Here is a 55,823-nt window from a genome sequence, read left to right on the forward strand (position 1 = left end):
CCCGAGGCGCCGATGAGCAGGCCGGCCAGCGACGGCCCGACCAGCCGGGCGCCGTTGAAGATCGTCGAGTTGAGCCCGACCGCGTTGGCCAGCAGGTCGCCGCCGACCATCTCGGAGACGAACGCCTGCCGCACCGGGGCGTCGACCGCCGACACGCACCCCAGCGCGCCGGCCAGCACGAACACGTGCCACAGCGCGACGGCGCCGGTGGCCACGAGCGTGCCGAGGCCCAGCGCGAGCAGGCCCATCAGCGCCTGGGTGACGACGAGGACGCGGCGCTTGTCGTAGCGGTCGGCCAGCACCCCGCCGTACATGCTCAGCAGCAGCGTCGGGCCGAACTGCAGGGCGGTGATCAGGCCGAGCGCCACCCCGCTGTCGCCGGACAGCTGCAGCACCAGCCAGTCCTGGCCGATGCGCTGCATCCACGTGCCGGTCAGGCTGACCAGGTTCGCCGACGCGTAGAGCCGGAAGTTGTGCACGCGGAGCGACCGGAACGGGCTGCGCCCGCTGGTGGCCGGTCCCCCCGAGCCGGGTTCAGCAGGCGTGGACGTCACCCACCGGCGAGCTCCTCCATGATCTCCGCGGCCTCGCGCAGGGTCGCCCGCTGCTGCGGGGTGAGCCGCTGCAGCTGGCCCGACAGCCACGCCTCCCGGGCCCGGGCCTCCTCGGCCAGCAGCGTCTCGGCCGCCGGGGTCAGGTCGATGACCACCTGCCGGCCGTCGGTCGGGTGCGGCGTGCGGGTGACCAGGCCCATGCCCTCCAGCGCGACCACCACGCGGGTCATCGACGGCGGCTGCACCCGCTCGTGCGCGGCCAGCTCCCCCGGGCTCATCGCGCCGTGCCGCTTGATCGTGGACAGCGCGGCGAGGTGGGTGAGGGTGACCGAGGTGTCGACCCGCTGGTTGCGCAGCCGGCGGGAGAAGCGCATCACCGCCAGCCGCAGGTCGTGAGCCAGTGCCGCGGTGTCCAGCGTCGACCGGGTCACGGCCCCAGCCTACCGGTCGTTAGCGCCGCTCAGAACACCTGCTGGAGCGGCTCCAGCGCGAAGTAGACGAGGAACAGCGCCGTGATCACCCACATCAGCGGGTGGATCTCGCGGCGCCTGCCCACCGCGGTCCGCAGCAGGACGTAGGTGACGACGCCGGCGCCGATGCCGTTGGTGATCGAGTAGGTGAACGGCATGAGCGCGATGGTGAGGAAGGCCGGGATGACCAGGGACATGTCGTCCCACTCGAGGTGGCGGATCTGGCTGATCATCAGCGCGCCGACGACGACCAGCGCCGGGGCCGCGGCCTCCGAGGGCACGATCTGCACCAGCGGGGTGAAGAACATCGCGACGAGGAACAGCACGCCGGTGACCACGCTGGCCAGGCCGGTGCGGGCACCGTCGGCCACGCCGGAGGCGGACTCGACGTAGGTGGTGTTCGACGAGACGCTCGCCGCGCCGCCGGCCGCGGCGGCCAGCGAGTCGACCAGCAGGACCGGCTGCGAGCCGGGCAGGTTGCGCTCCTCGTCGAGCAGGTCCCCCTCGGCGCCGACGGCGGTGACCGTGCCGACCGTGTCGAAGAAGTCGGCGATCATGATCGAGAACACGATGAGCAGCGCCGCGACGACGCCGATCCGCTCGAACCCGCCGAACAGCGAGAAGTCCCCGATGATCGACAGGTCGGGGGCGCTGATGACCTCGTCGGGCCACCGCGGCAGCTGCAGGGCCCAGCCGCGCGGGTTGTCCTCCCCCACGCGGACGCCGACGTCGGCGATCTCCTCGACGACGATCGCCAGCACCGTCGAGACGACGATGCCGATGAGCAGCGCGCCCCTGACCCGGCGGACGACGAGCAGCGCGGTGAGCAGCAGCCCCACGACGAACACCAGCAGCGGCCACCCGGCGAGCTGCCCGTTGATGCCGAAGCTGATCAGCGGGGTGCCCGGCCGGATGACGCCGGCGTCGGCCAGGCCGATGATCGTCAGGAAGAAGCCGATGCCGACCGCGATCGCCGTCTTGAGCTGCGGCGGGATCGCCTCGAACACCGCCCGGCGGAAGCCGGTGAGCACCAGCACGGTGATCAGCAGGCCCTCGAGCACGACCAGGCCCATGATCTCCGGCCAGGACAGCTGGGTGGCGGCGAAGACCGCGACGATCGCGTTGATGCCGAGGCCGGTGGCCACCGCGAACGGGTACCGCCCGACGACGCCCATGAGCACGGTGAGCGCGCCGGCGACCAGCGCGGTGACCGCGGCGACGGCACCGAAGGGCAGCGAGGCGCCCGTGACGTCGGCGCCGGACAGGATGATCGGGTTGAGCACCACGATGTAGGCCATCGTGAAGAACGTGGTCAGCCCGCCGCGGACCTCACGGCCGACCGTGCTGCGCCGGGCGCTGATCCCGAAGTAGCGGTCCAGCCCGTTGCGCGGCCGGACCTGCGGACCGGCACTGCGGCGCGGTCGCGGCGCCTCCACCGCGACGTCGGCCGGCGTGTCCCCCGTGGGGGCGGCGGCGCGGGCTGCGCGGGCGCCGCGGGCGGGACGGGACTTCTCGGGCATGCGGGCTCCTGCGGACATGCGGCTGCCGGGCGGTGAGCCGCGACAGCGTGCCACACCGCACGCGCGCCTCCCCGCCGGTCTCCGGGGGACGCCGCCTAGTGTCGGCGGTGTGTCCCGCCCCGCTGCACCCGGCCCCCTGAAGCAGGCCCCTCCCCCGCTGCGCGTGGACACCGCCCGCGTCGTCCTCGCCCTGACGGCGCTGTGGGCGCTCGCCCTCGTCGTCCTGCTGCTCCTCGGCGACCGGGTGGACCGCGTGTGGACGTGGACCTGCGTGGCCGGGATCGTGCTGGCCGGGGTGGGCCTCGCGGTCATGCGCCGGCAGGGCCAGCTGGGGCCCCGCCGCTGAGGGACGGGGCCGCTAGTCGGTGAGGACGTCGAACTCCGCGGTGTCGTAGCGGGCCGACGTCACGACCTCGGCCGGCTCCCCGGCGGCCAGGGTGGCCTGGCTGTGCGCGCCGCAGCCGTAGTCGACGGCGACCACCCGGCCGTCGGCGGGCGCGTACTCGTTGGCGCACGCGCCGAGCAGGTTCCGCAGCGAGCCGGCCAGCGGGAGGAAGAAGCCGCAGGTGCCGCACGGGCCCGGGGCCTGGCGGGCCATCGGCGCGCGCGGGCCGAAGTCCCCGGCCAGCCAGCGGGCGGCCGCGGCGCTGCGCCCCTCGCGGGACATGACCCGCTCCCGGCCCAGGCCGAGCTCGCAGGCCAGCGCCTGCGCCTCGGGGTCGGCCGCGGCGTCGTCCTCGGTCGTGCAGGAGGGCACCAGCCGCGGGTCGTCCTCGGTGGCCGGCAGGACGTCGCCCACCGACAGGTCACCCGGGCGCAGCCGCTCGTGCCAGGGCACCCAGGCCGGCGCCAGCAGCGCGGCGTCGCCGGGCAGGAGCACGACCTCGTCGACGGTGGCGCCGTCGTCCCCCGGGACGTGCGCGAGGGTGACCGCCCAGTGCCAGCCGACGTAGCCGGGCAGCCGGCTGGCGAACGAGTGGGTGACCACCTCGCCGAGGACGGCGGCCGGGGCGTCCCCGGGCTGCTCCGGGGTGGCGCCCAGGTGCTCGCCGACCACGGCGGGGTCGCCGGCGGTCTCCTCGGCCGCGGCGCGGGCGAGGTCGACCGCGCCGGTCAGCACGTCGCTGGGGGCGGGATCGGGGGTCACGGCCCCATGTTCCCAGACGGCGGTGCCCACGACGCGCACGCGGGGACCCCCGTGATCACGCCCACCCCGGACCGCCGGGCGGGTGCGGCACCATGGGGGCGTGCCGTCGTCGCGTCCGCCCGGGTCCCGCCGCGGCCCGCTGCGCCGGTCGCGGCCGGAGCCGGTCCCGCCCGACCGGCTGGACACCACCCCGCTGGACCTGCCCCGCCCGGGAACCCAGCCGCAGGCCGCGGCGCCCCCGCCGGGGTACGGCCCGCCGACCGCCCCGGCGCCCGGGTACGCCCCCCCGCCGCAGGCGCTGCCGCCCGGCTACGCCCCCCCGCCGGTCCCGCCGCCGGCCGCCGCGGTGCCGCCCCCGGCCGAGCCGCCGACGGCGCCGCGGGCGCAGCCGCGGGTGACCGTCACCCGGGTCGCCGTCGCCCGCACCCGCGAGCTCACCGGCGCGGCCGTCGCCCGGGTGCGCGCCGCCAGCCGCGCCGACGGCGCCGCCGAGAGCGGCCTCACCCAGCTGCTGTGGGTCAACGCCCTGCACATGGCCGGGGACGCGATGGTCGCCGTCTCGCTGGCCGGCACCCTGTTCTTCGCCGCGGCCGCCGACGCGCAGCGCGCCAACGTCGCGCTGTACCTGCTGGTCACGATGGCGCCGTTCGCGGTGGTCGCCCCGGTCATCGGCCCGCTGCTGGACCGGCTGCAGCGCGGCCGGCGCTGGGCGCTCGGCGCCGCCTCGCTGGGGCGCGCGGCGCTGGCGCTGGTGATGGCCGCGCACCAGACCGACTGGCTGCTCTACCCCGCGGCGCTCGGCGTGCTGGTGCTGTCCAAGGCGCACAACGTGCTGCGCGCCGCCGTCGTCCCGCGGGTGCTGCCCGGCGCCATGTCGCTCACCTCGGCCAACGCCCGGCTCTCGGTGTTCGGCCTGGTCACCGCCGGGGTCTTCGGCGGCCTCGGGGCGGGCCTGGCCTGGGCGTCCGGCTTCGAGCCGCTGCTGTGGGCGACCGCCGCGGTGTTCGCCGTCACCGGCGTGCTCGCCGTCCGGCTGCCCCGCCACGTCGACGTCCCCGCCGGCGAGCAGCCCGCCGACGTCCTCAGCACCGGGCCCGTGCCCGTCGCCGGCCGCGGGCGCCGGCCGGTGAACCCGCACGTGGTGCTCGCGCTGCGCGCCAACGCGGCGCTGCGCGGGCTCGGCGGCTTCCTGACGATCTTCTCCGCGTTCCTCGTGCAGGCCACGGTCGACGGCGGGTGGGAGGCCAGCCTCGCGCTGGGCGCCATCGCCGGCGCGGCCGGGGCGGGCAGCGTGCTCGGCACCGGCATCGGGTCCCGGCTGCACCACGCCGACCCCGACCGGGTGGTCGTGTGGTCCGCCGGGGTCGCCGCCGCGGTCACCGTGCTCGCCGCGGTGTTCTTCGGGCTGGCCACCGCGGCCGCCGTCGCCGGTGTCGCGGCGGTCGCCAACGCCCTGGGCAAGGTCGCCCTCGACGCGATCATCCAGCGCGAGGTGCCCGAGAGCCTGCGCGCCTCGGCGTTCGCCCGCTCCGAGACCGTCCTGCAGCTGGCCTGGGTCTCCGGCGGCGCGCTCGGCATCGCGCTGCCGCCGATCGGGTGGCTCGGCTTCACCGTCGCCGCCGCGCTGCTCGTGCTCGCCGTCGGGCTGGTGCTGTGGACCCCGCGCCGCCGCCGCTGGGCGCCGGTCGACCCCAACGCCCCCACCGTCCCGGGCGCCGTCCCCGCCGCGCCCGACGCCCCGACCGTGCCGGAGGCACCCCGCCCGTGAGGACACCCACCCGCGCCGCCGCAGTCCTGCTGGCCGGCGCGCTCCCCGTCGTGCTGGCCGGCTGCGGCGGCGCGGCCTCGTCGGACACCCCGCCGGAGATCACGGTCACCGCCGGGCCGCAGGAGGTCACCGCCCGGCCCACGCAGTACTGCGGGGAGGGCGAGGGACAGCGTTACGACGTCACGCCGCCGCTGGTCGAGGTCTCCCCCGACACCCCGATCGAGCTGACCGTGCCCGACGACGTCGCCGCGAACGGGTGGAGCGTGCAGGTGTTCGACGAGCGCCTCGAGGAGCGGCTCGGCGAGGTCGACGTCGACCCGGGCACGACGACGTTCGACGGCATCAACAGCTCCGACGTCGTCCCGCCCGCGTACTACCTCGTCGTCGTCGAGGACCGGCACGACGACTGCCTGCTCACCGGCTCGTGGCCGGTCGGCTTCCTGCGCGCCGGCGGCGAGGTGGGCACCACGCCCACCCCGACGCCGGCCGGCTGAGCCTCAGGCCTCGAGGTCCCCGGCGACCGCCCGCAGCACCGCCGCGACCTTGCGCGACTCGGCGCGGTCGGGGTGCCGGCCGCGGCGCAGGGAGTTCGAGACGTCGTCGAGCAGCTTGATGAGGTCCTCGATGATGGGGACCAGCTCGTCGGGCTTCTTCCGCCGGGCCTCGGCCACCTTGGCCGCCACCGAGGGCAGCGGGTCGAGGACCCGCACCTGCAGCGCCTGGTCGCCCCGGCGGCCGGCGACGATGCCGAACTCCACCCGCTGACCCGGCTTGAGCTCGGCGGTGCCCGTCGGCAGGGCGTCCTTGTGCACGAAGACGTCGGGCCCGTCCTCGCGCGAGAGGAAGCCGAAGCCCTTCTCGGGGTTGAACCACTTGACTCTGCCGGTGGGCACGTTGATCCCTCGGGTCGCTTCTGCTCGCGGGTGTCCCGGCACGGGGCCGGCGGACGGCGGCGCGGGCGCACCGCTCGCTGCCAGGTTAGCCGTCCCGCGCACCTAGATTGGCCGGGTGCCGCCCGCGTCCGAGTCCGTCGCGCACCCGGGCCCCCCGCACCCGGACTACCGGTTCACCCTCGCCAACGAGCGCACCCTGCTGGCCTGGCTACGCACCGGGTTGGCGCTGGTCGCCGGCGGGGTGGCGGTGGCGGCGTACGTGCCCCGGCTCGGCGCCTCCTGGGGCGGCGGCGCGGTCGGGCTGGCCCTCGTGGCGACCGGCCTCGGCACCGCGCTGGCCGGCTACGGGCGGTGGCGGCGCAACGAGCGGGCGATCGCCACCGACGCCCCGCTGCGCGCCGGCCCCGAGGTCCCGGCGCTGGTCGCGCTGGTCACCGCGGTGGTGCTGCTGGTGGCGGTGCTGCTGGTCGTCGAGGTCGCCTGATGACCGCCCGCGAGACCCAGCCGCAGCGCACCGTCCTCTCCTGGCAGCGCACCGGGCTCGGCCTGCTCGGCGTCGCCGCGGTGCTCGGCGCCCACGCCGTGCTCGACGAGCGGGTGCTGCCCCTGGTCCTCGCGGCCGCGGTGGCGGTGACCGGCCTCGGCGTCCTCGGCGTCCTCGCGCGGCGGCGGGCCCGAGCGCTCGCCCGGACCCCGGCGGCGGCGCCGGCCGCGGCCGCGCTGGTCACCGCCGCCGTCGCCGGGACGGCGCTGGCCGCCGCCGCGGCCCTGCTCAGCCGCTGACGGCCTCGGGGTCGACGACGCCGAGCCGGCCGAGCAGGTCGAGGAACACGACGGCGAAGTCGTTGCCCGCGACGTCGCGCCGGACCGACTGCCAGTCGACCTGCTCGCGCAGCGCCCGGGCCACCGGCAGCAACCGGGAGAAGTCGCAGTAGTGCTCGTCGAGCGCCATGAGCTTGGTGGTGAGGATGTCGGTGGCCGCGAGCACCGGCATGTGCACCGACAGCACGGGGAGGTCCTCGGCGCGGTCGATGAGGTCGGTCTCCACCGGCACGCCGCAGGTGCGCCAGAGCACGTCGACGAACGAGTTGCCCTGCACGACCTTGGTCAGCCAGTCCTCGGCCGGGTCCTCCACCTGCAGGCCGGCGTCGGCGAGCACCTTGGCCGCCCGCTCGGACTCCCCGGCCGGGACGAGGAAGTCGGCGTCGTGGTCGGGCTCGGGGGCGCCGCGCACCCACGCCGCGTAGCCGCCGCAGAGGGCGAAGGGCACCCCGCCCTCCTTGAGGGCCACGGCGGTGCGCTTGAGGAGGTCACGGATCTCGTCGCGGTCGGAGGGCAGCACGGGGTGCGTCTACCCGGCGTCCGGCCGGTCACGCACGGTTGAGTCCCGCCCGCGGGGGCACGGGAGTCCCGTGCGCATCGCGACCTTCAACATCCTGCACGGGCGCTCGCCCGAGGACGACCGGGTCGACGTCGACCGGCTCGCCGCGGCGGTGAAGACGCTGGACGCCGACGTGCTGGCGCTGCAGGAGGTCGACCGCGACCAGCCCCGCTCGATGAACGCCGACCTCACCGCGGTGGCCGCCGAGGCGATGGGCGCGGTCGACCACCAGTTCGTGGCCGCGCTGTCGGGGACGCCCGGCGGCACGTGGATGGCGGCCACCGGCGACGAGCAGCCCGGCGCGGCCAGCTACGGCGTCGCGCTGCTGTCGCGGTACCCGGTGGTGTCCTGGCGGGTGGTCCGGCTGCCGACGCTGCGCGGGCGGGTGCCGGTGTGGTTCCGCGGCACGCGGGCGCCGCAGCTGGTGAGCGAGGAGCCGCGGGTCGCCGTCGCCGCCGTCATCGACGGGCCGACCGGGCAGTTCACCGTCACCTGCACCCACCTGTCGTTCGTGCCGTACTGGAACACCGTGCAGCTGCGCCGGCTGATGCGGTCGCTGCGGGGGACGCGCGAGCCGCTCGTGGTCCTCGGCGACCTCAACATGGAGCCGCCCAAGGCCGCCCGGGTGAGCGGGCTGCGGCCGCTGGCCGCGGGCCTGACCTTCCCCGCCGACGTCCCGGTCCGGCAGCTGGACCACGTGCTGGCCCGCGGGTCGGTGTCCGTCACCGGCCAGGCCGAGGTGGTGCGGCTGCCGCTGTCGGACCACCGCGCGCTGGTGGTGCCGTGCGCGGTCGGGTGAGGCGGTTGGCGTCGTGACAGCGACGGGTGTCACGATCAGCGCATGGCTGCGTCCCGCGTCGGCACCCGCGCCTTCACCCTGGTCGCCTCGGCGGTGCGACTGATCGCCTCGCTGGTGGCGGTGGTGATCGTGGTCCACGCGGTGTTCACCTTCTTCGAGGCCAACCCGGCGAACGCGCTGGTGTCGGCCGCGGCGGACGTGCGCCGCGACCTCGGCTGGTTCACCGTCGACCTGTTCCGGCCGTCGGACCCGCGCGTCGGCGAGACGGTCAACGCCGCGATGGCGGCGCTGGTCTGGGTCCTCGTCGGCAACCTGGTGTCCAGGCTGCTGGTGAAGCTGGCTCCCTAGGCGTCCCGGCCCTCAGGCGTTCCTGACGGCGGCCGCGGCCTCCAGGCCCAGCTCCCTCACCGACACCTCGCGCATCTCGACCTTGCGGACCTTGCCGGTCACCGTCATCGGGAAGCCCTCGACGACCTTGACGTAGCGGGGCACCTTGTAGTGCGCCAGCTTCCCGGCGCAGAACTCCCGCAGCGCCTCCGGCGTGAGCGGCTCGGCACCCTCGCGCAGCCGGACCCAGGCCATGAGCTCCTCGCCGTACCGCTCGTCGGGGACGCCGATCACCTGCGCGTCGACGACGTCGGGGTGGGTGTAGAGGAACTCCTCGACCTCGCGCGGGTACACGTTCTCCCCGCCGCGGATGACCATGTCCTTGATCCGGCCGACGATGTTGAGGTAGCCGGCCTCGTCCATGACGGCGAGGTCGCCGGTGTGCATCCAGCGGGCGGCGTCGACGACCTCGGCGGTCTTCTCCGGCTCGTCCCAGTAGCCGAGCATCACCGAGTAGCCGCGGGTGCAGAACTCCCCCGGCGTCCCGCGCGGCACGGTGATGCCGGTCTCGGGGTGGACGACCTTGACCTCCAGGTGCGGGTGCACCCGGCCGACGGTCGAGGTGCGGCGGTCGAGGTCGTCGTCGGCGCCGGTCTGGGTGGAGACCGGCGAGGTCTCGGTCATGCCGTAGCAGATGGTCACCTCGGTCATGCCCATCTCGGTGACGACCCGCTTCATCACCTCGACCGGACAGGGCGAGCCGGCCATGATCCCGGTGCGCAGGCTGGAGAGGTCGTAGGTGCCGAAGTCCGGCAGCGCCAGCTCGGCGATGAACATCGTCGGGACGCCGTACAGCGACGTGCACCGCTCGTCCTGCACCGCCCGCAGCGTGGCCGCCGGGTCGAAGGCGGGCGCGGGGATGACCATCGTGGCGCCGTGGCTGGTGGCCCCCAGGTTGCCCATCCCCATGCCGAAGCAGTGGTAGTAGGGCACCGGGATGCAGATCCGGTCGGCCTCGGTGTAGCCGCAGCCCTCGCCCACGAAGAACCCGTTGTTGAGCAGGTTGTGGTGGGACAACGTGGCGCCCTTGGGGAAGCCGGTGGTGCCCGACGTGTACTGGATGTTGATCGGGTCGTCGGGCGAGAGCTCGGCGGCGCGCTCGGCGAGCAGCCCGCGGTCCGCGGCCCGGCCGGCGTCCAGCAGCCGCTCCCACTCCGGGTCGCCGAGGAAGACGACCTCGCGCAGGTGGGGGCAGTCGTCGCGGACCTCGGCCACCATCGCCCGGTAGTCGCTGGTCTTGAACTCCGGCGCGGCGACCAGCACGGAGATGCCGGCCTGGCGCAGCACGTAGGCCAGCTCGTGCGTGCGGTACGCCGGGTTGATGTTGACCAGGATCGCGCCGAGCTTGGCGGTGCCGTACTGGACGAACACCCACTCGGCGCAGTTGGGCGCCCAGATGCCGACCCGGTCGCCCTTCCGCACGCCGAGGGCGTCGAGGCCGAGGGCGCAGGCGTCGACGTCGGCGACCAGCTGCGGGTACGTCCAGCGGCGACCGGTGGCGCACTCGACGAGCGCCTCGTGGTCGCCCACCCGCGCTGCCGTCCGGTCGAGGTCCGCACCGATGGTGTCCCCGAGCAGGGGGACGGTCGAGGTGCCGCTGGCGTAGGACGGCAGCGCGGGGGTGGTCACGGCCGCCGGTTCTCGGGCAGCTGCACCCCGGCCCGGTTGGGCTTGTCCGTGGGGTGGGCGTAGCGGATGCGGTCCGGCGGCAGCGGGAAGCTGTGGTCCTCGCCGAACGGGGACAGCGGGCCGGCCATCTCACCGAGGAACTCGGTCACCGGCGGGCCGGCGTTCTCCGACTGGCCCCAGGTCGGCTCCACCAGGTGGGCGTGCTTCTCGTTGCGCTTGGCCATCTCGCCTCCGTGTCCGGTGCGCTCCCTCGGGGGACGCACGTGCGGCGTCATTCTCGCGTGCCCCGGGTCCTACCCGCAGCAGCCCCGCCCACGTCACCCCCGTTCGCGGGGAGCGCGGCGGGCGGACCGGGCGGACCGGGCGCCGTAGAGGGTGGGCAGCCCCTCGGCGGTGAGCACCCACTCCCCCGGGCGGACCGGCGCGAGCCGCACCTCGCCGCCGTCGAGCCCCTGCACCTGGCGGGTGCGCCAGACCGAGGTGCTCACCAGCGTGAGCCGCACCGGCTCCTGGGTGGGGTCCCACTCGTCGTAGCCCTCGGGCTCGAAGGCGACGATCGCCGGCCCGGCGATGCGCAGCAGCCCGCGCTGCCAGGGGACGGCGGCCAGCGCCCGCCGCCAGCGCAGGGCGCGGGCCAGCGCGCCGAGGCCCGCGCCGACGGCGACCAGCCCGACGACCACCAGCCCGACGACGACCGTCCCGGCCAGCGGCACCGGGCGGCCGCGGTCCTCGGCGACGGCGACGGCGACGGCGCCGAGCAGCACGGCCAGGACGACGGCGATCAGCCCGCCCGCCAGCCAGCGCAGCGCGCCGGCCCGGTAGCCCTCGAGGGCGCTCCGGGTGTGCGGGTCGTCGGCGGCCGGCTGCACGGCGTCCATGCTGGCAGGACCGGCCGTCCGGGCGGCACGGGCGGGCGCGGACGTAACGTGGTCCGGATGCCTGCCGACCGCCCCGCCACGCTGGCCGCGTGGCTGCGCACCCGCAGCGACGCCCAGCTCGGGGCGCTGCTGGCCGCGCGGCCCGACGTGGCCCGGCCCGCGCCCTCCGACGTCGTCGCGCTGGCCAGCCGGCTGGCGGTGCCCGTGTCGGTGGACCGCGCCCTCGACGACCTCGACGCCGCCACCCTGCAGGTGCTCGACGTCGTGCTGCTCGCCCCCACCGACGGCGTGGAGGCCGCCGACGTCGTCGCGGCGCTGCCCGGGCTGCCCGAGGACGTCGTCGACGCGGCGGTCGAGCGGCTGACCACCCGGGCGCTGCTGTGGGGCGACGAGGTCCTGCACGCCCCCGACCAGGTGCGCCGCGCCGTCCGGTACCCCGCGGGCCTCGGCCGCCGGGCCGTCGAGCTCCGGGTGACCCCGCCCGCCGACCTGGCCGCCGCCGTCGGCGCGCTGGCCCCCGCCGAGCGGGAGGTGCTCGAGCGGCTGGCCGGCGACCGCCCGGTCGGGCACCTGCCCGAGACCGGCGGCGGCGCGGCCTCCCCCGCCCGGCGGCTGCTGCAGGCCGGGCTGCTGGCCCGCATCGACGCGCTCAACGTCGAGCTGCCGCGCGAGATCGGGCTCCTGCTGCGCGGGGACCTCCCCCACGGCCCGCCGCGGCTGCGCCCGGAGCCGGCCGCCGTGGAGCGGGACCCGGCCGCGGTCGACCGGCAGGCCGCCGGCGCGGCGCTGGAGGCGGTCGGGCGGGTCGGCGAGCTGCTGGCGGTGCTCGAGGAGGAGCCGGCCGGGCTGCTGCGCAGCGGCGGGGTCGCCGTCCGGGACCGCAAGCGGCTGGCCAGAGCGCTGTCGGTGTCCGAGGCCGACGCCGGGTGGCTGCTGGAGCTGGCCTTCGCCGCGGGGCTGCTCGACGTCGGCGGGCCGCACCGCGACGAGTGGCTGCCCACCCGCGGCTACGACCTGTGGCGCGAGCAGCCGCTGCCCGACCGGTGGGCGACGCTGGTCGCGGGCTGGCTGGACAGCACCCGGCTGCCCTCGCTGGTGGGGTCGCGGGACGTGGCGGGCAAGGCGGTCAACGCGCTGTCGCCGGACCTGGTCCGGCACACCGCCCCGGCGATCCGCCGCTCGGCGCTGGCCGCGCTGCTGGACGCCCCGCCGGGCCGCGGGCTGGCGCCCGACGACCTCGTCGCGCTGCTGCGCTGGCGGACCCCGCGCCGCGCCGACCGGCTCGCGCCGGTGCCGGACATGCTCGCGGAGGCCGCGCGGCTCGGCGTCCTGGTGGGCGGCGTGCTGTCCACCGGCGGGCGCGGCCTGCTAACCCGCGGCGAGGAGGGCGCGGCCGACGGGGTGCAGGGGCTGCTGCCCGAGCCGGTCGACCACGTCCTCGCCCAGCCCGACCTCACCCTCGTCGCGCCCGGCCCGCTGGTGTCCGACCTCGCCGACACCCTCGCCGTCGTCGCCGACGTCGAGTCCTCCGGCGGGGCGACGGTGTTCCGGGTGTCGGAGTCCTCGGTGCGCCGGGCGCTGGACGCCGGGTGGTCGGCCACCGACCTGCACGAATTCTTCGCCCGCGCCTCGCGGACGCCGGTGCCGCAGGCGCTGCGGTACCTGGTCGACGACGTCGCCCGCCAGCACGGCCGGCTGCGGGTCGGCGCGATCGAGTGCTACGTCCGCTCCGACGACCACGGGCTGCTGTCCCAGGTGCTCGGCGACCGGCGGACGGCGGCCGCCGAGCTGCGCCGGCTGGCCCCGGGCGTGCTGGTCAGCGGGCTGGGCGCCGACGAGGTGCTCACCGTGCTGCGGCAGGCCGGGTACGCGCCGGCCGGGGAGTCGCCGGGCGGCGCCGTCCTGACCCGCCCGCCGGCCCGGCCCCGCGCCGCCGGCCGCCGTCCCGGGCCGCCGCCGTCGGCCGCCGGGCGCCCGCTGACGCCGGCCGAGGCGGAGGCGACCGTCCGCGAGATCCGGGCCGGCGACGCCGCGCTCGCCGCCCGCCCCACGGCTCCGGTCCGGCAGGTCCCCGGGGTGACCACCGCGGGCACGCTGGAGCTGCTGTCCCGCGCCGTCCGGGACGGCTCCCCGGTGTGGCTGGGCTACGTCGACGCCCAGGGCAGCGGCAGCCAGCGCGTGGTGCAGCCGGTGTCACTGGCCGGTGGTTTCCTCCAGGGGTGGGACGAACGCCGGCAGGAGAACCGCACCTTCGCGGTGCACCGGATCACCTCCGTCGCGCTGGTCGACGAGGAAGCCCCGGCCGCCGGCAACGGTTGACCTGACAGACGCCCACCCGCCGAGGAGAGGCACCCATCCCCGTGAACGACGGACCCCTCATCGTCCAGTCGGACAAGACGCTGCTGCTGGAGGTCGACCACCCGGCGGCCCGCGAGTGCCGCGCGGCCATCGCCCCGTTCGCCGAGCTCGAGCGCTCGCCCGAGCACGTGCACACCTACCGGGTCACCCCGCTGGCGCTCTGGAACGCGCGCGCCGCCGGGCACGACGCCGAGCAGGTCGTCGACGCGCTGGTGCGCTACTCGCGCTACCCGGTGCCGCACGCGCTGCTGGTCGACGTCGCCGACACGATGGACCACTTCGGCCGGCTGACGCTGGTCAACAACCCGGTGCACGGGCTGGTGCTCACCACCACCGACCGCGCCGTCCTCGAGGAGGTCGTCCGCTCCAAGCGGGTGGCGCCGATGCTCGGGGCGCGGATCGACCCCGACACCGTCGTGGTGCACCCCTCCGAGCGCGGGCGGCTCAAGCAGGCGCTGCTCAAGGTGGGCTGGCCGGCCGAGGACCTCGCCGGCTACGTCGACGGGCAGGCGCACCCGATCGAGCTGGCGCAGGACGGCTGGCACCTGCGCGACTACCAGCAGGAGGCCGTCGACGGGTTCTGGGCCGGCGGCTCGGGCGTCGTCGTCCTCCCCTGCGGCGCCGGCAAGACGCTGGTCGGCGCCGCGGCGATGGCCCAGGCCCGGGCGACCACGCTGATCCTGGTGACCAACACCGTCTCCGGGCGGCAGTGGAAGCGCGAGCTGCTGGCCCGCACCACGCTGACCGAGGACGAGATCGGCGAGTACTCGGGCGAGCGCAAGGAGATCCGCCCGGTCACCATCGCGACCTACCAGGTGATGACCACCCGCCGGAAGGGCGAGTACCGGCACCTGGACCTGTTCGACGCCCAGGACTGGGGCCTCATCGTCTACGACGAGGTGCACCTGCTGCCGGCGCCGATCTTCCGGCTCACCGCCGACCTGCAGTCCCGCCGGCGGCTGGGCCTGACCGCGACGCTGGTGCGCGAGGACGGGCGGGAGGACGACGTCTTCTCGCTGATCGGGCCCAAGCGCTACGACGCGCCGTGGAAGGACATCGAGTCGCAGGGCTACATCGCCCCGGCCGAGTGCATCGAGGTGCGGGTCGGTCTGGACGACGAGGAGCGGATGACCTACGCGGTCGCCGAGCCCGAGGAGCGGTACCGCATCGCGGCGACGGCGTCGTCGAAGCTGCCCGTGATCCGGCGGGTGCTCGAGCGGCACCCCGGCGAGCAGAAGCTGGTCATCGGCGCCTACCTCGACCAGCTCGAGGAGCTCGGGCGGGCGCTGGACGCCCCGGTGATCCAGGGGTCGACCACCAACCGCGAGCGGGAGAAGCTCTTCGACGCGTTCCGCGCCGGGGAGGTCACGACGCTCGTCGTGTCGAAGGTCGCCAACTTCTCCATCGACCTGCCCGAGGCCGCGGTCGCCGTCCAGGTGTCGGGGACCTTCGGGTCGCGGCAGGAGGAGGCCCAGCGGCTGGGCCGGGTGCTCCGGCCGAAGGCCGACGGCCGGCAGGCGCACTTCTACACGGTGGTCAGCCGCGACACCCTCGACGCCGAGTACGCCGCCCACCGGCAGCGCTTCCTGGCCGAGCAGGGCTACGCGTACACGATCGTCGACGCCGCCGACCTGGCCGGCCCGGGCGAGGTCAACGGCCCCGACTGGGTCGACGAGCCCGCCGACTAGAGCCCTCGCCGCGGCCCTCGGGTCCCCGTGACCCGGGGGCCGCGGCCGTCTCCGGGACCCGGCCGGCAGCCGGGCAGGATGCCCGCGTGGCCGGTGAGCGGGACCTCGGGCGGTGCGGGCCGGCGCCGCGCCGCGCCGCGCGCTCGCGGTGCTGCAGGGCCTGACCTCCTGAGGTGGTGGCCGTTCTCACCACCCCGGACCGCCGGGGTGTGCGACGGTGGAGGCGGGTCCGCAGCGGACCCCCGGACGAGCAGCGCCGTACCCGGACAGCGACAAGACGGCGGCCACGGGAGTCGTCGTGTCCTGGTTCGTCCTCGTCCTGTCCGGTGCCCTCGAGGCGGTGTGGGCGACCGCCCTCGGCCGCACGGAGGGCTTCACCCGGCCGGCGCCGACGGTCGTGTTCGTCCTCGGCCTGGTCGGCAGCATGCTCGGCCTCGCCTGGGCGATGCGCACCCTGCCCGTCGGGACGGCGTACGCGGTCTGGGTGGGCATCGGCGCGGCCCTGACCGCCGGCTACGCCATGGCGTCGGGCGAGGAGCCGCTGTCCGCGCTGCGCGTGCTGCTCCTGCTCGGCATCGTCGGCTGCGTGATCGGGCTCAAGCTCACGCACTGAGCGCCCGGCCTCGACGCGGCGGGCGGGTGGGGGCCGGCGGGACGCGCCGGACCGGTCCGTTCCCGGTGTGAGGCCTGCCACGCCGCACCGGTCGGCGCGGGCGTCACCGCAGGTCAGGCGCGTGCCGCGGACCGCGTATACGACGGCCGCGGGCGGGCGCGCGGGAGGTGGCCGGTCGGGCGTGTCCGCCGTGCGCCAGGCAGGATGGTCCGCGAGATGGCGAGTGCAGCACGGGCGGGGGCGGTCGCCCCGCAGACGACCAGCCGACCGCTCCGGGCCTGGCAGCAGGCGGCGCTCGAGCGCTACGAGGAGTCCTCCCCCAAGGACTTCCTGGTCACCGCGACCCCGGGCGCCGGCAAGACCACCTTCGCGCTGACCCTGGCCTCGCGGCTGCTGCAGCGGCGCGAGGTGGCCCGGGTGATCGTGGTCTGCCCGACCGACCACCTGCGGATGCAGTGGGCCGACGCCGCCGACCGGATGGGCATCGTCCTCGACCCGGGCCTCACCAACGCCGTCGGCCCGGTGCGCGCCGGCACCCAGGGCTACGTGACGACGTACGCGCAGGTCGCGGGCAAGCCGATGCTGCACGCCGCCCGCGCCACCGCCGTCAAGACGCTGGTGGTCCTCGACGAGGTGCACCACGCCGGCGACGGCCTGTCGTGGGGCGAGGCGATCGAGGAGGCCTACGGCTTCGCCGCCCGCAGGCTGTGCCTGACCGGGACGCCGTTCCGCACCAAGCCCGACGAGCGGATCCCCTTCGTGCGCTACGAGGAGGACGGCTTCGAGGGCGACGCCGGGGAGGCCGGCGCGGGGCTGGTCAGCCGCGCCGACTACACCTACGGCTACAAGGAGGCGCTGGCCGACGACGTCGTCCGCCCGGTCGTCTTCGCCGCCTACACCGGCACCTCGCGCTGGCGGAACTCGGCCGGTGAGGTCGTGGCCGCGTCGCTGTCGGAGGCCGGCACCCGCTCGGTGGAGATGGCCGCCTGGCGCACCGCGCTGGACCCCAAGGGCCAGTGGGTGCCGCACGTCGTCGCCGCGATGGACGACCGGATCACCCAGCTGCGCGAGCACGGCGGCATGCCCGACGCCGCGGGGCTGATCCTCGCCAGCGACCAGGACGACGCCCGCGCCTACGCCCGCATCGTCAAGCGGATCACCGGCAAGGCGCCCGAGCTGATCCTGTCCGACGACCCCAAGGCGTCGAAGAAGATCGAGCGCTTCTCGGCCGGGTCCGCGCGGATCGCCGTGTGCGTGCGGATGATCTCCGAGGGCGTCGACGTCCCGCGCGCCGCCGTCCTGGCGTGGATGACCTCCTACCGCACGCCGCTGTTCTTCGCCCAGGCCGTCGGCCGCGTCGTCCGCTCCCGGGCGTCGCACGAGACGGCGACGGTGTTCCTCCCCGCGGTGCGGCCGCTGCTCTCGCTGGCGGCGTCCATGGAGAAGGAACGCAACCACGTCATGCCGCCGCCGAAGGCGAAGGACCCCGAGGCGCTCGACCTCGACCCGCTGCCGCCCAAGGAGCGCGAGGCGGTCGGCCTCAAGCAGTGGGAGGCGCTGGAGGCCGAGGCCCGGTTCGCGCACGTGCTGCACGGCGGGACGGCGCACACCGGCGAGGGCTCCGGCGCGGTCGCCGTCGCGCCGGAGGACGAGGAGTTCCTCGGCATCCCCGGCCTGCTCACGGCCGAGCAGACGGCGTCGCTGCTGGCCAAGCGCGACGACGAGCTGCGGCTGCGGATCGCCCAGCGGGTGCACGAGGAGGACACCGGCGAGCTGCCGATCGTCGAGGACCACCCCGACGAGGACGACGCCGGCCGCGGCTGGCGCGACGTCGCCGAGCTGCGGCGGGAGATCAACCGCCTGGTCAGCCGGGTGTCAGCGAAGACGTCGACGCCGCACGCGGTGGTGCACACGCAGCTGCGCCAGCACGTGCCCGGGCCGCCGTCGGCCTCGGCGCCGGTCGAGGTCCTGCGCGCCCGTCGCGAGCGCCTGCGCACGATGCTCTGAGGCGGCGCCGCGTCCCCGCGATCACGGCGCCCGCGTGGCGACACGCCGACTCCGCCCGGGGTGTCGCCACCGCAGCTCCGTGATCGTCCCGGAGGCCCGGTCAGCCGGTGGGCAGCAGGCCCCTCGCGGCGGCCAGGGCCACGGCCTCGGTGCGGGAGCCGGCGCCGAGCTTGGCCAGGATGTTGCTCACGTGCACGCTGGCGGTCTTCTCGCTGATGTAGAGCTCGCCGCCGATCTGCCGGTTGGTGCGGCCGCGGGCGAGCAGGGCCAGCACCTCGGTCTCGCGCGGGGTGAACACCGCCGCCGTCTCCACCACCCGCCCGGCGCCGGGCAGCTCCAGCCGCGCCCGGCGGGCCAGCGCGGTGACCGCGGCCAGCAGCGGCGCCGCGCCCAGCTCGCGCGCGGCGTCAGCGGCCCGGGTCAGCGGCTCCAGTGCGGCCTCCCGGTCGCCGGCGGCGACCAGCGCCTCGGCCAGCCGCCACCGGCTCCGGGCCTGCTCGTACACGTGCCCGTAGCCGAAGGCCTCGACCGCGGCCGCCCACAGCTCCGGCGACGGGCGCCCGGCCAGCCGCGCCGCCTCGGCCTCCACCCTCGCGATCCAGGCCGCCGCCTCGACGCCGTGCGGGCCGATCAGGCGGGCGTGCGCCTCCACCGCCGAGCGGGCGATCGCCACCAGCGACTCCCCCGCCGCCGTCCACTCGCGCTCCGCGGCGGCGTCGCCGGTGAGCCGGGCGGTGGCCGCCGCGTCGCCGACCGGCGCCAGCGCGGTCGCGGCGAGCCGGACGACGGCCAGCCGGTCGTCGCCCCACAGGCCGGTCAGCGTCTGCGTGGCCGACCGCGCGGTGGCCAGGGCGGTGGCCGGGTCGCCGGCCCACGCGGCCAGGTCGATCTCCGCCCCGGCCGTGGCCAGGAGCAGCAGCACGTGCGCGTCCAGCCGGCCGACCAGGCCGCGCGCCCAGGCGATCCGCTCCGCGGCGGCCGGGTCGCCGCGGCCGACCTGCACGAGCAGCCCCGCCGCCCGCACGTGCGCGGCCATCTCGGGCACCCGGGCGAGCCGGTCGGCCAGCGCCAGGCTGCCGTCCCAGTCGCCGACGACGTACCGCGAGACGACGCCGAGGTGGCGCAGCTCCGCGGCGTAGAAGGACCACTCGACGCCGAGCTCGGCGGCCCGCGCCAGCGCGGTGTCGCTCCACCGCAGCGTCTCGCCCGAGCAGCCGGCCTCGTAGGCGACGATGGCCAGGTTGAACAGCACCCGCATCTCGACGTCGGGGTCCCCCGACCGGCGGGCGCGGGCCAGCGCCTCCTCCAGCCGCGCGGGCAGCTCCTCCCCGCCGCGCGAGCGGGCCAGCGACACCGCGACGTCGGCCCACGCGGCGTCGAGCCCCAGCGCGTCGGCCGCGGCCAGCGCCTCCTCGGCGGCGGCGTCGCCCTCGGCGCGGCGGCCGACGTCGTAGCAGACGCGGGCGTGCGTGGCCGCCGCCCAGGTGCGCACCGGCGACGGCGGGACGGCCGGCACCAGCGCCATCGCCGCCGTGCTCTCCCGCAGCGCGGCGGCCTGGTCCTCGATCCGCCCCAGCGCCTGCGCCAGCGTCGAGTGCACCCGCGCGCGCAGCTCCCGGTCGCCGTCCGGGCCGAGCAGGTCCTGCGCCGAGCGCAGCAGCGCCACCGCCCGGTGCAGCTCCCCGCCGCGGCGGGCGGCGGCCGCGGTGTCCAGCAGCAGCTCCGCCTGCGACCGCCCGGCCCGCGCCGCCGCGTCGGGCACCGCCGGCCACAGTGCGAGCACCGCCTCCAGGTGCTGCAGCTGCTCGGCCGGGGCCGCCAGCCGGCGCGCCTCGTCGGCGGCGTCCAGGGAGGCCGACAGGGCGCCGGCCAGGTCGTTGCTCTCCCGCAGGTGGTGCGCCCGCTCGGCCGCGGTGCCCGCCCCCGGGACGCCGGCGAGGTGCGCGGCGACGGCGGCGTGCAGCCGGACCCGCTCGCCGGGCAGCAGGTCGGCCAGCACGGCCTCGCGCACCAGGGCGTGCCGGAAGCGGTAGGCGCCGTCGGGGTCGACGACGAGCAGGTGCGAGTGCACCGCCTCGCCGAGCGCCGCCTCCAGGTCGGCGGGCGCCAGCCCGCCCACCGCCGCGACGAGCTCGTGCCGCACCCGCCGGCCGGCGACCGCGGCCACCCGCAGCACCTGCTGCCCGGCCGGGGTCAGCTGCTCGACCCGGGCCAGCAGCACGTCGGTGAGCAGCAGCGGCAGCGACTCCCCGGCGAGGCCCGCGGCCAGCAGCTCCTCGGCGTAGAAGGCGTTGCCCTCCGCGCGGGCGACGACGTCGTCGACGGTGCGGTCGGGCACGCCCGCGGCCAGCCCGCGCACCAGCTGCTCGACGTCGGCGTCGGGCAGCGGGCCGAGGTCCAGCCGCTCGACACCGGGCAGCCGGACCAGCTCGGCGAGCAGCGGCCGCAGCGGGTGGCGGCGGTGCAGGTCGTCGGAGCGGTAGGAGGCGACGACGGCGACCGGCTCGCCGGTCAGCCGGGCCAGCAGGTAGCGGACCAGGTCGCGGCTGGAACGGTCGGCCCAGTGCAGGTCCTCGAGCACCACCAGCAGCGGGGTGTCGGCGGCGAGCCCGGACAGCGCGGTGGCCACCGCCTCGAACAGCTGCAGCCGGCCGTCGTCGACCGGCGGCCGGAGTGCGCGGACCGGGCTGCCCAGGTCGGCCGCCTCGGACTCGCGCGCGGCGGCCGACCGCGCGGCGAACAGCGCGGCGGCACCGTCGCCGAGCTCGTCGGCGACGGGACGCAGCAGGTCGACGAAGGGCAGGTAGGGCAGGCCGACCTCGCCGAGGTCGACGCAGTGGCCGGTGAGCACCCGCAGGCCGCGGGCGGTCGCGCGCCCCGTCAGCTCGTCGAGCAGGCGGGACTTGCCGACGCCGGCGTCCCCCGCGACCAGCACGGCCGCGCCGCGGCCGGCGACCGCCCGGTCGACGGCGGACAGGAGGGTGGCCAGCTCAGCCGCCCGCCCCACCAGGGGCCGCTCGTCCCACCGCGCCACGTCGGCGATCGTGGCACGGGCCGCCGACCGGACGGCCGCCGGCGGCCCCCTCCAGGGCACCGCCCCGGGCCTGCGGGGGGCGGCGAGGAGGGGGTCCTCCGTCAGCGGGACCGCCGGGAGCGCCACGGCCCGCGGCGGGTGCGGGTGCCGCGGCCGAGCTCCCGCAGGACCTCGCGCCGGTAGGCGAGCTCGGCCTCGAGTCCGGGGTTGGGGTAGATGGTCACGGTGGGCTCCTCGCGTCTGTGTCCGTGTGCCTGTCCGGTGGGGACGGCGACCACGGTCGTGCTGAGGCGGCGGCGCGGGCATCGGGCGACCGGGCAGTCCCCCGCCCACCCCCGGCGCCTGAGGCCCCCTCAGACGCACCCGGCGCGCGCCTGAGGGGCCGTGCGGCGAGGCTGGGCTCATGGCCGACCTCCGCCCCACCGTCTTCGTCCTGTTCGGCGCCACCGGCGACCTGGCCGCGCGCATGGTGCTGCCGGCCTTCGACGTCCTGCAGCGCCGCGGGCTGCTCCCGCCGGACTGGCGGATCGTCGGCAGCGGCCGCGGCGAGCGCTCCGACGACGAGTTCCGCGACCTGGTCCGCGACGCCCTGGCCGAGCACGGCGACGGGGAGCCCGCCGAGGGGCTGCCCGAGCGGCTGCGCTTCGCCGGCGGCGGCTTCGCCCCGGACGACCCCGGGCAGCTGCCCGACGCCGTGGCCCGCGCCCGTGAGGAGCTCGGCGACGACGTCCAGCTCGTGCACTACCTCGCCGTCCCGCCCGAGGCGTTCGGCGGCATCACCCGGGCCCTGGACGCCCACGGGCTGGCCGACGGCGCCCGCGTCGTCTACGAGAAGCCCTACGGCACCTCACCCGAGGGGTTCCGCGAGCTCGACGAGCTGGTGCACGCGGTGCTCGACGAGGAGCAGGTCTTCCGCATCGACCACTTCCTCGGCAAGGAGGCCACCCAGGACCTGCACGTGCTGCGCTTCGCCAACGGGCTGTTCTCCTCGGTGTGGAGCCGGGAGCACGTGGCGCAGGTGCAGGTCGACGTCCCCGAGACCCTCGACGTCGCCGACCGCGCCGAGTTCTACGACGCCACCGGCGCCACCCTCGACATGCTGGTCACCCACCTGTTCCAGGTGGCCGCCGAGGTGGCGATGGAGCCGCCGGTGTCGCTGACCCCGGGCGACCTGCAGGAGGCCCGCGAGGCGGTGGTCGCGGCGTTCCGGCCGCTGGCCCGCGAGGACGTCGTCCTCGGGCAGTTCACCGGCTACCGGGACCTCGAGGGCGTCGCCGACGACAGCACGACCGACACCTTCGTCGCGGCGCGGCTGTGGATCGACACCGACCGCTGGCACGGCGTCCCGTTCCTGCTGCGCACCGGCAAGCGGATGGCCGACAGCCAGCAGCGGGTCACGCTGGTGCTGCGCCGGCCCGACGGCCCGGTGGGCGCGGTGCCCGGCGGCGGGAACACCGTCTCGCTGTCGCTGTCGGGTGCCGGCGCGCTGGACCTCGGGCTGGTGGCCAAGCGCCCGGGGCCGGAGCTGGAGCTGTCGGTGGCGGAGGCGTCGCTGGACCTGGGCGCGGTGCCCGAGGGCGAGCCGCTGCCGCCCTACGCCACGCTGCTCCACGACGTCCTGGTCGGCGACCGGTCGCTGTTCACCACCAGCAGCGGGCTGGCGCGGGCGTGGCGGGCGGTCGCGCCGGTGCTCGGGGCCCGGCCGGAGGTGCGCCCCTACGAGCCGGGCTCCTGGGGGCCCGCGGAGGCGGCTGCCCTGGCCGACCCCGGCGGCTGGGTGCTGGGGAGCTGAGGGATGGGTCCGGACCGGGCTCTGGTCGCCTCGCGGCGAGAAGCACGACGCGGCTCCAGACCCCCGGCCGAGGCCGGGGCGGTGGTCCGCGAAGGCGGTATCCAATTGGCACCCGGGGACACAGATCGCCCGGTCCGGACACCACCGACGGTACCCCGCTCCCGGCCGCGACACGCGCGGATCAGCCGAATCCGCGGGAGTCCTGCTTGAGCGCCGTGTCGACGGTCAGCGCCGAGGCCAGCACCAGGCTCGCCAGCGGCTCGGGCAGCCGGGCGTGCACCCGCACGACGTAGCGGTCGGCGGTGGTGAACAGCGTGCGCGCCAGGCCCTCCCACGTCTTGGTGATGCGGGCGACCCCGTTCCCCGGGGAGTCGGTGATCGAGAAGTCCCAGGCCCGCCAGTTCTCCGCCTGGATCGCGCCGGCGAGCTGACCGCCCACCACGAGGTCGAAGCGGATCCGGCCGAACACGTTGGCCTGGACGATCTCCCCCACCGGAGCGCCCTCGGGCGTCTCGACGACGACCCGCGACTTGACCAGCTTCGCCGGGCGGGTGAGCACGAGGACCGGCCCGTACGCGTCGCGCACCTCGAGGCGGTGGGTGAGGTACTGGTCGAGGCTGCTCACGAAGCGGACGACCTTCCTGGCCGCCGACTGCCCGACCTCGACGACGGCGCCGATCTGCGTGCCGTTGCCGTCGAGGACGGCGTACTCGTTGGTCAGCTCGACCAGCTTGGTCTTCTGGTCGACCAGCAGCACCGGCTGGTCGTGCAGCACCGAGCGGCGCGGCTGGGCGCCGTACTGCTGCTGCGGGCCGTACTGCTGCTGGCCGCCGTACGCCGGCTGGACCGGCTGCTGGACCGGCGCCTGCTGCGGGACCGGGGACCGCGGGACCGGGGGCTGCGGGGCCGGCTGCTGGACGTGCTCGGTCCACGTCCGACCGTCCCACCAGCGGGAGCCGCCGCTGCCGGCGGGGTCGGGGTACCAGCCGGGCGGCGGGAGGGGCTGTGTCACGGCGGCGACGGTAACCGCCGCCCCCGTGCCAGACTGCCGAGCCGTGCCCGACCTGAGCCGTGCCGAGGCCGCCGTCCTGGACGCCGTCGACGAGGCCGCCGCGGTCGGCCTGCTGTGCCGCCTGGTCGCCGTCCCCTCGGTGGGCGGCACCGCGGCCGAGAGCGAGGCGCAGGCCCTGGTCGCCGGCGAGCTCGACGCGCTGGGCTGCGACGTCGACCGCTGGGCGATCGACCTCGCGGCGGCCGCCACCGCGCCGGACGCGCCCGGCCAGGAGGTCGAGCGCGACGAGGCGTGGGGCGTCGTCGGCACGCTGCCCGGCACCGACGACGGCGACCCGGCGCTGGTGCTGTGCGGGCACACCGACGTCGTCCCGACCGGCGACCGCGCACTGTGGGCCGGCGACCCGTTCACCCCGCGGCTCGACGGCGGCGCGGTGCACGGCCGCGGCGCCTGCGACATGAAGGGCGGCCTGGTCTCGGCGCTCGCCGCGCTGGCCGCGGTCCGCGCCGCGGGCGTGCGCCTGCGCCGGCCGGTGGCGCTGCACAGCGTCGTCGGCGAGGAGGACGGCGGCCTGGGCGCGTGGGCCACCCTCGCCCGCGGGCACCGCGGCGACGCCTGCGTCATCCCCGAGCCCACCGACGGCGCCGTCGTCACCGCGGCGGCCGGCGCGCTGACCTTCCGGCTGGAGGTGACCGGCCACGCGGCCCACGCGGCGGTGCGCGACCGCGGCGTCAGCGCCGTGGAGCTGTTCGCGCAGGTGCACGCCGACCTGCGCGCGTTCGAGGCGGAGCGGCAGCGCGACGCCGACCTCCGCTTCGCCGGCGAGCGGTTCCCGTTCGGGCTGTCGATCGGCACGGTGCGCGCCGGCGACTGGGCCTCCAGCGTGCCCGACCGGCTGGTCGCCGAGGGCCGCTACGGCGTGCGGCTGGGCGAGCCGGTCGAGGCGGCCCGCGCGGCGTTCGAGGAGCGGCTGGCGGCGTTCTGCGCCGGGCACCCGTGGCTGGCCGCGCACCCGGTGCGGGTCACGTGGACCGGCGGCGCGTTCGCCAGCGGGCAGCTGCCGGCGGGCCACGAGCTGCTCGGGCAGGTCCGGGGCGCCGTCGTCGACGCGGGCGGACCGCCGCCGCCGGAGCGGGCGGTGGCGGCCGGCACCGACCTGCGGCTGTACGCGGCCGCGGGCGTCCCCGCGCTGCACCTGGGCCCGGGCGACCTGCACCTCGCGCACGGCCCGGCCGAGCGGGTGCCGGTGGCCGACGTGACCGCCGTGGCCCGCGCGCTGGCGCTGCTCACCCTGCGCCGCTGCGGGGTCACGTGATCGCCTACGAGGACTTCGCGGCCCTGACCGGCGACTCCCCCGCCGCGCGCGACGAGTGGGCCGCCGTCGTCACCGCCTGGAGCGAGCCGCACCGCCGCTACCACGACCTGCACCACCTGGCCGCCGTCCTCGGGCTGGTCGGCGCGCTCGGCGCGGCCGCGGACGACCCGGCCGCCGTCGCGCTGGCCGCCTGGTACCACGACGTGGTCTACGACCCCCGGAGGAGCGACAACGAGCAGGCCAGCGCCGGGCGGGCGCGCGCGGGGCTGGCCGGCCTGGTGCCTCCGGAGCGGCTGGACGAGGTGGTCCGGCTGGTGCTGCTGACCGCCGGCCACGACGCGGCCGACGGCGACGCGAACGGCGCCGTCCTCTGCGATGCCGACCTCGCCGTCCTCGCCGGGCCGCCCGAGGCGTACGCCGCCTACGCCTCGGCCGTCCGCGAGGAGTACGGGCACCTGTCCGACGAGGTGTTCACCGCCGGGCGGATCGCCGTCCTGGAGGCCCTGCTGGCGCTGCCGGCGCTCTACCGGCTGGCGGCGACGGGGGAGTGGGAGCCGCGGGCGCGGGCCAACCTCGCCGCCGAGCTCACCCTGCTGCGCGGTCGCGCTTCCTGACCCGCAGCCCCGCGGCCGTCAGCCGGGCGAGCAGCTCGCGCGCCCCGACCGGCTCGGCGCCGGCGGCCACCGCGACGTCGTAGAGGTCCTCGGGGACGTCGTAGTGGTCGCCCTGGAAGGCCCGGCGCGGGATGCCGAGCTCGGCGGCGACGAAGGCGTGCAGCTCGTCGTGCGACACGTCGCTGACCAGGTGCGACCAGCGGCGTCCCCGCCACGGCCAGACGGGACTGTCGATCAGCACGGCCACGGGTGCAGTCTGCCCGGCGACTAGCGTCGTCGCCGTGAGCGAGCAGATCCGCTGGGGCATCGTCGGGCCGGGGCGCATCGCGCAGAGCGTGATGGGCGACTTCGCGCACGTGGAGGGCGCGCGGCCGGTGGCCGTGGCGTCCCGCTCGGCCGACCGGGCGCAGGCGTTCGCGCAGCAGCACGGGCTGGAGCGCGCCCACGGCTCCTACGCGGAGATCCTCGCCGACCCCGACGTCGACGTCCTCTACGTCGCCACCCCGCACCCGCAGCACCACGCGATCGCGCTCGCCGCGATCGAGGCGGGCAAGGCGCTGCTGGTGGAGAAGACGTTCACCGCCACCACCGCGGGCGCGCAGGAGGTGGTGGACGCCGCCCGGGCGAACGGGGTGTTCGTCATGGAGGCGATGTGGACGCGCTTCCAGCCGGCCGTCGTCCGCATGCGGGAGCTGATCGCCGACGGCGCGATCGGCGAGGTGCGCTCGGTGCAGGCCGACCTCGGCGTCGACCGCGTCTACGACCCCGCCGACCGGCTGTTCGCCCTCGAGCTCGGCGGCGGCGCGCTGCTCGACCTCGGCGTCTACGTCGTCTCGTTCGCCCAGATGGTGCTGGGCACCCCCGACACCGTCACCGCCGCCGGGTCCACCTACCCCACCGGCGCCGACGCCGAGGCGGCGCTGCTGCTCGGCTGGGAGGACGGCCGCTCTGCCACGCTGACCACCTCGCTGCGCTACCCGACGCCGGGGCAGGCGCGGGTGTTCGGCACCGGCGGCTGGATCGACGTCCTCCCCCGCTTCCACCACCCGGCCACGATCGTGCTGCACCGCACCGGCGCCGAGCCCGAGGAGATCACCCGCCCGGCGGCCGGGGTCGGGTACTCGCACGAGCTCGCCGAGGTCACGCGGTGCCTGCAGGAGGGACGCACCGAGTCCGCGGTCGTGCCGCTGGCCGACACCCTCGCCGTGCAGGAGGTCCTGGGGCGCGCCGCGGAGCAGCTCGGCGTGCGGCACCGCGAGGACCCGCACGTCCTCGGCTGATCAGGCGGCGGCCCACGCCGCACCGCTCGCCTCCTCCGGCGTCGGCACCCGGGTGGGCGTGCGGCCGGCCCGGCGGACCGCGCCGGCCAGGGTGACCGCGTCGACGACGGCGGCGCCGCCCGGGTCGTTGTTCAGGTACGCGAACACGTCCTCGTCGTCGGTGTACGCCTCCGCCAGGCGCTGCGCCCACTGGTCGAGCACGGCCGGGGGGTAGGCCCAGCCCTCGGCGCCGGTGTGCAGGCGCAGGTAGCCCCAGCCCGCCGTCCGCCACAGCGGCGTGACCGGCCGCTCGGCGCGGTCGGCCCAGCACAGCGCGGCGCCGTAGCGCTCCAGCAGCGCCCGGACCTCGTCGGTCCACCAGCTCTCGTGCCGGGGCTCGACGGCGACCCGGATGCCCGGCGGGAAGCAGGCGAGGCAGTCGCGCAGCAGCCCGGCGTCGGCCCGCAGCGTGGGCGGCAGCTGCAGCAGGACGACGTCGAGGCGGTCGCCGAGGCCCGCGGCGTGCTCCACCAGCCGGGCCACCGGCTCCTCGGGCTCGCGCAGCCGCTTGACGTGGGTGAGGAAGCGGCTGGCCTTGACCGCCCAGCGGTAGTCGGGCGGGGTGCGCTCGCGCCAGGCGGCGAAGGTGTCCCGCTCGGGCAGCCGGTAGAACGCGGCGTTGCTCTCCACGGTGGCGAAGTGCCGGGCGTGGTGCTCCAGCCACAGCCGCTGCGGCAGGCGCTGCGGGTAGAAGCGGCCACGCCAGTCGCGGTACTGCCACCCCGAGGTCCCGATCACCACGGCCACGACGTCGGCCTACCCTGCGCGCTCCTGCCCGACGCACCCGCCCGCTCCGAGGACCCGTCCGCCGCGACGCCCTGCCCGACGGCACGCCACGCGAGCGCGACGTGCCCGTGCCGATCGAGGACCGCGGCGCTGCAGGCCGCTGGCGCCACGGTGGTGCCGGCCTCGGACGACCGGCCGGGCCACGAGCCTGAGGAGGACGCCGGGCAGATCGGCTGGGACGTCGTCTTCCCCGCACCTGCGCGCCATCGGCGTGATCACCTCGTGCGCAGCGGGCTCCCGAGTGCCGGGAGACCCCGCTGGACCAGAAGTGATCACAGGGGCGCCGGTCAGAGCCGGCGTCGACCCGCCGGCCGGCCGGGCAGTGCCCGGAGCGGTGTCCGGTCAGGCTCACCACGCGCGGAGCGGTCGACCGTGTCCGCGTCGGCGGCGGCGACGTCCTCCGCGATGTGTGCGTGTCCGGCCCCGTGGACGCCGACAGGGGCGGCCCCGCGCGATGCGGGACCGCCCCTGCCGGGCGTTGCTGGTGTTGCGAGGGGGCGGGACTCAGAAGTCCATGCCGCCCATGCCGCCGTCGCCACCGGGCATGGCCGGGGCGGCCTTCTCCGGCTTGTCGGCGATGACGGCCTCGGTGGTGAGGAAGAGCGCCGCGATGGAGGCGGCGTTCTGCAGCGCCGAGCGGGTGACCTTGGCCGGGTCGATGATGCCGGCCGCGACCAGGTCCACGTACTCGCCGGTGGCGGCGTTGAGGCCGTGGCCCACCTCGGAGTTGCGCACCTTCTCCGCCACGACGCCGCCCTCGAGGCCGGCGTTGACGGCGATCTGCTTCAGCGGCGCCTCGAGCGCGACGCGCACGATGTTGGCACCGGTGGCCTCGTCACCCTCGAGGTCCAGCTTCTCGAACGCGACGGCGGTGGCCTGCGCCAGGGCGACGCCACCACCGGCGACGATGCCCTCCTCGACGGCGGCCTTGGCGTTGCGCACCGCGTCCTCGATGCGGTGCTTGCGCTCCTTGAGCTCGACCTCGGTCGCGGCGCCGGCCTTGATGACGGCGACGCCACCGGCCAGCTTGGCCAGGCGCTCCTGCAGCTTCTCGCGGTCGTAGTCGGAGTCCGACTTCTCGATCTCGGCGCGGATCTGGTTCACCCGGCCGGCGATCTGGTCGCTGTCGCCCGAGCCCTCGACGATCGTCGTCTCGTCCTTGGTGACGACGACCTTGCGGGCGCGGCCCAGGAGGGAGACGTCGGCGGTGTCGAGCTTGAGGCCGACCTCCTCGCTGATGACCTGGCCACCGGTGAGGATGGCGATGTCGGTCAGCATGGCCTTGCGGCGGTCACCGAAGCCGGGGGCCTTGACGGCGACCGACTTGAAGGTGCCGCGGATCTTGTTCACGACCAGGGTCGCGAGGGCCTCGCCCTCGACGTCCTCGGCGATGATGGCCAGCGGCTTGCCCGACTGCATGACCTTCTCCAGCAGCGGGAGCAGGTCCTTGACCGAGCTGATCTTCGAGTTGACGACGAGCACGTACGGGTCGTCGAGGACGGCCTCCATACGCTCGGCGTCGGTGACGAAGTAGGGCGAGATGTAGCCCTTGTCGAAGCGCATGCCCTCGGTGAGCTCGAGCTCGAGGCCGAAGGTGTTGCTCTCCTCGACGGTGATGACGCCTTCCTTGCCGACCTTGTCCATCGCCTCGGCGATGAGCTCACCGATGGCGGCGTCGGCGGCGGAGATCGACGCGGTGGCGGCGATCTGCTCCTTGGTCTCGACGTCCTTGGCGGTCGAGAGGAGGTACTCGGTGACCGAGGCGACGGCCTTCTCGATGCCCTTCTTCAGGGCCATCGGGTTGGCGCCGGCGGCGACGTTGCGCAGACCCTCGCGGACGAGCGCCTGGGCCAGCACGGTGGCGGTGGTGGTGCCGTCACCCGCGACGTCGTCGGTCTTCTTCGCGACCTCCTTGACCAGCTCGGCGCCGATCTTCTCCCAGGGGTCCTCGAGCTCGATCTCCTTGGCGATGCTCACACCGTCGTTGGTGATGGTGGGAGCGCCCCACTTCTTCTCGAGGACGACGTTGCGGCCCTTGGGGCCGAGCGTCACCTTGACGGCGTCGGCGAGGGTGTTCATGCCCCGCTCGAGACCGCGGCGCGCCTCTTCCTCGAAGGCGATCATCTTGGCCATGTGGTGATGTCCTCCATGCATGGATCGCTGCACGGCCGGGACCGGCGCCCGCGACGGACGACACCGGTGCGGCGGGCTCCCATGTGGCCCGCGCTCCTGTGCCTCACCGTTCCGACCTGATTGGCACTCGGCACTGTCGAGTGCCAACCGGAAGTCTGGCACTCGCCCCTGCCGAGTGCAAGAACGGGGGGTGGGTGCCGCCTGTTCCCGGTCGGGCCGGCGGCGGGGGCGGTGGTCCGGGAACGGCTGCGGCCCGGCTCCCGCGGAGGGGACCGGGCCGCAGCACGGAGGTGGGGAGGTGCTCAGGCGACGCGGACCGAGTCGGCCTGCGGACCCTTCTCGCCCTGGACGACCTCGAAGGTCACCCGCTGGCCCTCGTCGAGGCTCTTGTACCCGTCCATCTGGATGGCCGAGTAGTGGACGAAGACGTCCTGGCCGCCGTCGACGGCGATGAAGCCGAAGCCCTTCTCGGCGTTGAACCACTTCACGGTGCCCTGTGCCACGTGTGCTCCCACGTTGGTGCGTGCGGACGGTCCCCGTGATCCGGGGACCGGGGTACAGCTCTTCCGCCCGTCGGACACGTGCGTGGAACTGACGACCGCGCGAGACGGTACAACAGGCACGCCGCTGTGGGGAGATCCTGGACACACGACTCGGGGACGATCCGGGGGGACGTCACCCGCCGGATCGACGTCGCCCGTGAGCCTACGCCTCCCGCGGGGGCTCAGCCGATGAGCCCCGCGGACCGGACCGACCGCAGCGACGGCTCCACCCGGTGGGTCGGGCCGACCACCGGCAGCAGCGGGTCGAGGGTCTTGAGGCCCTCGCCGGTGTTGAGGACGACGGTCTCCCGGCTCGGGTCCAGCCGCCCGTCCTCGACCAGCTGCCGCAGCACCGCGACGGTCACGCCGCCGGCGGTCTCGGCGAAGACGCCGGTGGTGCGGGCGAGGTCGCGGATGCCCTGGACGATCTGCTCGTCGCCGACCCGGCCGACGGCGCCGCCGGTGCGGCGGATGGCGTCGAGCGCGTACGGGCCGTCGGCGGGGTTGCCGATGTTCAGCGACTTCGCGATCCCGGTGGGCTTGACCGGCTTGACGACGTCCCAGCCGTTGTCGAAGGCGGTGGCGATCGGGTCGCAGCCGGCCGACTGGGCGCCGAAGACCCGCCACTCGGTATCCGCGACGATCCCGGCCTTCACCAGCTCCCGCCAGGCCTTGTCCACCTTGGTGAGCAGCGAGCCCGACGCCATCGGGATGACGACCTGGGCCGGGATGCGCCAGCCGAGCTGCTCGGCGATCTCGTAGCCCATCGTCTTGGAGCCCTCGGCGTAGTAGGGCCGCACGTTCTGGTTGACGAAGGCGGTGTCCTCGAACTCGTCGGTCTCGGCGAGCTCGCTGGTCAGCCGGTTGACGTCGTCGTAGGACCCGTCGACGGCGACCAGCGTCTGGCCGTAGACCGCCGACTGCACGACCTTGCCGGGCTCGAGGTCGGACGGGATGAAGACGAACGACGGCAGGCCCGCGCGGGCGGCGTGCGCGGCCACCGAGTTGGCCAGGTTGCCGGTGGAGGCCGCGGCGATCTTGCGGTAGCCCAGCCCCTTCGCGGCGGTGGCGGCGAGGCTGACCACGCGGTCCTTGAACGAGTGCGTGGGGTTGGCCGAGTCGTCCTTGACCCACAGCCCGCCGGTGATGCCGAGCTCGGCGGCGAGCCGGTCGGCGCGGACCAGCGGGGTCATGCCCGGGTCGAGGGAGACGCGGTCGGCCGGGTCCTGGCCCACCGGCAGCAGCGCGGCGTAGCGCCAGATGTTCTGCGGGCCCGCCTCGATCTGCTCGCGGGTGACGGCGGCCATGAGCTCGGGGTCGTAGTCGACCTCCAGCGGGCCGAAGCACTGGGCGCAGGCGTGCTCGGCGACGAGGCCGAAGGTGGCGCCGCAGTTGCGACAGACGAGGCCACGGGCGGGGCTGGGCGGCACGGGGCCGCCGGCCGAGCTGTCGGCCTGCAGGGAACCGGGTGCGGTCAGGGTCATGCGACGACTACCTCCTCATCTTCCCCGCGTCGGGCCGTCGAGCCGCGCGGGACGGAATTGGCACCTCTCGCCGCTCGCGCGAGCGCGGTTGCCGGGGCTTCACCGGGCCGTGTCCCTCTGCCCCTCTGGATGAGTGGAACGGGCCCGACTCTACCCGGCTGCCGGGACCGCCCCCGGCCCCGGCCATGCTGGGCGCCGTGGCTGCGCGCATCGTCTACACCGACCTCGACGGCACGATGGTCGGACCGCGGGGGTCCTTCTGGCACGCCGCCGACGGCTCCCCCACCGCCGAGCCGGCCGCGGCCCTGCTGGAGCTGCACACCGCCGGGGTCGCGCTGGTGATCGTCAGCGGGCGCACCGCCGACCAGGTCACCGAGGCGGGGCGGATCTTCGCCGCCGACGGCGCGATCGCCGAGCTGGGCTCGCTGGTGACGTGGAAGGGCGGCCGGGAGCGGCACGGGCTGACCGGCGAGCTGCCCGAGGAGTACGCCGGCCGCACGCCGATGGACGTGATGGCCGAGCTCGGCGTCGTCGACGCGCTGTGCGCCGCCCACCCCGGCCGGCTCGAGTGGCACGCGCCCTGGCACACCACGCACGCCGGCGACGCGCTGCTGCGCGGGTTCGTGGACCCGCTCGCCGTCGACGCGTGGCTGGCCGAGCGCGGGTCGGGCTGGCTGACGCTCAAGGACAACGGCGCGATCCCCGCCTCGGCCCGGCTGCGGCTGGCGCCGGAGGGGCAGCTGGCCCGGGTCTACCACCTCATGCCGCGCGGCATCTCCAAGGGCGCGGCGATCGCCTGGGACCTCGAGCGGCGCGGCGTCGACCCGGCGGACGCCGTCGCGATCGGCGACAGCGCCAGCGACCTGGAGATGGCGCCCGCCGTCGGCCGGCTGTGGATCACCGCCAACGGCGCGGAGGTCGAGGGCATGGCCGGGCTGCTGGGCGCCGTCCCGAACGTGTCGGTGACCGACGGGCCGATGGGCGTCGGCTGGGCCCAGGCGGTCCGAGCGAGCCTGTGACACCGCGGTCCCACCGGACCGCACCGCGCCCGGGTGCCGTTCCCCTGCTGCCCGGAGCCGCTGCGGGGGCGGGACACCTCGTTCAGCTGGTGACGTCGTTCAGCTGGTGACGTCGCGCCGGGCGAAGTGGCGGAAGCCGAGCGCGGTGAAGACCGCCGCGTAGACCAGCGACTGGACGACGCCGCGGAACAGGTCGGAGGAGTCGACCGGCGTCTGCAGCAGGTCGGTCCAGGCGAACTCCTCCGCGGTGGGGAACCAGTCGCGGATCGACCCGAGCTGCTCGACCTGGTCGAGGATGGCGAACACGACCGTCGTGAACACCGCCCCGCCGACGGCGGCCAGCGGCGCGTCGGTGACCGTGGACAGCCAGAACGCCAGCGTCCCAACGACGAGCAGGTGCACGGCGAGGTAGCCGAGCATCCCGGCCAGCCGGAGGAACCCCTCCCCCTGGGACAGGGTCACCCCGATCGGCGTCCGGATCTCGCCGAACCCGAACGCCAGGCCACCGGCGACCACCGCGACGGCGACGAGGGTGAGCAGCGCGCCCACCGACTGGACCAGCGCCGCGAGCCACTTCTGCCGGAGCAGCCGCATCCGGGGCACCGGCGTGGCCAGGGTGTAGCGCAGCGAGCCCCACTGCGCCTCGCTGGCCACCGTGTCGCCGAAGAACAGCGCGTAGACCACGACGAGGAAGAACGTCGTCGTGGCGAACAGCACGAACAGCGTGAAGTTCAGCCCGCTGGCGGTGGCGACGTCGACGAGGTTGATCCGGCTGTTGGTCTGCGCCTCCTCGCTGGCGCCCAGCTGGAGCGCGGCGATGAGCACCAGCGGCAGCGCGACCATCGCCGCGAAGACGCCGATCGTGCGGCGCCGCTTGAACTGCCGGCGCAGCTCGACCGACAGCCGCAGCGTCCGCTCGGGCCGGTAGCCCGCGACGGCGCCGGTGGGCTGGACGTGCTCGGTCGCGGTCACGACTCCCCCACGAGTGCCAGGAACGCGTCCTCCAGGCGGCGGCGCGGCGTGAACTGGTCGACGGCGACGTCCGCGGCCACCAGCGCCTGCAGCGCCGCCGCCCGCGACGTCCCCGGGCCGAGGTCGGCGACCAGGCCCTCGTCGGTGCGCTCGACCGCGACCCCGGGCAGCCCCGACAGGACGGCGGCCGCGCGGTCGGCGTCGGCCTCGTCGGCGAGGCCGACCAGCACCGCGCCGCCGGTGCCGACGATCTCCTCGACCGTCCCCTGCGCGATCTTCTGCCCCTTCGCCATGACCACCACGTGGGTGCAGGTCTGCTCGATCTCGCTGAGCAGGTGGCTGGAGACGATGACCGTGCGGCCGGTGGCGGCGTAGTCGCGCAGCACCTCGCGCATGGCGTGGATCTGCGGCGGGTCCAGCCCGTTGGTCGGCTCGTCGAGGACCAGCAGGTCGGGCAGGCCGAGCATCGCCTGCGCGATCGCCACCCGCTGGCGCATGCCCTGGCTGTAGCGGCGCACCGGCCGGTCGATGGCGGCGCCGAGGCCGGCGACGGCGATGGCCTCCTCCACGTGCGCGTCCTCGGCCGGGCGGCCGGTGGCGGCCCAGTACAGGCGCAGGTTGTCGCGGCCGGACAGGTGCGGCTGCAGGCCGGTGCCCTCGACGAACGAGCCCAGCCGGGACAGCACCGGCGCGCCGGGGCGGACCTCGTGACCGAACACGGTGATCCGCCCGGAGTTCGGCCGGATCAGCCCCATGAGCATGCGCAGCGACGTCGTCTTGCCCGCCCCGTTGGGGCCGAGCAGGCCGAGCACCTGGCCGCGGCGGACCTCGAAGGACAGGTCGCGGACGGCGACGAAGCCGTCCTTGTAGGCCTTGGTGATGCCCTCGAAGCGCAGCGGCACGTCCTCGCCGTCGGGCTCCACCTCCGAGGTGACCCGCCGCCGGCGGCGGCCCCACAGCACCGCGGCGAGCCAGCCGAGCAGGCCCAGGGCGACGACGGCGCCGAGCAGCCACCACCAGCGGGAGGTGCCGCCGTCGGCCTGCGGCTGCCCCTCGACGGTGGGCACGGCCAGCGCGGTGCCGCCGTTGCCGGCCCCGGCGAGCGCGACGGAGTAGACGGTGGCCTCGGCCGGCAGCGCGAAGGCCTGGTCGGTCGAGGAGACGACGACGCGCATCGTGTGCCCGGCCTCGAAGCGGTGCACGATGCCCGGCAGCGTCACGGCGACCTCGGTGGGCGCGGTCGGGTCCGCCGACAGGCCGGTGAGCGACAGCGGGGCCACCAGCCCGCCGGGCAGGGTCTGGGCGCCGTCGGGGCCGACGTCGTAGAGCTTCGCGAACAGCGTGGCGCTGCCGGTGGGCGAGGCGACGGCGAGCTCGACGGTCGGCGCGCCGACCACCTCGACCGCCTCGTCGAGCGGGCCGCTGGAGAACGCGGCGAACTGGCCGGGGATCTCCACGGCCTGCCCGCCGAGCGCCGAGGCCAGCGCGCCCAGGCCCGGGACGGTGGTGATCGCGGCCGGGGTGCCGCCGGCGGGCGTGACCACCGGCTGGGTGCCGCCGTCGAGCGCGACGCTCTCCCGCTGCGCCGGCTCCCCGCCGTCGAGGCCCGGGTAGGCGCCCGCGAGCACGCTCTGGTTGCCGCCCTGCACGCTGCCCAGGCCGCTGCCGAGGCCGGTGGGCGCCGGGAACCGGAAGCCGGTGCCGGGGTCCTCGCCGCGGGCGGGGTCGTCCTCGTCGCGCAGGTGCCAGTCGAACCAGCCGGCGACCTGGTCGCGCAGCTCGGCGGTCTCCCGCTCCGACGACCGGGAGTCGTGGCCGCCGGCGTACCAGACGACCTTGACCGGGGTGCCGTTCGCGGCGATGCCGCGGGCGTTGGCGTCGGCCTGGCCCAGGCCGAACAGGGAGTCCTCGGTGCCCTGGACCAGCAGCGTCGGCGCGGTGATGCGGTCGAGCACCGCGGCCGGGCTGCTGCGGTCGAGCACCGCGGCCACCTCGGGCGTGAGCGCGCCCGAGGCCGCGGCGGACTGGTAGGCGGCGCAGATGTCGGCGCGGAACCGGCCGCAGGTCAGCGCCTGCTCCACCACCGCGGGGTCCACCGACGCCGGGTCGAACGGCAGGGCGGGGGCGGCGCCGCCGGAGACGGGGGCCGCGTCACCGGAGTCGCCGGGGTCCCCGCCGTCCTCGCCGTCCTCGGCCTCGGCCGCTCCCCCGCCGCCGAGCGCGTCCAGCAGCCCGCCGGTGGGCGCGGCGCCCACGCCGAAGAACAGCCCCGCCCACAGCCGCTTGTAGACGCCGGCGTCGGCGGTCTGCGGCGTCGCGGCGGGGGTCCGTGCGTCGGCGGCGCCGGTCTGGGAGGGGAAGAGCGCGGCGGTCAGCGAGTGCCAGGTGATCTGCGGCGCGATGGCGTCGACCCGGTCGTCGTGGGCGGCGGCGAGCAGCGACAGCGCCCCGCCGTAGGAGGCGCCGGCGACGCCGACCCGCGGGTCGGCGTCGCCGTCGAGGAGGACGTCGTCGCGGTCGGCGAGCAGGTCGAGCAGGGTGGACAGGTCGGCGACCTCGTAGCGCGGGTCGTCCAGGCCGATCTGGCCGGTGCTCTCGCCGAAGCCGCGCGCGGAGTACGCGAGGACGACGTAGCCCCGGCCGGCGAGGTCCCGGGCGTCGTCGGCGACCGACTGCTTGCTGCCGCCGAAGCCGTGGGCGAGGACGACGGCCGGCGCCGGGTCGTCGGCGGTGGCGGAGGCCGGGAGGTACAGCGTCGTGTCCAGCTCGACGGCGTCGGCGCCCGAGCCGGAGGGGACGCGCGCGTCCTCGGTGCGGACGTCCTCGGCGGCGGCCGCCGGGGTGGGCAGCGCGCCGACGAGGGTGCCGGTGAGCAGGAGGGCGAGCAGGGCGCCGGCCACCGCGCGGGCGCCGGGGCGCGGGCGCGGTGTCACGGGCCCGCGGAACGGACGCACGCTGCGGCCAACGGACGGTGCCGCGCTGGGGTTCCGCAGGTGTCGGGACGGGGCGCGACCGGGGGCGGTCAGGGCTCGAGCCCGCCGGTGACGACGACGACCAGGCCCGGGTCGGGCACGTCCGGCACCTCGAAGAACCGCACCGCGGGCCCGGTGGTGATGCCCGGGAACGCCTCCATGAGCTGCAGGGCGGACTGGCGCTGCGACTCGTCGCCCTCGTCGAAGAAGACGGTGGTGGCGGCGACGTCCCCACCCTCGTAGGCCCCGACACCGGCCGTCGTCCAGCCCTGCGCGGCGAACGCGGTGGCGACGTCGGCGGCCAGCCCACCGGTCCGCGTGGCGTTGAGGACGGTCACCGGCACGCGCACCGGGGTGCTGGGCGCCTGCTCGACCGGGGGCAGCGGCTGGGCCGACAGCGGGGGCAGCGGGCCCGAGGAGGGCGCCACCGACGTCGATGCCGACGGCTCGCTCGTCGGCGTCGCGGCCGAGCCGGCCTCCTGCGCCGCCGGGGAGGTGAAGCTGTAGACGCCGAGCACGACCAGCGCGACGACGACGACCGCCAGCAGCGCGACCCCGGTGCGACGGCGCGGCGGCGCGTCCTCGCCCTCGGCGGCGCGCAGCGCGGCGCGGGAGACCCCGGCCCGCCGCGCGGCCTTGCGGCGCTCGGCCTCCATGGCCTGCCGCTCGGCCTCCTTCGCCTGGCGTTCGGCGCGCATCGCGGCGCGGTTGCCGACGACGCCGGTGCCGTCGGTCTGCGGGCCGGTGTCCGGCTCGGCGTCGCGGTCCCGCCGCGCCCGGTCGTGGCGGCCGGCGACCTCGCGGTCGGGGATCGCCTCGGTCAGCGGCGCGGCCGGGGCGCGGTCCCGGGACACCTCGCGGTCGGGGATCGCCTCGGTCGCCGGGGCGGGCGCGCGGTCCGCGGACGCCACGCGGTCGCGGGACACCTCGCGGTCGCGGGACACCTCGCGGTCGGGGATCGCCTCGGTCAGCGGCGCGGCCGGCGTCGCGGTGCCCGCCCGGGAGGGGCTGGTCCAGTCGCGGTAGCCGTTCCCGGCGGAGGCCTCGCCCGGGGTCCGGCCCCGGTCCCGGGACCGCGCCGGCTCCGCCGCGGGCGAGGGCTGCGCCCGGCCGCGGGCCGGCGGGCGGGCCGGCTGGTCCCACGGGTCCAGCGGCGGCACCGCCGGTTCGGCGGCGGCCTCGGCGTCGGGCCGGGGGACCGCCTGGAACGGCGCGACCGTGGTCTCGGGCGGCGCAGGACGGGCCGGCGGCGAGGGCGCCGGCCGGGAGACGGCCGGCGACTGCGCGGTCGGCGGCTCGGCCGGGCGGGCCGGCAGCTGGGGCGCGGGGTGGGCCGGCGGCTGGGGCGCGGGCGCCTGCCGGGTGGCGGCGCCGGCGGCCACCGGCGCGGGGACGCGGGGACGGGCCGGGGCGACGGGCTGCGCGGGGCGCGACCGGACGGCCGGCGCCTCGGGCTGCGGCGCGCGGACCGGCGGGTGCTGCGGCTCGGCCGGGCGTGCGGGCGTCGCCGGGGGCGCGGGGGCCGCCGGGCGGGCGGCCACGGCGGGGCGGGCGGACCGGCCGGTGAGCCGGCGGCGGTCGGTCTCGTCCGCGGCGCCGAGCAGCGCGTCGCGGCGGCGGTCGGCGCGGCTGCGGCCGGGACCGGGCGTCGTCGGGTGGTCGCTCAGCTCCGCGGCGCCCGGGTCGACGCCCGGGCCGGGCCTCGTGGGCAGGTCGGGCAGGGGCGCGCTGGGGTGGTCGGTGCGGCGCCGGCCGCCTGCCACCGGGGCTGACGGCCGGTCCGGTTGGTCACCGCCTGGTGCCGCGTGCCTGCCCACGGTCACCAAATCTAGAGGGCGGAGGAGCCCTTGCCCAGCAGGTGAGGCGAACGCCGCTGGCGCCGCGCGGTGCGCAGCCGGCGCAGGCGCCGGACGAGGAGGGGGTCGGCCTCGAGCGCGGCCGGGCGGTCGACCAGCGCGTTCAGCACCTGGTAGTAGCGGGTGGGCGGGAGGCCGAACCGCTCGCGGATCGCGGTCTCCTTCGCGCCGGGCTGGCGCCACCACTGCCGCTCGAAGGCCAGCATCTCGTGCTCGCGCCGGGTCAGGCCCGCGGGCTGCGCGGGGCCCTCACCGGACTCCGGGCCCCCCGGCGGGGAGACCGCGGGGTCGGGGTCGGGGGTCATCGTCGGGTCCGTTCGATCGGGGGGAAGCCGTCACCCACAACGGTAGGCCCGGGGGGTGACAGGCCACAGCCCGAGACGCGCGGTCAGGCCGCGGCGGGCACCTGCCCGGCGGTCGCCCTCCGGCCGGCGGCCCGGGCCGAGCGCAGGCTGTCCACGGTGAACACCGCCAGCGCCGCCCAGACGATCGCGAAGCCCGCCAGCCGCGCCGGGGGCATCGGCTCGTGGAACACGAAGACCCCCAGTGCCAGCTGCATGAGCGGCGTGACGTACTGCAGCAGCCCGACGGTCGACAGCGGGATGCGCCGGGCGGCCGCGGCGAACAGCAGCAGCGGCACCGCCGTCGCGACGCCCGAGGCCGCGAGCAGCAGGAGGTGGCCGGTGCCCTCGGACCCCGCGGTCCCCCGCCCGGTGGCCTGCAGGACGGCGAGGAGCACCAGCGCCGGCAGGAAGGTCACCGCCGTCTCCACGAGCAGGCCCGGCGCCGCCTCCACCCGCACCAGCTTCTTGAGCAGGCCGTAGCTGCCGAAGGTGGCGGCCAGCGCCAGCGCGATCCACGGCGGCCGGCCGTGGTCGACGGTCAGGACGACGACGGCCACCGCGGCCAGCCCGACCGCGGCCCACTGCAGCGGACGCAGCCGCTCGGCGAAGACGACGACGCCGAGCAGCACGCTGACCAGCGGGTTGATGAAGTAGCCGAGCGAGGTCTCGACGACGTGCCCGGAGTTGACGCCGTAGACGAAGACCAGCCAGTTGGCCGCGATGAGCACCGAGGCCCCGGCCAGGACCAGCAGCGTGCGCCGGTCGGTGACCGCCGCGTGGACCAGTGCCCACCGCCGCAGCACGGTCAGGAGGACGGCCACGAACAGCAGCGACCAGACGATGCGGTGGGCGACGATCTCCACCCCGCCGGCCGGCTCCAGCAGCGGGAAGTAGAGCGGGAAGACCCCCCACAACCCGTAGGCGGCGAGTCCCGCTGCCGTGCCCGCCCGCCGCTCGTCCACGGCGGGCACCGTACGCCGCGCCGCTACGTGGTCTGGATGTAGTCGACGAGGTGGTCCCGCTCCTCCTGCAGCTCGTCGAGGCGGGCCTTGACGACGTCGCCGATCGAGACGATCCCCAGCAGCCGGCCGTCCTCGACGACGGGCACGTGCCGGATGCGGTGGTCGGTCATCGTGCGGGCGAGGTCGTGCACCGAGGCGCCGGGCACGCAGGTGCGCACCTCAGCGGTCATCAGCGCCGACACCGGCCCGTCGAGGACCTCCGGCCCGGAGGCGTGCAGGGCGCGGACGACGTCGCGCTCGGAGACGATGCCGTCGACGGTGCCTCCCCCGCGGGAGACGACGAGCGCGCCGATGCGGTGCTCGGCGAGCAGGGCCAGGGCGGCACGGACGGGCCGGTCCGGCGCCACGGTGACGACGTCGGGGCCCTTGCGGCGGAGCAGCGAGGCGATCTGCACGGGAGCCCTCCCTCCCCTCGGGGGTCGCAGTGTCCACCCGCCGCCGTGCGGGGGGCAACGGCCCGGTCGGGACGGTCCGGTCCCGGTTCCCGGGGTGGACAGCGGGGCCTACCGTCGAGGCGTGCGCACCCAGCACGCCGCGCCCGCGACGTCCCGCCGCCCGACCGTCCTGCAGTGGCTCCGCTACGCCGTCGGCGGCGGGCTGCCCCGGGAGCTGTCGCCGTGGGTGCTGTCGGACACCACCCGGCCGGGATGGGTGCGCCGGCACGTCGCCCGCTCGCTGGTGCAGCTCGCCCCGCTGGTGGTGATCTGCCTGGTCGCCGTCCCCGTGGGGATGGGCTACCGGCTGACCGCGGCGGCCGGGGGGCTGATGGTCGGGCTGATGTACTCGCTGGCGTTCGTGGTGGAGACCACCGAGCACCGCGTGGCCAAGGCCGGCTACCGGGCCGGCACCGCCGCCCGGCTGCGCGAGGAGCGCGCCGAGCGGGCGCGGGCGGCCCGCGCCGAGCGGCACCACCCCTACCGCGTGGGCGGGGCGGGCAGCTTCGACTGAGCCGACGGGGGGACTCGAACCCCCAACCGCCCGATTACAAGTCGGGTGCGCTACCAGTTGCGCCACGCCGGCGGGACACGGGAACCGGTCCCGACCCAAGGATAGGGACCCCCGGGTCGGACGTTCGTCCCTGGACGGGTCACGACGGCCCCTGTCAGCGTCGTCCGCGCGGCCGGCTCGCCGCCGGGCCGTGGTGGGGAGGACGCACCGTGGACCTGCGACGTGCCGCCCCGTGGGCCCGCGCGGCCGGGATCACCGGGGTGGCGGCCAACGCCCTGCTCGTGGCCTTCTACGCCGTCGAGGCCGGACGGCGCCGGGTGCTGCCGGTGTCCCTGGGGTCCGCCAACGACGTCGTCGGGTCGGTCGGCACGGCGCTGATGGTGCCGGTGGTGATGGCGGTCAGCCCCGGCCGGTGGACCCGCCGGTCGGGCCTCACCGCGACCGGCGTGCTCACCCTCGCCGGGCCGGCGCTCGTGCTCGGCGTCGTGCCCTTCCCCGTGCAGGCGCCGGTCGCCGTCGGCGCGTTCGAGGTGCTGGCCGGCTGGCTGGTGCTGACCTGCCGCGGACGGCGCGGGACCCTGCCGGACGCCGTGACCCGGCTCGGTGTGCTGGCCGGCGGTGCGGTGCTCGCCGGCAGCGCCGTGTCCGGGGCCGGGCTGCTCCTGCCGGAGCGGTCCCTGCGCCGGCGGGTCGCGTTCGCGGCCGGCGGCACACCCGCCGTGCTCGGTGGGCTGGCCGTGCCGGTGTGGTTCCTCCGCCTGGGCCGGGCGCTGTCCTCCGCCGTCCCGGCCGACGACACGGGTCGAGCCCGACGCCCCCGCTGCCGATGCTGAGCGCGTGGCACCGATCGACGACCCGGCCGGGCTCCTGCCGCTGGACCGGACCCAGCTGGACGCGCTGCGCGAGCACCTCGACGCCGTCCTCTCGGCCGGGGACTGCGACCGGACCCACCGCGCCACCGACGCCTGGGCCGCCGGCCACGGCATCGCCCTGGACCGGCTGCACGAGGGGCTGGAGGAGTACGGCGGGTTCTGCGACTGCGAGGTCGTGATGAACGTCGACCCCGCGGCCGTCTTCGACCCTCAGTCGGCCGCCGGGCCCTCGCGCAGGTAGCCGGCCGGGTCGCTGCCGGGCAGCGGCCCCTCGGCCAGCCAGCGGGCGAAGCCGGCCGGGTCGCGGCGCTCGAGCTCGTCGAGGGCGTCCTGGCGGCGGCGGACGATCGACTGCCGCGCCGCCGGGTCCAGCCGGCCGGCCAGCGCGGCCGTCGTGCCGAGCCACTCGCGGCCCAGCGCCGCGGTCGTCAGGGTCGTCACCGGCGGCAGGGAGGTGACCGTCCCGACGGCCTCCCCCGGGCGGGCGCCGGCCACCGGCCGCTGCGGCGCCGGTGCGGCGAGCCGGCCGGGCGCCGGGGCGTCGTCGGGGGCGGCCGGCCGCACCGGGCGGCCGGTGTGCAGCAGCCACGAACCGAGCCCGCCGAGGAAGAGCACCGCACCGGCCAGGGCCGTCAGCGCCGGACCGCCCAGCGCCGCGGTGCCGGACAGGAACAGCAGCACGCCGATCGTGACCGCGCCGGCCCGCCAGGCCGCCTCCAGCGGGGTGTACCGCGGTGGCCGGCCGTCCTCGTGCGCCTCGCGCGCCACGCCGCCGGCCAGGCAGGAGGTCACCACCGCGGCCAGCGCGACGGCGAGCAGCCCCGGGGGCCGCAGGGCGAGGCCGCCGACGACGGCGACCGCGACGGCGGTGAGGGCGGCGAGGCCCACGAGCAGACGGGCGGGCAGACCGCGGGTGGACACGAGCAGCCTCCAGGAGCGCAGGCCGGGCAGCGGGGACCCGCCCGCTCCCAGGGGAGCGACCGGGGTCCCCCTCTACCCCGCGACGCTCCCGTCGCACACCGTGGTCGGCGTGTCGCGGGCGGCCGGGTCGCGGACGGCAGGATCGGCGGCCGTGGGGACCTCCGTCGTCGAGCTCGGCCCGCCGCTGGCCGTCGTCCTGGTGCTGCTCACCGTGCTGGCGGCGGCGGGCGGGCGGCTGTCCGGGCTGGGGCAGGAGCAGCCGGTCGTCGTCGCGGCGCTGCGGGCCACCGTCCAGCTGGCGGCGGTCTCGGCGGTGCTGCTGGTCGTCGTCCGCTCGCTGTGGCTGTCGGCGGCGTTCGTGCTGCTGATGGTCACCGTCGCGGCGGTCACGGCGGCAGGACGGGTCAGCGGCCTGCCGCTGCGGGCGCCCGGTGCCCCGCGCCGGGTGGGGTCCGCGGCCCTGGCGGTGGCCGGCGGCGCGGCGCCGGTGGTCGCGCTGGTGCTCGCCAGCGGCACGGTGCCGCTGCGCGGGGAGGCGGTGATCCCGGTCGCGGGCATCCTGGTCGGCGGCGCGATGACGGCGACGTCGCTGGCCGGCCGGCGGCTGCGCGAGGAGCTGACCACCCGCCGCGGCGAGGTCGAGGCGGCCCTGGCGCTGGGCCTGCTCCCCCGCGACGCCGTCCTCGAGGTCGCCCGGCCCTCCGCCGCGACCGCCCTGCTGCCGCCGCTGGACCAGACCCGCACCGTCGGCCTCGTCACGCTGCCCGGCGCCTACGTCGGCGTGCTGCTCGGCGGGGGCGGCCCGCTGGCCGCCGGCGCCGCCCAGCTGCTGGTCCTGGTGGGTCTGCTGGCCGCCGAGGTGGCGGCGGTCTGGGTGGTCACCGAGCTGGTCGCACGGGGGCGGGTGCTGCCGGACCTCCCCCGCTGAGGACGCCCAGACACCTCACAGGCGCTCCGCAGGGCCCCGCCAGACGCCGCGCCGAGAGTGGTCCCCAGAGCGGCGGACGGCCGCCCAGGAGGAGGACCACAGCAGTGAACGGACACCCGTACCCGAACCCGGCGCAGCCGACCGGTGCGACCCCGGGCTGGACCCCGCCGCCGTCCGGCGACTCCTGGTACCCGCCGGCCGGCACCGCGACGGGCACCCTGCCGCCGCCGGCGCCCGCCCCCGCGCCGGCGCCGGAGAGGCGGCGGGCGGGCCGGCTGCGGATGGGCGTCGCCGGGCTGCTCGCCGGGGCCCTCGTCGGCGGCGGCGCCGGGGCCGGGGTCGTCGCCCTCACCTCCGGCGGCGGGAGCGGCGGCAGCGGGACGGCGGCCACGGCGCAGTCGGTGGTCATCACGGACCCGGAGAACGCGACTGCGGTGACCGCCGCGGCCGCCAAGGCCTCGCCCAGCGTCGTCACCGTCTACGTGACCAGCGGCTCGGGCTCGGGCAGCGGCTCGGGCGTGGTGCTCTCCGACGACGGCTACGTGCTCACCAACAACCACGTCGTCTCGCTGGACGGCAGCACCGGCGACGCCGCCGTCCAGGTGCGCACCTCCGACGGCACGCTCTACGACGCCACCGTCGTCGGCACCGACCCGACCTCGGACCTCGCCGTGATCCGGCTGCAGGGCGCCGGCGGGCTCACCGCGGCCACGTTCGCCGACTCCGACGACGTGCAGGTCGGGGACCTCGCCGTCGCGATCGGCGCGCCGCTCGGCCTGTCCGACACGGTGACCGACGGGATCGTCAGCGCCACCGACCGCGCGGTGGCCACCGGTTCCACCCAGGACGACGCCACCGTCATCGACGCGCTGCAGACCGACGCCGCCATCAACCCCGGCAACTCCGGCGGCGCGCTGGTCGACGCCGCCGGCGAGGTCATCGGCATCAACACCGCGATCGCCTCGGTGGCCTCGGGGGCGCCCGGCTCGGCGTCGCAGAGCGGCAGCATCGGCGTCGGGTTCGCCATCCCGAGCAACACCGCCCAGCGGATCGCCGAGGAGATCATCGACACCGGCTCGGCCACCCACGCCGTCCTCGGGGTGAACGCCCAGACCGCCGGCGGGACCGCCTCGTCCGAGGTGGGCACCGGCGCGCAGGTCGTGCAGGTGCAGCCCGGCGGGGCCGCCGCGGAGGCGGGCCTGCAGGCCGGCGACGTCGTCACCGCGGTCGGCGACCGGGCGGTGACCACCTCCACCGAGCTGACCGCCGCCATCCGCAGCTCGGCCCCCGGCACGCGGGTGCAGCTGACCGTGCAGCGCGACGGTGGGACGTCGACGGTCGAGGTCACCCTCGGCAGCAGCGCGGACTGACCCCTCCAGCCCGGGAAGGCACCCTCCCCCGCCTCTAGGCTGGGGAGGGTGTCGTCGTCTGTGAGCGCCCCGCTCGCCTCTTCGCTCGACGACCCGGAGCGCGCCGCCGGGCTGCGGCGGATGAAACGGCTGGCCACGGGGCTGTTCCTGCTCGCGGCGGCCGTCTTCCTCGCCTGCGTGCTGCTCGGCGACACCGCCGGGCCCTGGGTCGGGTACGTGCGGGCCACCGCCGAGGCCTCGATGGTCGGCGCGCTGGCCGACTGGTTCGCCGTCACCGCGCTGTTCCGGCACCCGCTGCGGCTGCCGATCCCGCACACGGCGATCATCCCGCGCAAGAAGGACCAGATCGGCGCGAGCCTGGGCACGTTCGTGCAGGAGAACTTCCTGACCCGCTCGGTCGTCGAGGAGAAGCTCGCCACCGTCGACGTCCCCGGCCGGCTCGGGACCTTCCTGGCGGCGCCCGGCCGCGCGGAGCGGCTGGCCGGCGACGCCGCCGCCGGGCTCACCGGCCTCACCGACCTGCTGCGCGACGACGACCTGCAGCAGGCCGTCTCCGGCCTGGTCGACCGCAAGCTGCACGCGACGCCGGCGGCGCCGGTGCTGGCCCGGGTCCTGGAGCTGGTGGTCGACGGGGACCGGCACCAGGAGGTCCTGTCGGCGGGCCTGCGCTACCTCGCCCGGTTCCTCGAGGAGAACCGGGTGGTGTTCCGCGCCCAGCTCGGGGACGCCTCCCCGTCGTGGGTGCCCAACTGGGTCGACGACCGGGTGTTCGACCGCGTGTTCGCGGGCGTGCAGGGCTTCCTGGAGGAGGTTGGTGCCGACCGCGACCACGAGCTGCGGCGGGTCTACGACGCCCGGCTGCGCGCCTACGTGCACGACCTGCGCACCGACCCCGACACCGCCGCCCGCGTCGAGGGGTTCAAGAAGGAGCTGCTCGACCACCCGGCGGTGCGCGCCTGGTCCTCGTCGCTGTGGACCAACGCGAAGACCTCGTTCCTCGCTGCCGCCACCGACCCGGACTCCGAGCTGCGGTCCCGGGTGACCGGCATGATCGGCGACGCCGCCCGGCTGCTGCGGACCGACCCGCGGGTGCGCGAGCGGGTGCAGCAGCAGTCGGTGCGGGTCGCCGGCTACCTGGTGGAGCGCTTCGCCGGCGACCTCGCCGACGTCGTCGGCAGCACCGTCGCCCGTTGGGACACCGAGGAGACCAGCCGCCGCATCGAGCTGCAGGTGGGGCGGGACCTGCAGTTCATCCGCATCAACGGCACCGTCGTCGGCGGCCTGGCCGGGCTGGTCATCTACACCCTCGCCCAGCTGCTGGGCTGAGCTCAGACCAGCCGGAAGCCGCTCCACGCGAAGCCCGGCGAGACGACACAGGTCACCAGCACCTCGTCCTCCGCCGGGGCGGTCGACTGCCGGGCGCCGGCGGGCACGAGCACCTGCGGGTGCGCCGCGTCCAGCACCGTGCGCTCGTCGCCCACGTGCAGCACCAGTGCGCCCGGCCCGTGCCAGAGCCACAGCTCGTCGGCGTCGACGGTGTGCGGCGCCGAGGACTCCCCCGGTGCGAGCAGGTAGAGGATCGCCGTCGCGGCCGGGCGGTCGCCGACCGCGGCCGGCGAGGTCCAGGTGCGCCGGTACCAGCCGCCCTCGGGGTGCGGCTCCAGCCCGAGCCGGATCGCGGTGGCCGCGACCGGCGAGCGGGGCCCGGAGGGTCCCCGAGGAGGGACGCGTCCGCCGGGGCTCACGGCGTCAGGGAGAGGGCACCCGGCCGCGGTGCGGTCCGGCAGGACCGCCGTGTCACCGTCGGGCCTGGGCGGCGGCGTAGAGGGCGATGGACGCCGCGACGCTCACGTTGAGCGACTCGGTGTCGCGGGCGATCGGGATGCGGACGACGACGTCGCAGCGCTCGCGCACCAGCCGCGACAGCCCCGCGCCCTCCGCGCCGACGACCAGCGCCACCGGGTCGGCGAGGCCGTCGTAGTCGGCGATGTCCACGTCGCCGTCGCCGGCCAGGCCGACCGTCTGCAGGCCGGCGTCCTGGTAGGAGGCCAGCGCCCGGGCCAGGTTGACCGCGCGGGCCACCGGCAGCCGGGCGGCGGCGCCGGCGCTGGTGCGCCACGCCGAGGCGGTCATCCCGACCGCGCGCCGCTGCGGCACGACGACGCCGTGCGCGTCGAAGGCGGCCGCCGAGCGGACCACCGCGCCGAGGTTGCGCGGGTCGGTGACGCCGTCCATGGCCACGACCAGCGGCGGCCGGCCGGAGTCGCGGGCGACGTCGAGCAGGTCGTCGGGGTGCGCGTACTCGTAGGGCGGGACCTGCAGCCCGATGCCCTGGTGCAGCGCGTTGTTCGACATCCGGTCGAACTCGGCCTTGCCCACCTCGAGCAGCGGCAGGCCGCGGTCGCTGGCCAGGTGCAGCGCCTCGGTGATCCGCTCGTCGGTCGCCGCCCGGGTGTCCCCGGTGACGACGTACAGCGCCGTCGCCGGGATCTGCGCGCGCAGCGCCTCGACGACGGGGTTGCGGCCGAGCAGCAGCTCCGGCGCCTCCTCGGCGCGCTGGCGGCTGCGGTCGCGCTCGGCCCGGCGGCGGGCGTCGGCCTGCGCGCGGCGCTGCGCCGGGTGGCCCGTGCGCTTCTCGGCGGGCGGGGTCGCCCCGCGGCCGGCCAGCGCGCGGCGGTTCTTGCCGCCGGTGCCGGCGGTGGCGCCCTTCTTGCCCGCGCCGCTCGTGCGGCCGCGGCGCTGGCTGTTTCCGGCCATCAGCGGGTCAGCTCCCATCGGGGTCCCTGCGGGGTGTCCTCGACCTGCACGCCGAGGGCGGTGAGCTGGTCGCGCAGCGCGTCGGCCGCCGCGTAGTCCTTCCGCGCGCGGGCGGCCTGCCGCTGCTCCAGCGCCAGCCGGACCAGGCCGTCGGTGACCTCCGCCAGCCGGCCGTCGGCGCCCCCGCCGGCCGCCCAGTGGGGGTCGAGCGGGTCCAGCCCCAGCACACCCAGCATGCCCCGCACGGCGCCGAGCGCGTCGGCCAGCGCGGCGTCGTCCCCCTCGGCCAGGGCGGTGTTGCCGGCGCGGACGACCTCGTGGACGACGGCGATCGCGGCCGGGGTGCCGAGGTCGTCGTCCATGGCCTCGCGGAACGCCGGCGGCAGGCCGGTGGCGGCGTCCCGGCCGGCCCGCTCCGCGGCGCGGTGCACGAACGACTCGATCCGCCGGTAGGCGGCGCCCGCCTCGGCCAGCGCGGCGTCGGTGAACTCGACGGTGGACCGGTAGTGCGGCGCCACCAGGTAGTACCGCAGCTCGACCGGGCGCACCCGGCGGACGACCTCGTCGACCAGCGCGGTGTTGCCCAGCGACTTGCTCATCTTCTCGCCGCCGAGGGTGACCCAGCCGTTGTGCATCCAGTACCGGGTGAACGGCAGGCCGGCGGCCATCGACTGGGCGCGCTCGTTCTCGTGGTGCGGGAAGCGCAGGTCCAGCCCGCCGCCGTGGATGTCGAACTCCGCGCCGAGGTAGCGCCCCGCCATCGCCGAGCACTCCAGGTGCCAGCCGGGCCGGCCCGGACCCCACGGGGTCGGCCAGCTCGCGGTCTCCGGCTCGCCGGGCTTGTGCGCCTTCCACAGCGCGAAGTCACGGGGGTCGCGCTTGCGCTCGTCGGTGTCGGTGTCGGCGGCCGGCTGCAGGTCGGCCAGCGCCTGGCGGGTCAGCTCGCCGTAGCGGGGGAAGCTGCGGACGTCGAAGTAGGCGTCGCCGTCGACGGTGTAGGCGTGCCCGCGCTCCACCAGCCGCTCGACCAGCGCCACCATGTCCGTCACGTGCCCGGTTGCGCGCGGCTCGTAGGTGGGCGGCAGGACGCCGAGGGCGTCGTAGGCGCGGGTGCAGGCCAGCTCGTTGGTGTACGCCCAGGCCCACCACGGGACGCCGTGCTCGGCGGCCTTGACGAGGATCTTGTCGTCGATGTCGGTGACGTTGCGGACGTAGGTGACCTCGAGCCCGCTCGCGATCAGCCAGCGGCGCAGCACGTCGAAGGCGACGGCGGCGCGCACGTGCCCGACGTGCGGCGGTCCCTGGACGGTGAGCCCGCAGACGTACACCGAGGCCTCGCCGGGACGGAGGGGCGTGAAGTCCCGGACCGCGCGCGCGGCCGTGTCGTACAGGCGGAGGCTCACTGCGGGGAGTCTACGGACCCCGTGCGCACGACCAGCGCCGTCGCGAGGGCGGCCCGGCCCTCGCCGCGGCCGACCAGCCCCAGCCCGTCGGTGGTGGTGGCGGTGACGCTCACCGGGGCGCCCAGCGCCGCCGACAGCGCCGCCTCCGCCTCCGCCCGGCGCGGGCCGAGCTTCGGCGTGGGCGCCACGAGCTGCACCGCCGCGTTGCCGACCCGCCACCCGGCGGCGGCCAGGGTCTCCCGCACGTGCTCGAGGACGGCGACGCCGCGGGCGCCGGCCCAGCGCGGGTCGTCGGTGCCGAGCAGCCCGCCGATGTCGCCGAGACCGGCCGCGGACAGCACCGCGTCGGTGAGGGCGTGCGCGGCGACGTCGCCGTCGGAGTGCCCGGCGCAGCCGTCGGCGCCGGGCCACCGCAGCCCGGCCAGCCAGCACTCCCGGCCGGCCTCGACCGGGTGCACGTCGACGCCGAGGCCGACGCGCGGGAGGTCGTCGCTCACCGGGTGGCCTGCAGCGCGGCCAGGTGCAGGTCGTGCGGCACGGTGACCTTCGCGGCGCGCTCGTCGCCGGCCACGGTGGTCACCGGCACGCCGGCGGCCCGCACGACGGCGGCGTCGTCGGTGAGCGCTGCGGCGTCCACGAGGGCGTCCACGAGGGCGTCGTCCAGGGCGGCGTAGGCGGCCACCAGGACGGCGCGGTCGAAGCCCTGCGGCGTCTGCACCCGCCGCAGCACCGCGCGGGGCACGGCCTCGGTGACCGTGCCGGCCGCGTCGACGACGACGGTGGTGTCCACGACCGGCAGCACCGGGACGACGGCGGGCGCGCCGGCGGCCAGCGCCGCCAGCACGCGGGCCACCACGTCCGGTGGGGTCAGCGGGCGGGCGGCGTCGTGCACGAGGACGGCGTCGGCGTGGGGGCCGGCGGCCGACAGCGCGGCGCGGACCGAGGCGGTGCGGGTGGCGCCGCCGTCGACCAGCGCGACGCTGCCGGGCAGGACGGCGGCGAAGGCGTCGCGCTCGGCCGCGGGCACGGCGACGACGACCTCGTCGACGCCACCGGCCAGCAGCGTGTCGACCGCCCAGGAGACCAGGGGGCGGCCGGCCAGCTCGACGAGCGCCTTGGGCTTGTCCGCCCCCAGACGCGAACCACTCCCGGCCGCTGCGACGATGCCGACAGCGGACACGGGAGTGGTCCGGGAGAGCGAGGGTGCAGGGGTCAGCTGGCGAGGACCTCGTCGAGCAGCACCTCGGCCTTGTCCTCGTTGGTCCCCTCGGCGAGCGCGAGCTCGCTCACCAGGATCTGGCGGGCCTTGGAGAGCATCCGCTTCTCGCCGGCGGAGAGGCCGCGGTCCTTGTCGCGGCGCCACAGGTCGCGGACGACCTCGGCCACCTTGTTGACGTCGCCGGAGGCCAGCTTCTCGAGGTTGGCCTTGTAGCGGCGCGACCAGTTGGTCGGCTCCTCGGTGTGCGGGGCCCGCAGGACCTCGAACACGCGGTTGAGCCCGTCCTGACCGACGACGTCACGGACGCCGACGATCTCTGCGTTGTCGGCCGGCACGCGCACGGTCAGGTCGCCCTGGGCGACCTTCAGCACGAGGTAGGCCTTCTCTTCGCCCTTGATGACCCGCGTCTCGATCGCCTCGATCAGAGCGGCACCGTGGTGCGGGTAGACGACGGTCTCGCCGACAGTGAAGCCCATGTGTGTGTGACCCCTTTCGCTGCACCCAGGTTAGCACGGCACACTGACGCCCGGAACGGTCGGCTGGTGGATATCCGCAGGTCAGAGGCCTGGTGAAGTACTGGGGAGGGGTTGACAGGGCGTGGTCGGTGTGCCTGCACGGGCCTCGCGGGGCGCCTCCGTCCGCGCGCTCGTCCTGGCCACGCACGCGCCGCCGGCGGTCGCGGTCACCGTCGTGGCGACCCTCCTCGCGGTCACCGCGCAGGTGCCCCCGGGGCGCGTGGTGCTCGTGGGACTGGCCGTCCTCGCAGGTCAGGCGTCCATCGGGTGGAGCAACGACTGGCTCGACGCCGATCGCGACCGCGCCGTCGCGCGGGCCGACAAGCCGGTCGTGCAGGGCGCCGTGGCCCCCGCCACGCTGCGCGGGGCGGCCCTCGGCGCGGCCGGCGCGGCCGTCGTCCTGTCCCTGGCGCTCGGCTGGGTGCCGGGACTGCTGCTGCTGGTGCTGGTGGCCAGCGGTTGGGCCTACAACGCGGGTCTGAAGCGCACGGTGGCCTCCGGGCTCCCCTACGTCACCGGTTTCGGCGCCCTGCCCGCCGGGGTGGTGGCCGCGGCGCCGGGCGTCCCGGCCGCGCCGTGGTGGCTGCCGGCCGCCGGCGCGGCGCTGGGCGCGGCGGCCCACCTCGCCAACGTGGCCCCCGACATCGCCGACGACCTGGCGACCGGGGTGCGCGGTCTGCCGCACCGGCTGGGTCCCCGCGTGTCGGCGGTGGTGGGTGCGCTGCTGCTCGGGACGGCGTCGCTGGTGCTCGTGCTCGGCCCGGCCGGCCCGCCCGCGTGGTGGGGCTGGGCGGGGCTGGTGCTGGCGGTGCCCGCGGTCGCCGTCGCCGCCCTGGCCGGGACGGCGCCCTTCCGCCGGCTGGCCTTCCCCGCGGTGATGCTGTTGACCGTGCTGGACGTGGTGCTGCTGCTGGCGGGCGGGGCCGCACTCACCTGAGCGCGGCCCCGCCGTCGGTCACTTCCTGCCGTTGCCGTTTCCGTTGCCGTTGCCGCCGCCGTTGCCGCTGCCGTTGCCGCCGCCGTTGCCCTGGCCGTGGCCGTTGCCGCCGGTCGAGGTGGTGGCGACGGGCTCCTCGGGCGCGGGCGCCGGGGTCACGGCCTCCTGCTCCCCGGTCGCCGGCTCCTCGGTGACGGGCTCGGTGACCGGCTGGGTCTCCGGCTGCTCGGTCACGGTGCCCTGGCGGGCCTCCTGGCGGGCCGTGTTGCGAGCGTGCGCCGCGGCGCTGACGTCAAGGCCGACCTTGGTGCCGGACGCCCGGCTCGCCGCCACGATCGCGTGCACGAGGTGACCGAAGGACCGCCCCTCGTCGACGCCGGCGAGCGGGTCGTCCTCGGGGGTCGTGGGCTCGGTGGCGGGCTCCTCCTCGGCGCCGTCCCCGGTGCCGTCCCCGGTGCCCCCGTCGGTGGAGGCGTCGCCCTCCCCGCCGGTCGGGTCCTCGGTGGCGGTGTCGTCGGTGGCGGTGCCGTCCGTGGCGGTGCCGTCGGTGGCGGTGTCGTCGGTGGCGGTGCCGTCGGTGGTCTCGCTGCTCTCGACGAGGGCGGGGGCGGTGTCCTCGGGCAGGACGACGGCGGCGGTGGTGCCCGCGGTCAGGGCGACCGCGACCGCCCCACCGGCGACGGCGGCCTTGGCGACCGCGGAGAGCGCGGCGAACTTGACGGCGAGGGAAGTGGTGAACACGTGGGGTCTCTTCCGTGAGGCCCGGGCGGGGTGCCCGGTCGTCCGCGTGGACGGGTCCGACTGGTCGGTGAGCAGACCGGTCGCCAGCAGCTCGGCCAGGGCCGCGTTCGGGCGGCCCGGCGCGGTGGCGGAGGACCGGACCGCGTCGGTGAACGCGGCCAGGTACTGCGCGCCCTCGGGCACGGGCCGGCCGGCGAGGCAGGCCGCGAGGGCCTGCTCGGCGGTCCGGGCGTCGGCTGGCGTGGTCATCTCGCCCCCGTCATCGCCGGACGGGCCCGCAGGGGTGCGCGGCCCGTCGTCGTCTCCCTCGTCGGGGTGGTCCCGGCCGGCTCCAGCTCCTCGCGCAGCCGGCGCAGGCCGCGCCGCTGCAGCGCCTTGACCGAGGCCACGGAGCGGCCGATCACCGCGGCGACCTGCTCGACGGTGAGGTCGGCCAGGACCCGCAGCAGCAGGACCGAGCGCTGGTCCTCGGGGAGGCCGGCGCACAGCCGGTGCACCGTCTCGGCGCCCAGCCGGGCCAGGACGTCGTCCTCCACGTCCCCGCCGGCGACCTCGGGGAGCAGGTCCGCGCCCCCGTCGGCGAGCTGCGGGCGGCGGCTGCGCCGGCGCAGGTCGTCGACCAGCCGCCGGTGGGCGATGGTGAACACCCACGACCGCAGCCCCGCCTCGTCGCCGGTGAAGCCGGACAGCCCGCGGAAGACCGCGAGGAACGTCTCGCTGGCCAGGTCGTCGGGGTCCGGGGCGCCGTGCAGCCGCAGGTAGCCGGTGACCACCGGGGACAGGTCCCGGTACAGCACCTCGAAGGCCCACGCGGCGCCCGTCCGGGCCGCCGCGAGGACGTCGTCGAACGCGGCTCCGACCGCCATCCGCACCTCCCGTGCCGTCCCCCGTGCAGGGGAGGCATCGGCAGGCCCGACGCGGAACTGGACCGTCCGTCCCCCGATCAGGGGGCGGCGGTGCCCCGGGCGGCCTCCTGCTCGACCACGATCGGCGGGTCCTCCGACCGGTCCAGGCCCTGCAGCGGACGCCGCATCCGCCGGTTGCCGGTCAGCCGCTCGCGGTCGCGCTCGAGGAAGGCCCAGCAGCCGGCGGTGTGGGAGGAGCAGGCGTCCTCGCCGCGGCGGCCGCGGCCCACCGGGCGACCCCGGGCTGGCTGCTCACGGAGCCGCTGAGCACCTGCACGCCGGGGCGGCGCAGGACGTGGTCGCGGCTGCTCCAGGTGGTGGGCGCGCAGGCGCTCACCGGCTCGTCGTGGCGGCCCGGGGCCTCGGCGCAGGTGGTGACCTGGTGGAAGTCGCCCTCGTCCCCCAGCTCGGCGGCCCGGTGGCGCAGCGCGGACAGCACGGGGTGGGCCTCCTGCCGGTGGAACCGGCGGCGGGCGGACACCGCCTCAGACTCCAGCAGGAGCACCGGCCGGCCGGGCGCGTCGAGGAGGTGCGGGCCGAGCTGGTCGGCGGAGGTCCACCGGCGCGTACCGGGCGACCGTTCGGGGAAGTCAGCGAGGGCCGGGTCGCGCGGCTCGCCTCCGGCGCCGGGTCCTGGGCGCCCCATCGGCCTCACCTCCCGGCGGACGTGGTGGGCGGACCGTTAGGCTCGGCCCGACTCGGGCCATCGAGACACACGGTGGCCGGCTGCTGTTTCCCCCGTGGAGGTCGACCGCTGTGAACCGCGCGCTGCGCGCCGCCGTGATGGGTGCCCTCGTCCTCAGCCCGGTCGCGCTCGGCGCCTGCAGCGCCGGCCAGGTCTCGCAGACCGGCACCCAGGACCGCGACAAGGTCGGCCCCCAGGCGCAGGTGGAGGACATCCTGCTGCGCCAGATCCTGCTGGCTCCGCCGGAGAACGGCCGCTACGAGGAGGGCGACGACGCCGAGCTGATCGTCACGATCGTCAACGCCTCGAACTCCGACGACACCCTCACCGGCATCGAGGGCGAGGGCTTCGGCGGCGTGCTGGTGTCGGCGACCGGCCCGACCCCCTCGCCGTCGTCGCCCGCCGGCAGCTCCCCCACGGCCACCCCGACGCCGGGCAGCACCGGCGCCACCCCGGGTGCGTCGCCCTCCGCCGGCTCCACGGCGAGCACCCGGGTGTCGCTCGACATCCCGGCCGACACCGCGCTGTACATCGGGCGCGAGGACGGCGCGACGGTCACGCTGCAGGACCTCGGCGAGGAGCTGACGGCCGGGCAGACCCTGACGCTCACCCTGTCCTTCGAGCAGGCCGGCGACATCACCACGCAGGTGCTGGTGGCCGGTCCCGACGAGGAGATCGACCGCGGCGAGGCGTTCGACTTCGAGGAGGGCCTCGAGCCGGAGAACCCGGAGAGCGAGGAGGACACCCAGGCCGAGTAGCCGGCCTGGAGTGACCGGACCGGAGTGACCCGTCCGGCCTCCCCGGGAGTGTCGGTACCCCCACCTACCGTGGCGGCGTGCCCTCCGGAGTGAAGTCCGCCCGTCCCGCCCACCGCTGCACCGAGTGCGGCTTCTCGTCGGCGAAGTGGATGGGCAAGTGCCCGGAGTGCCAGGCCTGGGGCACGCTGCAGGAGGTCGGGCCCGCCGCGCCGGCACTGCGCTCGGTCGCCGCCGGCCCGGTCACCGCGCCCGCCCGGCCGATCGCCCAGGTCCAGCTCGACGGCGCGCGGGCGGTGCCCACCGGCATCGCCGAGTTCGACCGCGTCCTCGGCGGCGGCCTGGTGCCCGGCGCGGTGGTCCTCGTCGCCGGTGAGCCCGGCGTCGGCAAGTCCACGCTGCTGCTCGAGGTCGCCCACCGGGTGGCGGAGTCCAACGGGCCCACGCTGGTGGTCTCGGGCGAGGAGTCCGCCGCGCAGGTGCGGCTGCGCGCCGAGCGGATCGGCGCGCTGCACGACCGGCTGTACCTCGCCGCCGAGACCGAGCTGTCGGCCGTCCT

Annotated in this window: 58 protein-coding genes, 1 tRNA gene and 2 riboswitches (2 of these 61 only partly in view); of the genes, 25 read left to right on the plus strand and 34 right to left on the minus strand. The window is 76.6% G+C overall.

Translation table 11 applies throughout. The features are described 5' to 3' along the window. The 3 genes in view from ACI8AB_RS02560 to ACI8AB_RS02570 are tightly spaced (at most 29 nt apart) and all read right to left on the minus strand, a layout consistent with a single transcriptional unit that may run on beyond the window. On the minus strand, positions 1-554 hold the start of the coding sequence (locus ACI8AB_RS02560; RefSeq protein WP_456948829.1) for an MFS transporter. Its footprint begins 823 nt before the window's first position; the window shows 554 of its 1,377 coding nt (coding positions 1-554); the start codon lies at positions 552-554; the stop codon falls past the left edge of the window. After that, positions 551-985: a MarR family winged helix-turn-helix transcriptional regulator gene (locus ACI8AB_RS02565; RefSeq protein ID WP_456948830.1), complete on the minus strand. Its 435-nt coding sequence runs from the start codon at positions 983-985 to the stop codon at positions 551-553. The genes ACI8AB_RS02560 and ACI8AB_RS02565 overlap by 4 nt, the downstream gene beginning before the upstream one ends. Positions 986-1,014: 29 nt before the next feature. Then, positions 1,015-2,544: an NCS2 family permease gene (locus tag ACI8AB_RS02570; RefSeq protein ID WP_456948831.1), complete on the minus strand. Its 1,530-nt coding sequence runs from the start codon at positions 2,542-2,544 to the stop codon at positions 1,015-1,017. Between the two features lie 109 nt (positions 2,545-2,653). Between ACI8AB_RS02570 and ACI8AB_RS02575 the strand changes: the two genes are divergently transcribed. Beyond that, positions 2,654-2,890, plus strand: a complete 237-nt coding sequence (locus ACI8AB_RS02575) for a DUF2530 domain-containing protein (RefSeq protein WP_387988008.1) — start codon at positions 2,654-2,656, stop codon at positions 2,888-2,890. 12 nt (positions 2,891-2,902) lie between these two features. On the opposite strand, the gene ACI8AB_RS02580 is transcribed toward ACI8AB_RS02575, so the two are convergent. Then, positions 2,903-3,691: a DUF3027 domain-containing protein gene (locus tag ACI8AB_RS02580; protein WP_456948832.1), complete on the minus strand. Its 789-nt coding sequence runs from the start codon at positions 3,689-3,691 to the stop codon at positions 2,903-2,905. A 100-nt stretch (positions 3,692-3,791) separates the two neighbouring features. Here ACI8AB_RS02580 and ACI8AB_RS02585 point away from each other — a divergent pair, with 100 nt between their 5' ends. Together ACI8AB_RS02585 and ACI8AB_RS02590 are read left to right on the plus strand one after the other, a co-directional pair. Continuing rightward, positions 3,792-5,459: an MFS transporter gene (locus tag ACI8AB_RS02585; protein ID WP_456948833.1), complete on the plus strand. Its 1,668-nt coding sequence runs from the start codon at positions 3,792-3,794 to the stop codon at positions 5,457-5,459. Next, positions 5,456-5,953 carry a DUF2771 family protein gene (locus tag ACI8AB_RS02590; RefSeq protein ID WP_387988011.1) on the plus strand — a complete coding sequence of 166 codons (498 nt, stop codon included), beginning with the start codon at positions 5,456-5,458 and terminating at the stop codon, positions 5,951-5,953. The genes ACI8AB_RS02585 and ACI8AB_RS02590 overlap by 4 nt, the downstream gene beginning before the upstream one ends. Positions 5,954-5,956: 3 nt before the next feature. On the opposite strand, the gene ACI8AB_RS02595 is transcribed toward ACI8AB_RS02590, so the two are convergent. Then, entirely contained in the window at positions 5,957-6,352 is a 396-nt protein-coding gene (locus ACI8AB_RS02595) for a cold-shock protein (protein ID WP_456901690.1), read from the minus strand. Positions 6,353-6,467: 115 nt separating this feature from the next. Between ACI8AB_RS02595 and ACI8AB_RS02600 the strand changes: the two genes are divergently transcribed. After that, complete coding sequence (locus ACI8AB_RS02600) at positions 6,468-6,836, plus strand: YidH family protein (protein ID WP_456948834.1); 369 nt, start codon at positions 6,468-6,470, stop codon at positions 6,834-6,836. Next, positions 6,836-7,135: a DUF202 domain-containing protein gene (locus ACI8AB_RS02605; RefSeq protein WP_456948835.1), complete on the plus strand. Its 300-nt coding sequence runs from the start codon at positions 6,836-6,838 to the stop codon at positions 7,133-7,135. Before ACI8AB_RS02600 ends, ACI8AB_RS02605 begins: the two co-directional genes overlap by 1 nt. On the opposite strand, the gene ACI8AB_RS02610 is transcribed toward ACI8AB_RS02605, so the two are convergent. Further along, positions 7,125-7,694, minus strand: coding sequence for a nucleotidyltransferase family protein (locus tag ACI8AB_RS02610; protein ID WP_387988014.1), 570 nt, complete (start codon positions 7,692-7,694; stop codon positions 7,125-7,127). The two genes, ACI8AB_RS02605 and ACI8AB_RS02610, sit on opposite strands and share 11 nt — an antisense overlap. 70 nt (positions 7,695-7,764) lie before the next feature. On the opposite strand from ACI8AB_RS02610, the gene ACI8AB_RS02615 reads away from it, so the two are divergent. Together ACI8AB_RS02615 and ACI8AB_RS02620 are read left to right on the plus strand one after the other, a co-directional pair. Then, complete coding sequence (locus tag ACI8AB_RS02615; RefSeq protein ID WP_456948836.1) at positions 7,765-8,532, plus strand: endonuclease/exonuclease/phosphatase family protein; 768 nt, start codon at positions 7,765-7,767, stop codon at positions 8,530-8,532. A 42-nt stretch (positions 8,533-8,574) separates the two neighbouring features. Continuing rightward, positions 8,575-8,880 carry a hypothetical protein gene (locus ACI8AB_RS02620; RefSeq protein WP_456948837.1) on the plus strand — a complete coding sequence of 102 codons (306 nt, stop codon included), beginning with the start codon at positions 8,575-8,577 and terminating at the stop codon, positions 8,878-8,880. Positions 8,881-8,892: 12 nt separating this feature from the next. Here the strand turns inward: ACI8AB_RS02620 and ACI8AB_RS02625 are convergent, their stop codons facing one another. The 3 genes from ACI8AB_RS02625 to ACI8AB_RS02635 form a co-directional block, all read right to left on the minus strand. After that, positions 8,893-10,548 (minus strand): AMP-binding protein, encoded by a 1,656-nt coding sequence (locus ACI8AB_RS02625; RefSeq protein ID WP_456948838.1) that lies wholly within the window; start codon positions 10,546-10,548, stop codon positions 8,893-8,895. After that, positions 10,545-10,772, minus strand: a complete 228-nt coding sequence (locus ACI8AB_RS02630; RefSeq protein WP_387988018.1) for a hypothetical protein — start codon at positions 10,770-10,772, stop codon at positions 10,545-10,547. Before ACI8AB_RS02630 ends, ACI8AB_RS02625 begins: the two co-directional genes overlap by 4 nt. Positions 10,773-10,865: 93 nt before the next feature. Continuing rightward, the gene (locus tag ACI8AB_RS02635) at positions 10,866-11,426 is read right to left on the minus strand and encodes a hypothetical protein (protein WP_456948839.1); all 561 of its coding nucleotides are present in this window, start codon (positions 11,424-11,426) and stop codon (positions 10,866-10,868) included. Between the two features lie 57 nt (positions 11,427-11,483). Here ACI8AB_RS02635 and ACI8AB_RS02640 point away from each other — a divergent pair, with 57 nt between their 5' ends. From ACI8AB_RS02640 to ACI8AB_RS02655, 4 genes are all read left to right on the plus strand, one after another. Then, positions 11,484-13,745: a helicase-associated domain-containing protein gene (locus ACI8AB_RS02640; RefSeq protein ID WP_456948840.1), complete on the plus strand. Its 2,262-nt coding sequence runs from the start codon at positions 11,484-11,486 to the stop codon at positions 13,743-13,745. Between the two features lie 41 nt (positions 13,746-13,786). Further along, positions 13,787-15,472: a DNA repair helicase XPB gene (locus ACI8AB_RS02645; protein ID WP_456948841.1), complete on the plus strand. Its 1,686-nt coding sequence runs from the start codon at positions 13,787-13,789 to the stop codon at positions 15,470-15,472. Positions 15,473-15,694: 222 nt separating this feature from the next. Further along, positions 15,695-15,759: riboswitch (guanidine-III (ykkC-III) riboswitch) on the plus strand. A gap of 11 nt (positions 15,760-15,770) precedes the next feature. Further along, positions 15,771-16,085 carry a DMT family transporter gene (locus ACI8AB_RS02650; protein WP_456948842.1) on the plus strand — a complete coding sequence of 105 codons (315 nt, stop codon included), beginning with the start codon at positions 15,771-15,773 and terminating at the stop codon, positions 16,083-16,085. A gap of 216 nt (positions 16,086-16,301) precedes the next feature. After that, positions 16,302-18,092, plus strand: a complete 1,791-nt coding sequence (locus ACI8AB_RS02655; RefSeq protein WP_456948843.1) for a DEAD/DEAH box helicase — start codon at positions 16,302-16,304, stop codon at positions 18,090-18,092. A gap of 100 nt (positions 18,093-18,192) precedes the next feature. Here ACI8AB_RS02655 and ACI8AB_RS02660 read toward each other — a convergent pair whose 3' ends face one another. Both ACI8AB_RS02660 and ACI8AB_RS02665 read right to left on the minus strand, forming a co-directional pair. Then, entirely contained in the window at positions 18,193-21,126 is a 2,934-nt protein-coding gene (locus tag ACI8AB_RS02660; protein ID WP_456948844.1) for a helix-turn-helix transcriptional regulator, read from the minus strand. 101 nt (positions 21,127-21,227) lie between these two features. Then, a complete protein-coding gene (locus ACI8AB_RS02665; RefSeq protein ID WP_387988025.1) occupies positions 21,228-21,350 on the minus strand; it encodes a hypothetical protein in 123 nt (40 codons plus the stop codon). 179 nt (positions 21,351-21,529) lie between these two features. Between ACI8AB_RS02665 and ACI8AB_RS02670 the strand changes: the two genes are divergently transcribed. Beyond that, entirely contained in the window at positions 21,530-22,918 is a 1,389-nt protein-coding gene (locus ACI8AB_RS02670; RefSeq protein WP_456948845.1) for a glucose-6-phosphate dehydrogenase, read from the plus strand. Between the two features lie 181 nt (positions 22,919-23,099). Here the strand turns inward: ACI8AB_RS02670 and ACI8AB_RS02675 are convergent, their stop codons facing one another. Beyond that, positions 23,100-23,930: a phospholipid scramblase-related protein gene (locus ACI8AB_RS02675; RefSeq protein WP_456948846.1), complete on the minus strand. Its 831-nt coding sequence runs from the start codon at positions 23,928-23,930 to the stop codon at positions 23,100-23,102. Between the two features lie 43 nt (positions 23,931-23,973). Here ACI8AB_RS02675 and ACI8AB_RS02680 point away from each other — a divergent pair, with 43 nt between their 5' ends. Beyond that, positions 23,974-25,245, plus strand: a complete 1,272-nt coding sequence (locus ACI8AB_RS02680) for an ArgE/DapE family deacylase (protein ID WP_456948847.1) — start codon at positions 23,974-23,976, stop codon at positions 25,243-25,245. Then, on the plus strand, positions 25,242-25,859 hold the full coding sequence (locus ACI8AB_RS02685) for an HD domain-containing protein (protein ID WP_456948848.1): 618 nt from the start codon (positions 25,242-25,244) through the stop codon (positions 25,857-25,859). The genes ACI8AB_RS02680 and ACI8AB_RS02685 overlap by 4 nt, the downstream gene beginning before the upstream one ends. Here the strand turns inward: ACI8AB_RS02685 and ACI8AB_RS02690 are convergent. Beyond that, complete coding sequence (locus ACI8AB_RS02690) at positions 25,831-26,106, minus strand: DUF4031 domain-containing protein (RefSeq protein WP_387988030.1); 276 nt, start codon at positions 26,104-26,106, stop codon at positions 25,831-25,833. The genes ACI8AB_RS02685 and ACI8AB_RS02690 overlap by 29 nt on opposite strands. Positions 26,107-26,140: 34 nt before the next feature. Between ACI8AB_RS02690 and ACI8AB_RS02695 the strand changes: the two genes are divergently transcribed. After that, positions 26,141-27,139 (plus strand): Gfo/Idh/MocA family protein, encoded by a 999-nt coding sequence (locus tag ACI8AB_RS02695; protein WP_456948849.1) that lies wholly within the window; start codon positions 26,141-26,143, stop codon positions 27,137-27,139. Here the strand turns inward: ACI8AB_RS02695 and ACI8AB_RS02700 are convergent, their stop codons facing one another. The 4 genes from ACI8AB_RS02700 to thrC form a co-directional block, all read right to left on the minus strand. Further along, a complete protein-coding gene (locus ACI8AB_RS02700; RefSeq protein WP_456948850.1) occupies positions 27,140-27,925 on the minus strand; it encodes a DUF72 domain-containing protein in 786 nt (261 codons plus the stop codon). Positions 27,926-28,468: 543 nt separating this feature from the next. Then, on the minus strand, positions 28,469-30,097 hold the full coding sequence (groL, locus tag ACI8AB_RS02705) for a chaperonin GroEL (RefSeq protein ID WP_387988034.1): 1,629 nt from the start codon (positions 30,095-30,097) through the stop codon (positions 28,469-28,471). A gap of 302 nt (positions 30,098-30,399) precedes the next feature. Then, the gene (locus tag ACI8AB_RS02710) at positions 30,400-30,600 is read right to left on the minus strand and encodes a cold-shock protein (RefSeq protein WP_387988035.1); all 201 of its coding nucleotides are present in this window, start codon (positions 30,598-30,600) and stop codon (positions 30,400-30,402) included. A 221-nt stretch (positions 30,601-30,821) separates the two neighbouring features. Then, positions 30,822-32,123 carry a threonine synthase gene (thrC, locus tag ACI8AB_RS02715; protein ID WP_387988036.1) on the minus strand — a complete coding sequence of 434 codons (1,302 nt, stop codon included), beginning with the start codon at positions 32,121-32,123 and terminating at the stop codon, positions 30,822-30,824. 12 nt (positions 32,124-32,135) lie between these two features. Next, positions 32,136-32,259: riboswitch (SAM riboswitch) on the minus strand. Between the two features lie 61 nt (positions 32,260-32,320). Between thrC and ACI8AB_RS02720 the strand changes: the two genes are divergently transcribed. Beyond that, on the plus strand, positions 32,321-33,142 hold the full coding sequence (locus ACI8AB_RS02720; RefSeq protein WP_456948851.1) for an HAD family hydrolase: 822 nt from the start codon (positions 32,321-32,323) through the stop codon (positions 33,140-33,142). A 99-nt stretch (positions 33,143-33,241) separates the two neighbouring features. Here the strand turns inward: ACI8AB_RS02720 and ACI8AB_RS02725 are convergent, their stop codons facing one another. From ACI8AB_RS02725 to ACI8AB_RS02750, 6 genes are all read right to left on the minus strand, one after another. Continuing rightward, entirely contained in the window at positions 33,242-34,114 is an 873-nt protein-coding gene (locus tag ACI8AB_RS02725; protein ID WP_387988038.1) for an ABC transporter permease, read from the minus strand. Then, entirely contained in the window at positions 34,111-37,047 is a 2,937-nt protein-coding gene (locus ACI8AB_RS02730; protein WP_456948852.1) for an alpha/beta fold hydrolase, read from the minus strand. Before ACI8AB_RS02730 ends, ACI8AB_RS02725 begins: the two co-directional genes overlap by 4 nt. 89 nt (positions 37,048-37,136) lie before the next feature. After that, positions 37,137-38,849: a LytR C-terminal domain-containing protein gene (locus ACI8AB_RS02735; RefSeq protein WP_456948853.1), complete on the minus strand. Its 1,713-nt coding sequence runs from the start codon at positions 38,847-38,849 to the stop codon at positions 37,137-37,139. A 65-nt stretch (positions 38,850-38,914) separates the two neighbouring features. Then, positions 38,915-39,247 carry a DUF3263 domain-containing protein gene (locus ACI8AB_RS02740; RefSeq protein ID WP_387987099.1) on the minus strand — a complete coding sequence of 111 codons (333 nt, stop codon included), beginning with the start codon at positions 39,245-39,247 and terminating at the stop codon, positions 38,915-38,917. A gap of 83 nt (positions 39,248-39,330) precedes the next feature. After that, positions 39,331-40,248 (minus strand): EamA family transporter RarD, encoded by a 918-nt coding sequence (rarD, locus tag ACI8AB_RS02745; protein ID WP_456948854.1) that lies wholly within the window; start codon positions 40,246-40,248, stop codon positions 39,331-39,333. Positions 40,249-40,271: 23 nt separating this feature from the next. Beyond that, positions 40,272-40,703, minus strand: coding sequence for a CBS domain-containing protein (locus ACI8AB_RS02750; protein ID WP_387987105.1), 432 nt, complete (start codon positions 40,701-40,703; stop codon positions 40,272-40,274). 121 nt (positions 40,704-40,824) lie between these two features. Here ACI8AB_RS02750 and ACI8AB_RS02755 point away from each other — a divergent pair, with 121 nt between their 5' ends. Then, complete coding sequence (locus tag ACI8AB_RS02755) at positions 40,825-41,256, plus strand: DUF5313 family protein (RefSeq protein ID WP_456948855.1); 432 nt, start codon at positions 40,825-40,827, stop codon at positions 41,254-41,256. Here the strand turns inward: ACI8AB_RS02755 and ACI8AB_RS02760 are convergent. After that, positions 41,256-41,328: transfer RNA gene (locus ACI8AB_RS02760), tRNA-Thr, on the minus strand. The genes ACI8AB_RS02755 and ACI8AB_RS02760 overlap by 1 nt on opposite strands. A gap of 137 nt (positions 41,329-41,465) precedes the next feature. Here ACI8AB_RS02760 and ACI8AB_RS02765 point away from each other — a divergent pair. Together ACI8AB_RS02765 and ACI8AB_RS02770 are read left to right on the plus strand one after the other, a co-directional pair. Further along, a complete protein-coding gene (locus ACI8AB_RS02765) occupies positions 41,466-42,089 on the plus strand; it encodes a hypothetical protein (protein WP_456948856.1) in 624 nt (207 codons plus the stop codon). 4 nt (positions 42,090-42,093) lie between these two features. Continuing rightward, entirely contained in the window at positions 42,094-42,369 is a 276-nt protein-coding gene (locus ACI8AB_RS02770) for a DUF2695 domain-containing protein (RefSeq protein ID WP_456948857.1), read from the plus strand. Here the strand turns inward: ACI8AB_RS02770 and ACI8AB_RS02775 are convergent. Then, complete coding sequence (locus ACI8AB_RS02775; protein WP_456948858.1) at positions 42,339-43,049, minus strand: hypothetical protein; 711 nt, start codon at positions 43,047-43,049, stop codon at positions 42,339-42,341. The two genes, ACI8AB_RS02770 and ACI8AB_RS02775, sit on opposite strands and share 31 nt — an antisense overlap. Positions 43,050-43,200: 151 nt before the next feature. Between ACI8AB_RS02775 and ACI8AB_RS02780 the strand changes: the two genes are divergently transcribed. The 3 genes from ACI8AB_RS02780 to ACI8AB_RS02790 all read left to right on the plus strand — a co-directional run bounded on the left by ACI8AB_RS02780 (position 43,201) and on the right by ACI8AB_RS02790 (position 46,673). Beyond that, positions 43,201-43,977, plus strand: a complete 777-nt coding sequence (locus tag ACI8AB_RS02780) for an ABC transporter permease (protein ID WP_456948859.1) — start codon at positions 43,201-43,203, stop codon at positions 43,975-43,977. A gap of 104 nt (positions 43,978-44,081) precedes the next feature. After that, positions 44,082-45,347 carry a S1C family serine protease gene (locus ACI8AB_RS02785; protein ID WP_456948860.1) on the plus strand — a complete coding sequence of 422 codons (1,266 nt, stop codon included), beginning with the start codon at positions 44,082-44,084 and terminating at the stop codon, positions 45,345-45,347. Positions 45,348-45,395: 48 nt separating this feature from the next. Beyond that, positions 45,396-46,673, plus strand: coding sequence for a DUF445 domain-containing protein (locus ACI8AB_RS02790; RefSeq protein WP_456948861.1), 1,278 nt, complete (start codon positions 45,396-45,398; stop codon positions 46,671-46,673). A 2-nt stretch (positions 46,674-46,675) separates the two neighbouring features. On the opposite strand, the gene ACI8AB_RS02795 is transcribed toward ACI8AB_RS02790, so the two are convergent. The 6 genes from ACI8AB_RS02795 to ACI8AB_RS02820 are packed head-to-tail and all read right to left on the minus strand — an operon-like array spanning position 46,676 to position 51,202. Beyond that, the gene (locus ACI8AB_RS02795) at positions 46,676-47,092 is read right to left on the minus strand and encodes a cupin domain-containing protein (RefSeq protein WP_387987123.1); all 417 of its coding nucleotides are present in this window, start codon (positions 47,090-47,092) and stop codon (positions 46,676-46,678) included. A 52-nt stretch (positions 47,093-47,144) separates the two neighbouring features. Then, on the minus strand, positions 47,145-48,104 hold the full coding sequence (gene rlmB / locus ACI8AB_RS02800; protein ID WP_456901708.1) for a 23S rRNA (guanosine(2251)-2'-O)-methyltransferase RlmB: 960 nt from the start codon (positions 48,102-48,104) through the stop codon (positions 47,145-47,147). Next, positions 48,104-49,507 (minus strand): cysteine--tRNA ligase, encoded by a 1,404-nt coding sequence (cysS, locus tag ACI8AB_RS02805; RefSeq protein WP_456948862.1) that lies wholly within the window; start codon positions 49,505-49,507, stop codon positions 48,104-48,106. The genes rlmB and cysS overlap by 1 nt, the downstream gene beginning before the upstream one ends. Next, positions 49,504-50,004, minus strand: coding sequence for a 2-C-methyl-D-erythritol 2,4-cyclodiphosphate synthase (ispF, locus tag ACI8AB_RS02810; RefSeq protein WP_387987131.1), 501 nt, complete (start codon positions 50,002-50,004; stop codon positions 49,504-49,506). The genes cysS and ispF overlap by 4 nt, the downstream gene beginning before the upstream one ends. After that, positions 50,001-50,687: a 2-C-methyl-D-erythritol 4-phosphate cytidylyltransferase gene (ispD, locus tag ACI8AB_RS02815; RefSeq protein WP_456948863.1), complete on the minus strand. Its 687-nt coding sequence runs from the start codon at positions 50,685-50,687 to the stop codon at positions 50,001-50,003. Before ispD ends, ispF begins: the two co-directional genes overlap by 4 nt. A 32-nt stretch (positions 50,688-50,719) precedes the next feature. Beyond that, on the minus strand, positions 50,720-51,202 hold the full coding sequence (locus tag ACI8AB_RS02820; protein ID WP_073418385.1) for a CarD family transcriptional regulator: 483 nt from the start codon (positions 51,200-51,202) through the stop codon (positions 50,720-50,722). Between the two features lie 130 nt (positions 51,203-51,332). On the opposite strand from ACI8AB_RS02820, the gene ACI8AB_RS02825 reads away from it, so the two are divergent. Then, positions 51,333-52,178, plus strand: a complete 846-nt coding sequence (locus ACI8AB_RS02825) for a UbiA family prenyltransferase (RefSeq protein WP_456948864.1) — start codon at positions 51,333-51,335, stop codon at positions 52,176-52,178. Positions 52,179-52,196: 18 nt separating this feature from the next. On the opposite strand, the gene ACI8AB_RS02830 is transcribed toward ACI8AB_RS02825, so the two are convergent. The 3 genes from ACI8AB_RS02830 to ACI8AB_RS02840 all read right to left on the minus strand — a co-directional run bounded on the left by ACI8AB_RS02830 (position 52,197) and on the right by ACI8AB_RS02840 (position 54,470). Further along, complete coding sequence (locus tag ACI8AB_RS02830) at positions 52,197-53,168, minus strand: hypothetical protein (RefSeq protein ID WP_456948865.1); 972 nt, start codon at positions 53,166-53,168, stop codon at positions 52,197-52,199. Continuing rightward, positions 53,165-53,785: an RNA polymerase sigma factor gene (locus tag ACI8AB_RS02835; RefSeq protein WP_456901713.1), complete on the minus strand. Its 621-nt coding sequence runs from the start codon at positions 53,783-53,785 to the stop codon at positions 53,165-53,167. Before ACI8AB_RS02835 ends, ACI8AB_RS02830 begins: the two co-directional genes overlap by 4 nt. Before the next feature lie 181 nt (positions 53,786-53,966). Next, positions 53,967-54,470, minus strand: a complete 504-nt coding sequence (locus ACI8AB_RS02840) for a hypothetical protein (protein ID WP_456948866.1) — start codon at positions 54,468-54,470, stop codon at positions 53,967-53,969. Positions 54,471-54,580: 110 nt separating this feature from the next. Between ACI8AB_RS02840 and ACI8AB_RS02845 the strand changes: the two genes are divergently transcribed. Together ACI8AB_RS02845 and radA are read left to right on the plus strand one after the other, a co-directional pair. Further along, positions 54,581-55,267, plus strand: a complete 687-nt coding sequence (locus ACI8AB_RS02845; protein WP_456948867.1) for a hypothetical protein — start codon at positions 54,581-54,583, stop codon at positions 55,265-55,267. A gap of 77 nt (positions 55,268-55,344) precedes the next feature. Beyond that, positions 55,345-55,823, plus strand: the start of a protein-coding gene (gene radA, locus ACI8AB_RS02850) for a DNA repair protein RadA (RefSeq protein WP_387987149.1). It continues 892 nt past the right edge of the window; only the first 479 of its 1,371 coding nucleotides appear in the window; its start codon is at positions 55,345-55,347; the stop codon falls past the right edge of the window.

Source organism: Geodermatophilus sp. SYSU D00698 (assembly GCF_054050335.1).

Excerpts from the sequence above, each read along its gene's own strand:
- ACI8AB_RS02570 (WP_456948831.1), bottom strand. The coding sequence starts at position 2,544 with ATGCCCGAGAAGTCCCGTCCCGCCCGCGGCGCCCGCGCAGCCCGCGCC.
- ACI8AB_RS02605 (WP_456948835.1), top strand. The coding sequence starts at position 6,836 with ATGACCGCCCGCGAGACCCAGCCGCAGCGCACCGTCCTCTCCTGGCAG.
- ACI8AB_RS02620 (WP_456948837.1), top strand. The coding sequence starts at position 8,575 with ATGGCTGCGTCCCGCGTCGGCACCCGCGCCTTCACCCTGGTCGCCTCG.
- ACI8AB_RS02630 (WP_387988018.1), bottom strand. The coding sequence starts at position 10,772 with ATGGCCAAGCGCAACGAGAAGCACGCCCACCTGGTGGAGCCGACCTGG.
- ACI8AB_RS02635 (WP_456948839.1), bottom strand. The coding sequence starts at position 11,426 with ATGGACGCCGTGCAGCCGGCCGCCGACGACCCGCACACCCGGAGCGCC.
- ACI8AB_RS02640 (WP_456948840.1), top strand. The coding sequence starts at position 11,484 with ATGCCTGCCGACCGCCCCGCCACGCTGGCCGCGTGGCTGCGCACCCGC.
- ACI8AB_RS02655 (WP_456948843.1), top strand. The coding sequence starts at position 16,302 with ATGGCGAGTGCAGCACGGGCGGGGGCGGTCGCCCCGCAGACGACCAGC.
- ACI8AB_RS02670 (WP_456948845.1), top strand. The coding sequence starts at position 21,530 with ATGGCCGACCTCCGCCCCACCGTCTTCGTCCTGTTCGGCGCCACCGGC.
- groL (WP_387988034.1), bottom strand. The coding sequence starts at position 30,097 with ATGGCCAAGATGATCGCCTTCGAGGAAGAGGCGCGCCGCGGTCTCGAG.
- thrC (WP_387988036.1), bottom strand. The coding sequence starts at position 32,123 with ATGACCCTGACCGCACCCGGTTCCCTGCAGGCCGACAGCTCGGCCGGC.
- ACI8AB_RS02740 (WP_387987099.1), bottom strand. The coding sequence starts at position 39,247 with ATGACCCCCGACCCCGACCCCGCGGTCTCCCCGCCGGGGGGCCCGGAG.
- rlmB (WP_456901708.1), bottom strand. The coding sequence starts at position 48,104 with ATGGCCGGAAACAGCCAGCGCCGCGGCCGCACGAGCGGCGCGGGCAAG.
- ACI8AB_RS02820 (WP_073418385.1), bottom strand. The coding sequence starts at position 51,202 with ATGGGCTTCACTGTCGGCGAGACCGTCGTCTACCCGCACCACGGTGCC.
- ACI8AB_RS02830 (WP_456948865.1), bottom strand. The coding sequence starts at position 53,168 with ATGACCACGCCAGCCGACGCCCGGACCGCCGAGCAGGCCCTCGCGGCC.
- ACI8AB_RS02835 (WP_456901713.1), bottom strand. The coding sequence starts at position 53,785 with ATGGCGGTCGGAGCCGCGTTCGACGACGTCCTCGCGGCGGCCCGGACG.
- ACI8AB_RS02840 (WP_456948866.1), bottom strand. The coding sequence starts at position 54,470 with ATGGGGCGCCCAGGACCCGGCGCCGGAGGCGAGCCGCGCGACCCGGCC.